Source organism: Roseomonas sp. F4 (genome assembly GCF_053891155.1).
This window is the reverse complement of sequence record NZ_JBSSHK010000008.1, coordinates 1-56,577: the sequence shown is the minus strand read 5'-3', so window position 1 is coordinate 56,577 and position 56,577 is coordinate 1. Positions and strand designations below refer to the sequence as shown.

The following is a 56,577-nucleotide window of genomic DNA, read 5'->3' as shown; positions in this document are numbered from 1 at the left end:
GGGCGGCGTCGCCGGCCAGGAACAGCCGGCCATGGCGCATCGGCTCCACCACGAAGCTGCGCATGGCGGTGACGCCCTTCTGGAAGATCGGGCCTTCCTGCAATTCCGGCCCACAGCCCAGCCGCTTGTGCAGTTCCTCCCAGATCCGCGCATCGGGCCACAGGGCCAGATCCTCATCCGGCGTGCATTGCAGATACATGCGCGTCACGGTCTCGCTGCGCATGGTGGCGAGCGCAAAGCCCTCGCGGTGGCGGGCGTAGATCAGCTCCTCCGACACCGGCTTGCTATGGGCCAGGATGCCGAGCCAGGCGAAGGGGTAGATGCGGTCATAGACCCGGATGATGTCCTCCGGGATCGCGCCGCGGCAGATGCCGTGGAAGCCGTCGCAGCCGCCGATGAACAGGCAATCCAGCACCTGCGCCTGACCCTCATGCGTGAAGCTGATGCGCGGGTGGTCGGAGGTGACGTCGTGCACGGCGACATCCGCCACCTCGAACAGGATCGCAGGATTTCCCGAATGGGTGCCGGCAGCCAGGCGCGCGGCGATCAGGTCCTTCACCACCTCCTGCTGGCCATAGATGGTGACGACCTTGCCGGTCAGGTCGGTCAGCGGGATGCGATGGCCCACGCCGTCGAAGCGCAGTTCGATGCCGTGATGCGCCAGACCCTGGCGGTGCAGGCGGTCCGCCACGCCGGCTTCGGTCAGCGTATCCACGCTGCCCTGTTCCAGCAGCCCGGCGCGGACCCGCTCCTCGACGTAGGATCGCGACCGCGCCTCCAGCACCACGCTGTCGATCCCCGCCAGATGCAGCAGGTGGGAGAGCAGCAGCCCTGCCGGGCCCGCGCCGATGATGCCGATCTGGGTGCGCATGATGCTTCTCTCCCCTGCCCGTGCCGTCCATGTGCCACCGCCATTGAATCTGCCAAGCGGCGTCGGACGTAATTGTTGTATCGCATAACAATCAGCTTGTCGCAGGGGGTCGTTTTCGGACCATGGCGCCGCTCATCCGGACGACCTGGTAGGCCTGCTCCCCCGGGCAGTGGGCCATCGTGACACTGTCACCGCACCGTCAAGCGTATGTCACGGCCGGTGGCTAAAGGCGGGGCTCCGCACGGCTCGGAGCCCCAACCATGCGCCACCTGATCCTGACCGCCGCGCTCACCCTCGGCGTTTCCGCCGCCGCCACCGCCGATCAGCGGTTCGAGGCACAACTCGCCGGCCAGGCGATTCTGCCCGCCTTCACCATGGCGGTGCCGCCGGCCGATGCGCCGCGCGACCTGCTGGTTTCCGGCCGCTTCGCCGGCCCCGGCAACCAGCGCACGGACCGCCCCGGCAGCTTCGCCGGCAATACCGGCGCCGTGCATGGCAACCGCCGCACCGGCATCTCCTTCCCCTTCATCGGCCAGCCGGTGCAGGGCTTTTCCGGCATCAAGCCGGTCGAGGGCGAGGCCGGCAGCTACTGGGTGCTGACCGACAATGGCTTCGGCAGCCGGGTGACCAGCCCTGACGCCATGCTGATGCTGCACAAGGTGCGGCCGGACTTCGCCACCGGCCAGGTCGCGCTGCTGGAGACGGTGTTCCTCTCCGACCCTGACCGCCGGGTGCCCTTCCGCATCGCCCAGGAAGGCAGCGCGACGCGCTACTTGACCGGCGCGGATTTCGACCCGGAGAGCATCCAGCCGGTGGCCGATGGCTTCTGGCTCGGCGAGGAATTCGGCCCCTTCCTGCTGCATGTCACGCGGCAGGGGCATGTGACCCGCGTGGTGCCGACGCAGCTGGATGGCCAGGTTTTGCGCAGCCCCGACAATCCCGACATCCAGGTGCCCGCCAGCCCCACCGCCGGCGCCGGCCACCGCGTGCGCCGCTCCGGCGGCTATGAGGGCATGGCGCTGACGCCGGATGGCCAGACGCTGTGGGGCCTGCTGGAGCAGCCGCTTTTCGCGGCCGGCTCGGCCGAGCCGGAGGGCGCCTTCCTGCGCCTGCTGGAATTCTCCATCCCGCGCGGCGCCTGGACCGGCCGCAGCCTGCGCTATCGGCTGGAGCCGGGCGCCACGGCGATCGGCGACTTCAACTTCATCGACGACCGCCGCGCGCTGGTGATCGAGCGCGACAATGGCGAGGGCGATCCCGGCCTGGCCTGCGCCGAGGGTGTGCGCCCGACCGCCACCGCCCCCTGCTTCCCGAGCCCCGCCCGCTTCAAGCGCGTCTATCTGATCGACCTCGGCGCCGCCGATGCGGAGGGTTTCGTGCGCAAGATCGGGCATATCGACCTGATGGCGATCCGCGACAGCGAGGGCCTGGCCCGCCAGCGTGGCGACCTGCCGGCGGATGCGCCGCGCGACCGCTTCACCTTCCCCTTCTTCACCATCGAGGACGTGGCGATGGTGGATGCCGACCACATCATCGTCGGCAACGACAACAACCTGCCCTTCAGCGCCGGCCGCCATCTGCTGCGCGCCGACGACAACGAGATGATCCTGCTGCGCGTGCCGGAACTGCTGCGCGCCCGCTGAACGGGCGGCGGCCTGAGCCTGGAGAACAGCCATGATGCAGCGTCGAAGCCTGCTTGCCGCGACCGCGATGCTTGCCGTGCCCGCCGTGGCGCGGGCGCAATCCGGCTGGCGGGCGAACTACCGCGAATTGCGCCTCGGTATCTCCTCCGCCGAGAACGAACGTGACGCGATCGCCCGGCAGCAGCCGTTCCAGGACTATATCCAGCGCACGCTGGGCGTGTCGCTGCGGGTCTTCCGCGCCACCGACTATGCCGTGGTGGTGGAGGCGCTGCGCAGCAGCAACGTGGAATTCGCCCGTTTCGGACCGGCCACCTACGCCCTGGCCCGCCGCGTGATGGGCGAGCGCATCATCGCCTTCGGGCGCGACCGGGATACGGAGGGTGGCACCGGCTATCACAGCGTCGCCTTCGTCAAGGCGGACAGCCCCTACCAGCGGATCGAGGATCTGCGCGGCAAGTCCTTCGCCTTCGCCGATCCCAACTCCACCTCCGGCTTCGCCTTCCCGGCCTATTTCCTGCGCAAGCAGGGGATTGAGCCCAACAGCTTTTTCAGTCGCACCGGCTTTTCCGGCAGCCATGAGCAGAGCGTCATCGCCGTGCTGAACGGCACCTATGACGCCGGCGCCACCTTCTGGTCCAACGAGCAGCGTGGCAATATCCAGCGGATGGAGGAGAAGGGCATGATCCAGCCCGGCACCACCCGCATCATCTGGACCAGCCCGCTGATCCCGAACTCCCCCTGGGTGATGCGCGGCGACCTTCCCGAGGATCTGCGCCGTGACTGGGCCGCGGCGGTCTTCGCCATGCCGGAACGCGACCCCGAGGCCTTTCGCGTCGCCTCCTCCGGCGCCATGGGCGTCGTGGAAACCACGCATGCCGACTACCTCGACGTGATCGCGGTGGTGGAGGAAAATCTCCAGCAACGGCGCCAGCGCCGCTCGTGAGCGCCTCGGTCGCGGCGGCGGACCGGGCCTGGCGGCAGGCGAACGGCCGCAACCGCCTGGCCCGCGCCGCCTGGCTCACCGCCTTCCTGGTCCTGGTCGTCCTGGCCGCGCGGGTGGGAGAGGTCAGCCTGCCGAGGCTGGCCGCGGGCATTCCGATGGCGCTGGACTATGTCTGGCGCACCATCCCCGTGCTGCGGGCCGAATCACTCGGCGCCGATCTGGCCGAATGGATGTGGGGGCTTGATCTGTGGATCGGGCTGCTGCTGGACACGGTGCTGATCGGCTATACTGGCACAGTGTTGGGTGCGGCGGCCGCGCTGCTGCTCTCCTTCCCCGCCGCCAGCACCCTGGCGCCCGCCTGGTCCGTCAGCGTAACGCGGCGGCTGCTGGAACTGGCACGCACCGTGCCCACGCTCGTCTTCGCGCTGATCTTCGTCTACGCCTTCGGCCTGGGCCCGCTGGCCGGCGTTCTGGCCATCGCGCTGCATACCATGGGCGCGCTCGGGAAGCTTTTCGCCGAGGTGCATGAGAATGCCGAGCTCGGCCCGGTCGATGCGGTGCGCGCCACGGGCGGCGGCTGGGTGCAGGCCATGCGCTACGGCGTGCTGCCGCAATCCCTGCCGGGCATGCTGTCCTTCGGCCTGATGCGCTTCGAGATCAATGTGCGGGAGGCCTCCGTGCTCGGCATCGTCGGCGCCGGCGGCATCGGGGAGGAACTGTACCTGTCCGTGCGCCAATTCTCCTATCCCGACATCTCCGCCATCCTGTTGCTGATCCTTCTGGCCGTGACGACGATCGACCTGCTCTGCGAGCGGCTGCGTCATCGCGTGATCGGCGCCGAGGCACTGGGCGCGACATGAGGGCCCTGCGTGGCGCGCCGCCCACGGCGCTGATCTTCGCGGGTGGATTCCTGTTGCTACTGCTCGGGCTTTGGCGCGTGGACGCCTCGCCGCAGCGGCTTCTGGAAGGCATGCAGAAGCTTGGCTGGCTGGTGGCGCTTATGTGGCCGCCATCCCCCGGCGGGGCGCTGGTGGATCTGCTGCGCGCGCTGGCGGAGACGCTGGCCATGGCCCTCCTGGGCACGCTGCTCGCGGCCGTGGTGGCTTTGCCGCTGTCCTTCCTCGGTGCCGGCAATGTGGTGAGCCATGCGCTGGCGCGCTTCACCATCCGCCGCGGCTATGACTCCCTGCGCGCCGTGGACAGCCTGGTCTGGGCGCTGATCTTCGTTTCCGCCGTCGGCATGGGACCCTTCGCCGGCATCCTGGCGCTCGCTCTGCCCGATATCGGCGTTCTGTCCAAAATGTTCGCCGAGGCGATCGAAGCGGCGGAGCGTCGGCAGGTGGAAGGCGTGCGCGCGGCCGGTGGGTCCCGCCTGCAGGCCATTCGTTTCGGATTGCTGCCGCAGGCCGCACCGGTGATGCTGGCGCAGGTTCTCTACACCTTCGAATCCAACACCCGTTCCGCCACCATTCTTGGCGTCGTCGGCGCCGGTGGCATCGGGCTCGCTTTGTCCGACCGAATCCGAATCAACAACTGGGACCAGGCCGCTTTCATCGTCCTGCTGATTCTGGCAACGGTCGGCGTCATCGACTGGTGCAGCCGCCGGCTGCGATTGAGGCTGATACGCGCATGAACGACACACCCATCCATAGCGACCCGGATTCCGCCCGCAAGCAACTCGGCCTTCAGCCCTGCATCCACCCCACTGCCCGGGTGCGGGACAGTGAATTCGGCATCTATACAGAAGTGGGCGCGCGCACGACCGTCGCGGAGACCACCTTCGGCGACTATTCCTACGTCGTGCAGGACAGCCAGATCATCTACACGACGGTGGGAAAATTCTGTTCCATCGCCAGCCATACGCGGATCAATCCCGGCAACCACCCACTGCATCGCGTGGCCCTCAGCCACGTCACCTATCGCGCCAGTGCCTATGGCCTCGGTGAGGATGAGGCCGGCTTCTTCGACTGGCGGCGGGAGCATCACGTGACCCTCGGCCATGATGTCTGGATCGGCCATGGCGTGGTGGTGCTGCCGGGCGTGACCATCGGCACCGGCGCGGCCATCGGTGCCGGCGCGGTGGTGACGAAGGACATTCCGCCCTTCGCCATCGCCGTCGGGAATCCGGCGCGGATTCTGCGCTTCCGCTTCCCCCAGGCCGTTCAGGACAGCCTGCAACGCATCGCCTGGTGGGATTGGTCGCGCGACAAGCTGGCCGCTGGACTGGATGACATACGCCGCTTGTCCGCGGAGCAGTTCTGCGAGCGCCACGACCCGGGCTTCTGTCACAAAGACTAAGCACAGCCGTCACAAGACGGACGCCACTCCCCGGCTAAGCCCCGCCCCATCGTATGGAGCGGCGCAGCATGGCCAAGCGGAAAAACGTACTTCTCATCGTAGTCGACCAGTGGCGGGCGGACTTCGTGCCCGCCCTCGGCGCGGATTTTCTCCGCACGCCGAACCTGGACCGGCTGTGCCGCGAGGGCGTGACCTTCCGCAACCACGTAACGAACACCGTCCCCTGCGGCCCGGCGCGGGCCAGCCTGCTGACCGGTCTGTATCTGATGAACCACCGCGCCGTGCAGAACACGGTGCCGCTGGATGCGCGCCACACCAATCTCGGCAAGCAGCTTCGCCTGATCGGCTACGACCCCGCGCTGATCGGCTACACCACCACCACGCCCGACCCGCGCAGCACCGGCCCGAAGGATCCGCGCTTCACCACGCTCGGCGACCTGATGGACGGCTTTCGCAGCGTCGGCGCCTTCGAGCCGAACATGGACGGCTATTTCGGCTGGCTCGCCCATCAGGGCTATGAGCTGCCGGCGAAGCGCGAGGACATCTGGCTGCCCGAGGGCGAGGACGCCGTGCCGGGTGCGACCAACCGCCCCTCCCGCATCCCGAAGGAACTGTCGGACACCACCTTCTTCACCGAGAAGGCACTGACCTATCTGAAGGGTAAGGGCGACAAGCCCTGGTTCCTGCACCTCGGCTACTACCGCCCGCACCCGCCCTTCATCGCGCCCGCGCCCTACAACACCATGTACGACCCGGCCGACATGCCGGCCCCCGTGCGCGCGCCACGCTGGGAAGAAGAAGCCGAGCAGCATCCGCTGCTGCGCCACTACCTGCGCGCCATCGGCCAGGCGTCCTTCTTCCGCGGCGGCCAGGGCGCCGGCGCCGGGCTGGATGAGGCCAGCATCCGCCAGATGCGTGCCAGCTACTGCGGTTTGATGACCGAGATCGACGACGCGCTCGGCCGCGTCTTCGCCTATCTCGAACAGACCGGGCAGTGGGATGACACGACCATCATCTTCACTTCCGACCATGGCGAGCAGCTGGGCGACCATTGGCTGCTCGGCAAGCTCGGCTATTTCGACGAGAGCTTCCGCATTCCGCTGGTGGTGAAGGGCGCCGGCGCACAGCCCGGGCTGATCGACGACACGCTGACGGAAAGCGTGGACGTGATGCCGACCATCCTCGACATCCTCGGCGGCCAGGTGCCGCGCGCCTGCGACGGGCGCTCGCTGCTGCCGGTGCTAGCGGGAGAGAAGCCGGCGGATTGGCGCGACCTGCATCACTACGAATACGATTTCCGCGACATCCACTACTCGCAGCCCGAGACCGCGCTGGGGCTGACGATGGATACGTCCAGCCTCTGTGTCGTGCAGGATGCCGACTACAAATACGTCCACTTCGCCGCACTGCCGCCGCTGTTCTTCGACCTGAGGCGCGACCCGAACCAGTTCGAGAACCGCGCCGAGGACCCGGACTACGCCGAACGCGTGAAGGACTACGCCCAGCGCGCCTTGTCCCTGCGCCTGCGCCATGCCGAACGCACCCTCACCCATTTCCGCGCCACGCCGCAGGGGCTGGAGGAGCGTCGCCCGGCGCCCGCCACGCAGCCCACGCGCGCCGCCGCCGAATAAGGAGCCGCCCCGATGCAGATCTCCCGCCGCCTGCTGCTCGCCGCGCCCGCCACGCTGGCGCTGCCGCGCTTCGCCATCGCGCAAAGCGACAACCGCCCCTCCATCACCATCGCCGTGCAGAAGGTGGTGAACAGCAACACGCTCGATGTACTGCGCGAGCAGTCCAATGTGGGCGAGCGCGTGTTCTTCTCCTCGCTCTGGGAAGGGCTGATCGGCCGCGACTGGCTGGGTGAGCTCGGCGCCGTGCCGGGGCTGGCCACGGAATGGACCCGTCTCTCCGACCAGGTGGTGGAGCTAAAGCTGCGTCCCGGCGTGCGCTTCCACAATGGCGACGAGATGACGGCGGAGGACGTGGTGTTCTCCTTCTCCCGCGAGCGCATGTTCGGCACCACGCTGGCCAGCGCCCAGGGCCGCACCATCCCGATCGGCGAGGGCATGCCCGCGCCGCGCCCGGGCAAGGAATTGCCGCCGGAGGTGCCCGCCGTGGCGCGCCGGTCCTGGCCCGCGCTGGAGCGTGTGGAGGCGGTCGACAAGTACACGGTGCGCTTCCACAACGCGACGCCGGACGTAACGCTGGAAGGCCGCATCAGCCGCTTCGGCAGTGAGATCATGAGCCGCCGCGGTTGGGAGGAAGCCTCCACCTGGCTCGACTGGGCGCGCAAGCCCATCACCACCGGCCCCTATATGGTCGCCGAGTTCCGCCCCGACGTCTCCCTCACCCTGGTGGCGCATGACGCCTATTGGGGCGGCCGGCCGCCGCTGCGGCAGATCCGCTTCGTCGAGGTGCCGGAAGTCTCCTCCCGCATCAACGGCCTGCTCTCCGGCGAGTACCAGTTCGCCTGCGACATCCCGCCCGACCAGATCGAGAGCATCGAGCGCAACCGCGGCTTTGAGGTGCAGGGCGGCACGATCCTCAACCATCGCCTGATCTGCTTCGACAAGAACTTCCCGGCGCTGCGCGACGCACGCGTGCGCCGCGCGATGACGCATGCGATGGACCGCCAGGCGATCGTGGACAGCCTCTGGGCCGGACGCACGGAAGTGCCGAAGGGCCTGCAGTGGCCGTATTACGACCAGATGTTCCACGCCGACTGGTCCGTGCCCGCCTTCGACCCGGCGCTGGCGCGCCGCCTTTTGCGTGAGGCGAACTACCGCGGCGAGCCGATCCCCTATCGCCTGCTGAACAACTACTACACCAACCAGAATGCGACCGCGCAGGTGCTGGTGGAGATGTGGCGCCAGGTCGGCCTGAACGTGCAGATCGAGATGAAGGAGAACTGGTCGCAGATCCTGGAACGCAGCCCGACGCGCGCCGTGCGCGACTGGTCCAACAGCGCGCCCTTCAACGACCCGGTTTCCTCGCTCGTGAACCAGCACGGCCCGAACGGCCAGCAGCAGCAGGTTGGCGAATACACCAATGAGGAGCTGAACCGCCTGGCAGTGGAGCTGGAGACCGGCACCGACCGCGCCCGCCGCCGCGCCGCTTTCCGCCGCATGCTGGAGATCGCGGAGCGCGAGGACCCCGCCTACACCGTCATCCACCAGAATGCGACCTTCACCGCGAAGCGCCGCGACATCACCTGGAAGGCAAGCCCCGCCTTCGCCATGGATTTCCGCCGCGGCAACTGGGGGGGCTGAGCAATGCTCCGCCGCCGCGCCCTGCTGGCCGCCGCGCCGATTGGCGCGGCGGCAGCCACCCTGCCGCGCTTCGCCATCGCACAGAGCGACCAGCGGCCTGTCATCACCATAGCCGTGCAGAAGATCGCCAATAACGGCACGCTGGATATTCTGCGCGAGGCCAGCAATGTCGGCACGCGCTGGTACAACCTGTTCAAGGAACCGCTGATCGACACGGACTGGACCGGCGACCTTTCGCTGCGCCCTGGCCTCGCACGCAGTTGGCACCGTGTCGATGACCGCACCGTCGAGATCGAACTCCGCGACGATGTGCGTTTCCATGACGGCACGCGGCTCACCGCCGAACATGTCGCCTTCAGCTTCGGCCCGGAACGCATGTTCGGCCGCGAGGGCCTCACCGGCCCGGCCGCACCGCCCACCGATGTGGTGGCCGGCGCGCGCGGCACTTTCCCGGGCTTTGAGAAGGTCGAGGTGCTCGGTCCGCATCGCCTGCGCTGGGTGAACCGCACCGGCGACGTGACGCTGGAAGGGCGCCTCTCGCATCGCGCCGGCAGCATCGTTCCCGGCGAGGCTTTTGCACGCGCAGGTGGCTGGGGGCCGTTCTTCCAGATGCCGGTCGGCACCGGCCCCTACCGCGTCAGCGAATGGCGCATCGACAATCGCCTGGTGCTGGACGCCTTCGACGACTACTGGGGCGGCCGCCCACCGATCCGCCAGATCCGTTTCCTGGAAGTGCCGGAGCTGTCCTCCCGCATCAACGGGCTCTTCGCCGGCGAATATGATTTTGCCTGTGACATCACTCCGGACCAGATCACCACGATCGAGCGCGATGCTCGCTTCGAAGTCGTCGGCGGCGTCATCACCAATCACCGCGTGACGCATTTCGACACGACGCATCCGGTGCTCGCCAATCCGCTGGTACGCCGCGCGCTGACCCATGCGGTGGATCGCAAGGCGATCGTCGACAGCCTCTGGGCCGGGCGCACCGAAGTGCCGGCCGGGCTGCAATTCCCCTTCTTCGGCGAGATGATGGCGCCCAACTGGGCGCCGCCCGCCTACGACCTGGCCGAGGCGCGACGCCTGCTGCGGGAGGCGAATTACCGCGGCGAGCCGATCCCCTATCGCATGCTGAACAACTACTACACCAACCAGGTCTCGACCGGTCAGGTGCAGGTCGAGATGTGGCGCGCCGCGGGTCTGAACGTGCAGGTGCAGATGGTGGAGAACTGGGCGCAGGTCCTGGCCGCGGGGCCGGGGCGCGGCATGTTCGAGCATTCCGTCACCGCCTTCTTCAACGACCCGGTCTCCTTCATCCCGACCACCTATGGCCCGCAGGGCTCGCTGAACCGCGGCGGGTTGTGGCGCAATGCGGAATTCAACGCGCTGGTGCCGGAGCTGGAAACCTCCACGGACCGCACGCGCCGCGCCGCGATCTGGGCGCGCATGCTGCGGATCATGGAACGCGAGGACCCGGTGGTGAACGTCATCCACCAGACCGCGAACTTCACCGCGAAGCGGCGCAACATCGCATGGCGCCCCGCAAAGTCCTTCGTGATGGATTTCCGCCGCCAGAATTGGGGGGTTTGATCGATGAGCATCACCCGTCGCTCCGCGCTGAAACTCGCCGCCGGCCTGCCCGCCACGCTGGCGGCGCCGGCCCTGGCGCAGGCGGACAGGCGCCCGGTCATCACCGTGGCGGTGCAGGAAATCACCACCTCCAACATGCTGGAGATGCTGGCCGAGCAGTCCAATGTCGGCACGCGCATCTTCCGCAACTACGTGGAACCGCTGGTCGATACCGACTGGATCGGCGACATGTCGATGAAGCGGGGCCTCGCCACGTCCTGGCGCCGCATCGATGACCGCGTGGTGGAGTTTCGGCTGCGCGACGGCGTGCGCTTCCACAATGGTGATCCGCTGACGGCGGAGGAAGTCGCCTTCTCCTTCGGCCCGGAACGCATGTGGGGCGGCGGCCCGGAAGGCGCAAAGGCACCGCCCGCCGGCGCGGCGCAGACCGCGCGACGCATCTTTCCGGGCTTCGAGCGGATGGAAGTGGTGGATGCGCGCACGGTGCGCCTCGTCAACCGCACGCCGGACCTGACGCTGGAAGGCCAGATGGCGCGCACCTCCGCCGTCATCGCCAATCGTCGCGCATTCGAGACCGCGCCGAGCTGGCAGGACTGGGCGCGCAAGCCCGTGGGCACCGGCCCCTATTTCGTGGCCGATTACCGCCCGGATCAGGCGCTGGTGCTGGAAGCGTTCGACCAGCATTGGCAGGGCCGCCCGCCGATCCGCCGGCTGCGCTTCGTGCAGGTGCCGGAAGTCTCCTCCCGCATCAACGCGCTGCTCTCGGGCGAGGTGGATTTCGCCTGCGACATTCCGCCAGATCAGATCCTGCAGATCGAACGCAATCCGCGCTTCGAGGTCGCCGGCGGGCCGATCAACAACACCCGCATCATCTGCTTCGACCAGCAGCATCCCGTACTCGCCAATCCGCTGGTGCGCCGTGCCCTGACGCATAGCATCGACCGCCGGTCGATCGTGGAAGCGTTGTGGTCGGGTCGCGTCGATGTGCCGCGGGGCCTGCAATGGGATTTCTACGACGACATGCTGGTGGCGGACTGGCAGGTGCCAGCCTTCGACCTGGCCGAGGCACGCCGCCTGCTGCGCGAGGCGAACTACCGCGGCGAGCCGATCCCCTATCGCTGCCTGAACAACTACTACACCAACCAGACCGCGACCGCGCAGATCCTGGTCGAGGGCTGGCGCGCCGCCGGTGTGAACGTTCAGCTGCAGATGATGGAGAATTGGGGCCAGATCACCGGCCGCGCGACGCAGCCTGGCATTCGCGACTGGTCGCAATCCTCCTCCCTGCCCGACCCGGTCGCGCAGATGGTGCCGAACTACGGCCGCGGCGGCGCACCCTGGGTGCGCGGTGAATGGCGCAACGAAGGCTTCGGCGCGCTGGCTGCCGAGTTGCAAGCCAGCACGGACCGTCCGCGTCGCCGCCAGGTCTGGGCGCAGATGCTGCAGATCATCGAGCGTGATGATCCTGCCTACACCGTTCTGCATCGGAACGGGAATTTCACGGCCAAGCGTCGCGACATCGCTTGGCGCGCCGCGCAGTCTTTCACCATGGATTTTCGCGCGACGAATTGGGGAGCTTGACCATGACCACCCTCACCCGCCGCGGCCTTCTGGCCGCCGGTGCCACGCCGCTCATCCTGCCGCGTTTCGCGATCGCACAGTCGGATCAGCGCCCCACTGTCACCATCGCCGTGCAGAAGATCGCCAATACCAACACGCTGGAGACGCTGCGCGAACAGTCCAATGTCGGCACGCGCACCTGGCACAGCTATGCCGAGACGCTGATCGAGCAGGATTGGACCGGCGATCTCGGCCTGAAGCCCGCGCTGGCCGAATCCTGGCGCCGCATCGATGACCGCACGGTGGAGCTCTCCCTTCGCCAGGGCGTGCGATTCCACGATGGCCGCGTGATGACGGCGGAAGACGTCGCCTTTTCCTTCAGCGCGGAACGCATGGGCTGGGGCATGACGGTGGAGCAGGCACGCAACCTGTTCGCGGTGATCCCTGGCCAAGCACAGGGCCGCACGCCTCCGCCCGAGGTCTTGGCCGTGTCGCGCCGTACCTATCCGGCCTTCGAGCGCATCGAGATCGTCAACGCCCACACCGTGCGTTTCGTCAACACGGTGCCGGACGTCACGCTGGAAGGTCGCATCAGCCGCAATGTCGGCATGATCCTGTCCCGCGCCGCCTTTGAGGCATCCTCCTCCTGGCTCGACTGGGCGCGGAAGCCGATCGGCACCGGCCCCTATCAGATCACCGAGTTCCGCCCCGACCAGTCGCTGATCCTGGAAGCCTTCGACGACTACTGGGGCGGCCGCCCGCCGATCCGCCGGCTGCGCTTCATGGAGGTGCCGGAGGTTTCGTCCCGCATCAACATGCTGCTGTCCGGCGAGGCGGATTTCGCCTGCGACATGCCGCCCGACCAGATCGCGACGGTGGAACGCAATCCGCGCCACCAGGTGGTCGGCGGCCCGATCATGAACCACCGCCTGACGGTGTTCGACAAGAACCACCCGGTGCTGGCGAACCCGCTGGTGCGCCGCGCCTTCACCCACAGCATTGACCGCGACGCCATCACCGCCGCGCTGTGGGACGGCCGCGCGCCGGTGCCGAAGGGGCTGCAATTCCCCTTCTATGGCGAGATGTTCCATCAGGATTGGGAAGCGCCGAAATACGACCTGGCGGAGGCCCGCCGCCTGCTGCGCCAGGCGAGCTACCGCGGCGAGGCAATCCCCTATCGCCTGCTGAACAACTACTACACCAACCAGACCTCCACCGCGCAGATCCTGGTGGAAGGCTGGCGGCAGGTCGGTCTGAACGTGCAGATCGAGATGCGGGAGAATTTCCCGCAGGTGCTGTCGCGCGAAGGAAGCCGCGGCGTGCGCGACTGGTCGAACAGCGCCAGCTTCAACGACCCCACCGCCTCCATCACTGCGCAGCACGGGCCGGAAGGCCAGCAATGGCAGATCGGCGAATGGCGCAACGAGGAATTCGGCCGCCTGTCCGGCGAGCTGGAGACCAGCACCGACCGCCCCCGCCGCCGCATCGCCTTCCGCCGCATGCTGGAAATCGCGGAGCGTGAGGACCCCGCCTACACCGTGCTGCACCAGTCGGTGAACCTCACCGCGAAGCGGCGCGATATCGCCTGGAACGCGGCGCAGTCCTTCACCATGGACTTCCGCAGCCGGAACTGGCGCGCATGAGCGCGCCTCTGGTGGCCATCAAGGGCCTGCGCGTCAGCTTCGACGGGCAGCCCGCCCTGCGCGGCATCGACCTCGATGTCGCGCCCGGTGAATCCGTCGGCTTGGTTGGTGAATCCGGCTGCGGCAAATCCGTCACCTGGCTCGCCGCGCTGGGCCTTCTGCCGGGCCGCGCCAGCATCACCGGCAGCGTGCGGTTGGAGGGCGAGGAACTGCTGCCCGCGCGGCCGCAGGTGCTGGACCGCGTGCGCGGCGGCCGCATCGCCATGATCTTCCAGGACCCGGCGAGCAGCCTCAACCCCGTGCATCGCATCGGCAAGCAGATTACGGAAGCCTTGCGCCTGCATCGCGGCATGGATGGTGCGCAGGCGCGTGCCGAGGCGAAGCGCCTGCTGGACCAGGTCGGCATCCCCGACGCCGCGCGTCGGCTGGATGCCTGGCCGCATGAGCTTTCGGGCGGGCAGAACCAGCGCGTGATGATCGCCATCGCGCTCGCCGGCCGTCCCGAACTGCTGGTGGCGGATGAGCCCACCACCGCGCTCGATGTCACCATCCAGGCGCAGATCCTGACCCTGCTGCAGGAGTTGCGGAAGGAGACGGGCATGGCGTTGGTGCTGATCTCGCACGATCTCGGCGTGGTTGCCGATAGCTGCGAGCGGGTCTGCGTGATGTATGCCGGGCGCATCGTCGAACAGGTGCCGACCGCGCGGCTGTTCGAGGCGCCGGCGCATCCCTATACCCGCGGCCTGCTCGGTGCGCTGCCGCCGCTGCATGGCCCGCGCCGCCCGCTTTCCGCCATTCCCGGTAGCGTGCCGGAACCCTGGGCGATGCCGCCCGGCTGCGCCTTCGCGCCGCGCTGCGCCATGCATGTCTCGGCCTGCGATTCCCATGTGCCGGAACAGGTCAGCCTGTCGCGCAACCACCGCGCCGCCTGCATCCGCGCCACCCTCCCCGCCCCGCATCCGGAGACTGTCTACGCATGAGGAAGGATGGGGAACTGCTGGTCGCGCAGGACATCACGCGCCGCTATGCGATGCGGCGCGGCGTGATGGGCAAGTCGGTGGAGGTGCGCGCCGTGGACGGCGTCTCCCTCACGCTGGAACGTGGGCGCACGCTGGGTCTGGTCGGTGAATCAGGCTGCGGCAAATCCACCACCGGCCGCCTCGTGCTGGGCCTGGAGCAGCCGGATAACGGCAGCGTCGCCTTCGAGGGTCGCCCGATGCCGGCGCCCAACACCCAGGAATGGCGCAAGCTGCGCGCGCGCATGCAGATGGTGTTCCAGGACCCGCTGGGCGCGCTGGATCGCCGCCTGCCGATCGGCGCGCAGGTGTCGGAGCCGCTGGAGATCCACAATGTCGGCACGCCAGCGGAGCGCAAGGAGCGTGTCGCCGAACTGCTGCGCGGCGTCGGCCTGCGGCCGGACCAGGCGGAGCGTTATCCGCACGAACTCTCGGGCGGCCAGCGGCAGCGCGCCGTGCTGGCCCGCGCGCTCGCCACCAACCCCGCCATGCTGGTCTGCGACGAGCCGATCAGCGCGCTGGATGTCTCGATCCAGGCGCAGGTGATGAACCTGCTGGTGGAACTGCAATCCCGCCTCGGCCTCGGCATTCTATTCATCAGCCACGATCTGCGCGCGGTGCGCCAGGTGAGCCACCGCGTGGCCGTGATGTATCTCGGCCGCATCGTCGAGGAAGGCGAGCCGGATGAGGTGCTGCACGATCCGGCGCACCCCTATGCCCAGGCTCTCGTCTCCGCCATTCCCCATCCCGGCAAGATCGGCCGCGGCATCGTGCTGCAGGGCGATCCGCCGAACCCCGCGGACCGTCCCTCCGGCTGCGCCTTTCATCCGCGCTGCGCCTTCGCCTCCGCGCTTTGCGCGCGCGAAACTCCCGTGCTGAAGCCGCGCCCCGCCGATGGCCGCATGGTCGCCTGCCACGTGGCGCAGGGCGAGATCGCGCCTGGCAATCTGCAGAAGGCCGCCTGACATGATGCGATTTTTCGCCAGCCGCCTGCTGCGCGCCGCCGTCACCATCATCATGGTGGTGACCTTCGCCTTCATCGTGCTGCGCCTTTCCGGCGACCCCGCGCAGATCATCATGGGCGCCGACGCACCGCCAGAGGCGGTTGACGCCTTCCGTACCGCCTGGGGTCTCGATCAACCCGTCTGGCTGCAATATTTCCACTACTTCGGCGCCATCGTGCAGGGCGACCTGGGCCGCTCCATGCGCGACGGGCGCGATGCCATCGTGCTGGTGACGGAGCGCATTCCGGCCACCCTCGCTCTCACCATCCCGGCGCTGATCATCAAGCTCGGTCTCGGCATCCCGGCCGGCATCACCGCCGCGCTGCACCGCAATTCCTTCATCGACCGCGCCGTGATGCTGCTGGCCGTCGCCGGCTTCACCGTGCCGTCCTTCGTGCTGGGCCTGTTGCTGGTGCTGGTCTTCGCCGTTCAGCTCGGCTGGCTGCCCTCCGGCGGGCAGGAAAGCTGGCGTCACGCCATCCTGCCCATCATCACCATGGGCGTCGGCGGCGCCGCCGTGCTGGCGCGCTTCACCCGCAGCGCCATGCTGGAAGTGCTCGGCCAGCCCTATATCCGTACCGCCTCCGCCAAGGGCGTGCCGTGGCGCGCCGTGGTCTGGGGCCATGCGCTGCCCAACGCCGCCATCCCCACCGTCACCATCGTGGGCTTCATGGTCGGCAGCCTGATCGCCGGCGCCGTCGTCGTCGAAAGCGTCTTCTCCTGGCCCGGCGTCGGGCGCCTGCTCGTCGTCGCCGTCGCCAACCGCGACCTCGCCGTCGTGCAATGCATCCTGCTGCTGGTCGCGGCCACCATGGTCACCGCCAATCTTGTGGTGGACCTGCTCTACGGCCTGCTCGACCCCCGGCTTCGCAACCAACCCAAGCGCGCGGCGGCCTGAACCATGTCCGATATCACCGCCCCCATCGCCCTTCCCACCACGGCGCCCCGCAAGGCGCGGCCGCTGCCGCCGCCGATGGTGATCTTCGGCCTGCTGTGGCTGGCCGCCATGCTGGCCACCGCGCTGCTGGCCGATGTCATCAGCCCCTACGCCTACACGGCGCTCGACCTGCGCAACCGCCTCTCGCCCCCTATCGGCATGGGCGGCACCTGGCTGCACCCGCTCGGTACCGACGAGCTCGGCCGCGACGTGCTGGCCCGCCTGATCTACTCGATCCGCATGAGCCTGCTGATCGCCTTCGGCGCCACCATTATCGGCGCCGTCGTCGGAACCACCCTCGGCTTCCTCGCCGCGCACTTCCGCGGCTTCGTGGAACAGGTGGTGCTCGCGCTGGTCGACTTCTCCGCCAGCCTGCCCTTCCTGATCCTGGCGCTGTCGGTCCTCGCTTTCTTCGGCAACTCCATGCTGCTGTTCATCTGTCTGCTCGGCTTCCACGCCTGGGAACGCTACGCCCGCATCGCCCGCGGCCTGGCGATCTCAGCCAACGGCCAGGGCTACGCTGCCGCCGTGCGCCAGCTCGGCGCCTCCCCCTGGCGGATCTACGGCCGCCACGTGCTGCCCAACATCGCCTCCACCCTCATCGTCTCCATGACCCTCGCCTTCCCGGAAATCATCCTGCTGGAATCCGGCCTCTCCTTCCTCGGCCTCGGCGTGCAACCCCCCGCCACCTCCCTCGGCTCCATGGTCGGCTACGGCCGCGAATACCTGACCCGCGCCCCCTGGATCCTGCTCGCCCCCGCCTTCACCATCATCCTGACCACCCTGTCCGTCTCCCTCCTCGGCGACTGGCTCCGCGACCGCCTCGACCCGACCCTGCGGTGAGGAGGGTGGGCGCTGGTTGCTTGCAGGGGGGGCGCTGCCCTCCCCGCACCCCTCCCGCGAAGGGGCAGTGGCCCCTTCGAACCCATGGATGAGGGGTAGGCGAGAGGAGGGGCGCAGCGGGCGCGTTGGGACAAGCGGTAGCTTCCTGCCCCTCCTCTCGCCTACCCCTTACCGGGATCCCAAAGGGACCACTGTCCCTTTGGCAGGGGGTGCAGGGGGACAGCGTCCCCCTGCAATCACCCGCACCACCTTCCTCAACCATAGGAGTCCGTGTCGATGTCGCGTTTCGTGCTGGTGGCCTTGGATGGGTTGAGGCCGGACATGGTGTCGGCGACCGCAACGCCGCATTTGGCAGGGTTGGTCGCGGCGGGGACGCGGTTTGGGAATGCGCGGAGTGTGTTTCCGAGTGAGACGCGGGTGGCGACGCCCTCCTTGATCACCGGGTGCCGTCCGGGTGGGCATGGGATGGTGGCCAATACCTTGTTTGATGCGGGGGTGGCACCGGATCGGCTGTTGCGGACGAAGCTGGTGGCGGATGTGCTGGCCATGGCGAAGGGGGCGGAGAGCCCGCTGGAGCGGTTGAGCCTGGGGGAGAGGCTGGCGGCGGCCGGGCGCAGTTTTGCGCTGGTCAGCGCGGGCACGGCGGGGGCGGCGCGGCTGCTGCATCCGGCGGCGGAGCGGCTGGGCAGTTTTCGCTGGAATGTCGAGGATACCGAAGGCGCGACGGCGGCGGAGGTGCGGGAGGCGCTGGGCGAGACTCCGGCCCATGCCGTGCCGAATCTCGGGCGCGTGGCGCATGCGGGGCGGGTGCTGCTGGAGCATGTGCTGACGAAGCTGAAACCCGACGTGGCGCTGCTGTGGCTGTCGGAGCCGGATATCGCCTTTCACTGGGGCGGGTTGTTGTCGCCTGAGGCGAAGGCTGGGCTGACGGCGGCGGATGCCGTGGTGGGCCAGGTGGTGGCCTGGCGGGATGCGCAGCCGGATGCGGCGGAGATCGGCATCGTGGTGCTGTCCGACCATGGCCATGTGACCGGGCGCGGCAAGTTGTCGCTGGCGGCGGAGCTGCGGCGCGCGGGCTTCCGGGCGGGCACCGGCATGGCGCCGGATGTGGATGTGGTGGTGGCGCCGGCGGCCGCGCCGGGCCTCTGGTTCCGGGATCAGGCGTTGGCGCCGCAAGTGGCGGATTTCCTGGCGACGCAGAGCTGGGCGGGGCCGCTGCTGGCGCGCGATCCGGGGATTCTGCCGGCGGGCCAGGCCATGGCGCTGTCGGTGCTGGGCAGCGGGCATCGTCGCAGCGCCGATCTTGTGGCGACCTTTGCCGGTTCCGCGGAGGCCGATGAATGGGGCCTGCCGGGCCATGCGCCCTTCGATGCACCGGATGTGCCGGAGGGTGGCGGCATGCATGGCGGGCTGCACCGGGCGGAGCTGGCGACGGTGCTGGTGATGCAGGGCGGCCCGTTCCGGCGTGGCGCGGTGGCGCAGGCGCCGGCCGACCTGACCGACATCGCCCCCACCGTGCTGCACCTGCTGGGTCTGGGCACGGAGGGCTGCGAGGGCCGTCCGCTGGCCGCCGCCTGGGACGCGGCGCGGGACGCCGCGCCGCTGCACGAGCTGGTCGAGATGCCGCGCGGCTTCGTGCTGGAGGCGATGCGGGCGGAGCCGGATGGCCGGCTCTACCCCACCGGCATGCGCCGGGGTTAGCGGATCGGCGGCGCGTACATCAGGCCACCACGGGTCCAGAGGTCGTTCTGCCCGCGGTCGAGGCCGATCGGCGTGTTCTCGCCCAGGTGGCGGGCGAAGATCTCGCCGTAATTGCCCACCGCCTTGATGGCGTTGTAGGCCCAGCGGCGATCGAGCCCCATGAAGGGGCCGTGGTCGCCGGTGACGCCCAGCAGGCGGCGCACATCGGGGCGCGGGCTGGAGAGCATCTCGTCCAGATTGGCCTGGGTGATGCCGAGTTCCTCCGCCTCGATCAGCGCGTAGATCGTCCAGCGGACGATATCGAACCACTGGTCATCGCCCTGCCGCACGGCGACGGCCAACGGCTCCTTCGAGATGCGATCGGGCAGGATCACGTGGTCGCGCGGATTCTGCATGGCCGAACGCGCACCGGCCAGCTGCGAGGCGTCGGTGGTGAAGACGTCGCAGCGGTTGGACTGGTAGGCGATGCGCGTCTCGTCATTCTGCTCGAAGACGACGGGGCGGACGCGGATGTTGTTGGAGCGTGCCCAGTCGGCCAGGTTCAGCTCACTGGTGGTGCCGGAGGTGACGCAGAAGCTGGCGCCGTCCAGCTGCGTGCCGCGCGTCACGCCCAGGCTGCGACGCACCAGGAAGCCCTGGCCGTCGTAGAAGTTCACGGCGGTGAAGTTCAGGCCATTGGCGGTGTCGCGGCTCTGCGTCCAGGTGGTGCTGCGCGGCAGCAGGTCGATCTGGCCCGATTGCAGCGCCGTCATGCGGGAGGCGGAGTTGAGGATGGTCCAGCGCGCGGTGCCGGCATCCCCGAGCACGGCGGCGGCGACGGCACGGCAGGTATCGGCATCGAGGCCGGTATAGACGCCGCGGCTGTCCATCACACCCAGGCCAGGCGCACCGGGATGGCCGCCGCACAACACCGTGCCACGGGCGCGCACCGCCTGCAGCGTCGGTCCCGGCGCCGCCACGCTCTGCGCCAGCGCGGGCAGCGCGAGCGACAGCAGCAAGCCCGCCGCGGCGAAGGTCCTGGTCATCATCTTTGGTGTTCCTCCATGCGGCGCGCGGTTCGTGCCGTCGCCATTTGCCATGCCGCCACGGCGCCAAGCACGCCGAAAGCCAGCAGGAATCGAGTCGTGTCATCGAACACATGACCGAAGGCCGCGACCAATCCGGCCACTGCCATGCCGATCCGGATCGCCACTCCGGTCGGTGCCATCAGATAGCCGGCATAGGAGGCCGTGATCAGCGTCAGCGCCCCGACCTGGATCGAGGTGGCGAGGAAGATGTCCAGCGCCGAACCACGGAACATGATCGCCGGGTCATAGATGAAGGCGAAACCCACGGTGAAGCCGGCGATGCCGAAGCGGGTGGCATGGATGCTGGTGATGGTAGGGCTGGATTTGGCGATGGCCGCGGCGGCGAAGGCGGCGGCGGCAACGGGTGGCGTCGCATCCGCGATGACTGCGAAGTAGAAAATGAACAGATGCGCCGCCAGCATGTCCACGCCCAGCGGTGCGCCCAGTTCCAGCACCTGCGGCACGCCGATGGCGGCGGCGATGATGTAGCTGGGCGTCGTCGGCACGCCGAGGCCGAGCACCAGGACCGTGGTCGCCAGCAGCACCAGCAGCAAGGCCAGGTTGCCCCCGGCCAGCCCCTTGATGATGCCGCCGAAGGCCACGACCATGCCGGTTGCCGTCAGTGCGGAGACGACGATGCCCGCCCCGGCGATGGAAACCGCCAGCGGTGCCATGGTCAGCCCCGCCTGGGCCAACGCTTCCACGATCTGGCGTGGCGACATGCGCGTGCGCTGGATGATCATCGCCGTCAGCACCATGGCGACCGTGGCGCAGAAGGCGGCGAAATTGCCGGACCAGCGTTCGGTCATCAGCCAGACCAGCACGACGATGGGCAGCACCAGATGCACATCGGCCAGAACCTCCCGCCAGGCCGGGATGTCCTTCAGCGGCATGGCGGTCAGGCCGAGCTTCTTCGCCTCGAAATGCACGGCGGCGAGAATGGCGAAATAATACAGCACCGCGCCGATGGCGGCGGCGATCAGGATCTCGCCATAGGGGATGTTGGTGATCTCGGCCATGACGAAGGCGGCCGCCCCCATCACGGGGGGCATCAGCGCGCCGCCCACGCTGGCGGCGCTTTCGATACCGCCCGCGACGCTGCGCTTGTAGCCGACCTTGATCATCAGCGGGATGGTCATGGCGCCGGTGGTGATGACATTGGAGACGGAGGAGCCGCTCATCGTGCCGAACAGGCCCGAGGTGATGACCGCGACCTTGGCCGGCCCGCCGGTGTAGCGCCCGGCGAGCGCCGCGCCGAGGTTGGAGAACAGCCGCCCCGTGCCACTGGCCTGCATGAAGCTGCCGAACAGGATGAAGACGGCGATGGTGGTGGCGACGATCCCGGTCAGCGGCCCGTAGATGCCGCCCGCGGTCGGCACCAGCCAGGCGGATTCAACAATCTCCGCCAGGGTGAAGGGCCGGGCATTCAGAACGCCGGGCAGCAGATAGCCCCACTGCATATAGGCGAGGCAGCCCAGCACCATCCAGGCGAGGCCAGGTTCCACCGCACGGCGCGTCGCTTCCAACAGCGTCACGATAGCGATGATGCCCAGCACCATCATCGGCGTGGTGAAGGGGTCGACATATTCCATGCGGTCGGCGACCGCCATCCAGTTCCACATCACCCAGGCATGCGGCAAAGCGGAGGCGACGGCCCAGATCCAGTCAAGGATCGAGGGCCGGTCCTTTGGCGAGGATTTGGCAAAGGCCGGGTACAGCAGGAACAGCAGCGGCGTGAACACCAGCAGGTGAAAGCCGCGCATCTGAATCGGCTCGGGGAACCCCGTGCCGCCGAAATACAGGTGGACCGCCGCAGCCGCGGCGGCCCAGGCCCAACAGACCCACTTCAGTGGGCCGGCGAGTTCACGCATGCTTCTGCGCCGGCCCCGCCACCGATCAGGCCGGCATCACGCCGGCTTCGCGGAAGGCCCGCGCCGCGCCGGGGTGCAAGGGAACGCCATTGTACTTCCAGGCCACCGCCGGATCGAAGGCGCCCATGGAGGCATGGATCTGCGTCAGGCGCGTGCCGCGGTTCTTGATGAGGGTCTTGGTGATGCCATAGGCGACATCATCCGGCACCGTCTCATGCGCCAGGATCACGCTGTCCATAGTGGTCACCATCAGGTCGCGCGACTGCAGCTGCGGATAGGTGGCCGCCGGCAGCGTGCCCTCGGCATAGGCGTAGGTATCCGCCAGGTGCTTGCGGACATCGTCCGGGAAGCCGACGAGCTGGGAGGCGCGGCGGCCCTGGCCGATCTCGGTGAGGATCGCGGCGGGCTTGGCCAGCGCGCAGTACAGGTAGTCCACCTGGCCATCGGCATAGGCGGCGGCGATATCGGCGTAGCTGCCGTTTAGGTAGCGGCCGCCGTCGCTGCGGATCTTGTCCGGGCTGGTGCCAAGGAAGCGCAGGATGCGCTGCAGCGTCATTTCGTCGGTCGACGACCGCTGCGGGCATGCGATCTTCAGCCCGCGCTGGGTCAGGATCTCCCGCATCCCCTCCGGCCCGGTGCCGACGGCGCGGACCAGGTTGTGCTCGGTCGGGCTGTAGCCGGTGCCGAGGCTGCGCAGGCGCTCATGCTTGGCGGTATAGGGCTCCTCGCCCCGCGCGGCCGCGGCGGTGAAGGCATCGATGCCCCAGCCGAGCTGCGACTGGCCGTTGTTCACGCGGGTGGAATTCGCCAGCCCACCGCCGGGCACCACACGGATGCGGATATTCGGGTTCTCCTCCCCGATCAGGGAGGAAAGGCCGGCGGCCATGGTGTACCAGCCGCCGCCAACGGAGCCGGCAACCCATTCAAAGGTCTGTTGCGCCTGGGCCGTGCGCACGAAGGGTGCGGAAAGCGCGGCGGCGCCCAGCAGCAGCGCGCTGCGGCGCGGAATCATCATGGCCATCGAGGGCCTCCCCATTATGTCTGCGGCGCGGATCATGCGCGCCGCTTCGCCCGGCTTGCAACCGGGTCGGGGACAGGTTTTGGCGGCTGCGGGCCGCCAACTGCTCAGCTTCGCAGCAGATAGGGCCGCGCCGCCTGCATCGCCGGCCCGCAGCCGGGCGCCGCCTCCGCCAGCACGGCGTCGGGCTGCACCGTGCCGATCCAGCTGCCGATGCCCGTCCGGATCGCCCACCAGGGGTCCTCCGTGGCGCGCCGCAGCAGCGCCGGCGCGGCCGAGGCGCCGCAGACCGCCACCTGGGCCACCACCGCCGGCGGGGCATTGGCCTCCGCCAGGCGGGACTGCACCTCCGCGGTCAGGGGGTTCACGAGGAAGGCCAGGACGAACCAGGCGATCAGATCGCCGATCATTGGCCAGGACCCTGGCCGGGGTCGATGGTGGTCATGCGCTGCAACCTCCGCGATGGGAGGTCCGACATCGCGCGGCTGCGCCAGAGGGGCCCGGACCTGAGCGCCCATCTGGCCGCGCCGGCCGGGCTGTTCAAGGCCAGTTGCGTCCCGGTCGCAGCCAGCCCCATGCTGGCGGCACAACTTCCTTGCCGGAGAGACCCATGTATCGCCGCAGCCTGATGGCCGGACTGGCCGCCGCCGGGACCCTCAAATTCGGCCTGCCCGCACCCGCTTTGACCCAGGGCACGGCCGCGCACACCCTGCGCTTCATTCCGCAGGCGGATGTCACGACGCTCGACCCGCTGAACACCACCAGCTACGGCGTGCGCAACCACGGCCATATGTGCTGGGACACGCTCTACGGCCCCGACACCAACTTCGTCATGCGCCCGCAGCTGTGCGAGGGGCATGTGGTGGAGGATGACGGGCTGCGCTGGGTCTTCACCCTGCGCCCGGGGATCAAGTTCCATGACCTGGAGCCGATCCGCGCGCAGGATGCCATCGCCTCCATCGCCCGCTGGTCGGCACGGGACACGCTGGGCCAGACGCTGCGCGCCCGCACGGAAAGCATGACCGCGCTGGATGAGCGCCGCTTCGAGATCCGCCTGACGCAGAAGTTCGGCCCGATGCTGGAGGCCCTGGGCAAGCCCTCCTCCTACCCCTGCTTCATCTTCCCTGAGCGCTTCGCCACGGTGGACCCGACGCGCCCCTTCACCGAGGTGGTCGGCAGCGGCCCCTATCGCTTCGTCGCCAGCGAGCGCCTGTCCGGTGCCCGGGTGGTCTATCAGAAATTCGCCGAATACGTGCCGAATCCGAACCCGCCGAGCCTGCTGGGCGGTGCCAAGATCGCGCATTTCGAGCGGGTGGTGTTCAACGTCATGCCGGATGCCGGCACCGCGGCGGCCGCCATCCAGGCCGGCGAGATCGACTGGTATGAGCAGGTGGCGCCGGACCTGCGCCCAGTGCTGGCGCGCAACCGCGACATCACGGTGGATCGGGTGGATTTCGGCGGGTTGATGGCGAACCTCCGCTTCAACCACCTGCACCCGCCCTTCGACGATGTGCGGGTGCGGCGCGCGCTGCTGCATTCGATCAACCAGGCCGATTTCATGGCCTCCATCATGGGCACCGACCGGGCGCTTTGGGCGGACGGCATGGGCCCCTTCCCGCGATCCTCGCCCCTGGCCAATGACGAGGGCATCACCGCCTTGACCAGCCCGCGCAGCTTCGACGCGGCACGTGCGGCGCTGCGGGAAGCCGGATATGCCAACCAGCCGGTGACGGTGCTGCACCCCACCGACGTGGTGAACAACAACACCATGACCACGGTGCTGACCGATGCGCTGAAACGCTCCGGCCTCAACGCCGAAAGCGCCACCAGCGACTGGGGCACGGTGTTGCAGCGGCGCGGCCGGATGGAACCGCCGGGCCAGGGCGGCTGGAATGCGCTGATCGTGCTGTTCGGCGGCGTCGATCTGGCGAATCCCGGCGTTCACCCGCTGCTGCGCGCCAATGGCCGCCAGGCCTGGTTCGGCTGGCCCACCAGCCCGGCGCTGGAGGCGCTGCGCGACGAATGGCTGGAAGCGCCGGACCTCGACGCCCAGAAGGGCATTGCCCGCCGTTTGCAGGCGCAGTTCTGGCAGGACGTGCCCTTCATCCCGCTCGGCCAGTATTTCGTCGACAGCGCCTGGCGGAAGGACATTTCGACACCGCAGAAGGGCATGGCGCTGCCGATCAACGTGCGGCGGGTGTGAGCGGGGGGTGCTGGCCGAGGCTGGCGGATAGGGTGGGATTCGAACCCACGGTGGGCGTGAACCCACGGCGGTTTTCAAGACCGCTGCCTTAAACCACTCGGCCACCCATCCTTGCCGCCGGCACGCCGACTATACCCCGGCCAGCGTCCCGGCGGAATGTCCCCCGCGCTTCACGCCAGCGCCGCCGCCACCGTTGGCGCCAGGCCCGCGAATTCAGCGGCGCGGGGGCTGCGGGGGCGCCAGGCCAGGGCCAGCATGCGGCCGGGGGCAGCCGCCCCCTCCAGCCGGCGGACCTCGACCGGGGCGTCGCCCAGCACTCCGCCGCTGATGGCCAGCTGCGGCAGCAGGGTGATGCCGAGCCCGCCGGCGACCATCTGCACAAGGGTGTGCAGGCTGGTGGCGGAAAATCCCTCCTCGGCGATGGCGGACAGACCGCGGGGCAGGCCGCAGGCGGCCTCGGCATGGCCGCGCAGGCAGTGGCCGTCCTCCAGCAGCAGCAGCCGCTCACCGGACAGGGCCGAGACCGGCACCGCCTCGCGACTGGCCAGGTGGTGGCCGCGCGGCAGGGCGACGCGGAATTCATCCTCCGCCAGGGGCAGGGTCTCCATCGTGCCGGCCGCGGGCAGGGCCAGCAGCAGCAGGTCCAGCTTCCCGGACTCCAGCCCCGCCACCAGCCGATCGGTCAGATCCTCCCGCAGCCATAGGCGCAGGCGGGGATAGGCCTGGCGCAGGGCCGGCATCAGGCGGGGCAGCAGGAAGGGACCGATGGTGGGGATGACGCCCAGGCGCAGCGGACCCGAAAGCGGGTCCCGCGCCGTGGCTGCCGTCTCCGCCACCGCCTCCAGCGCCGACAGCGCCGTGCGCGCGCGGGCCACCAGCTCCAGGCCCAGCGGCGTGAAGACCGGCCGCTTCACCGCCGTGCCGCGTTCCAGCAGCGCCGCGGCCAATTGCCGTTCCAGCGCGATCAAGCCGGCCGAAAGCGTCGATTGGGTGACCGCGCAGGCCGCCGCCGCACGGCCGAAATGGCCGTGGTCTGCCAGCGCCACCAGGTAGCGGAGCTGTTGCGGACTGGGGAGGAGCATGATCGACAGAACCGATGAAAAGCTGGAAAACTATTCATTGGCACATCATGCTGCACTGCGCCATATGAGCCCCGTGGCGGCGTAGGCCGTGACGAGATCCGCGAAACCTCCCCAGGAGAGAACCGCATGCTGACCGTTGGCGACAAGTTCCCGGCCTTCAAGCTCACCGCCGTCAAGGGCGGCAAGGAGGGCCTGATGGGCCCGGGCAAGTCCTTCACCGAGATCACGGAGACTACCGACGCTGGCAAGTGGAAGGTCGTGTTCTTCTGGCCGAAGGACTTCACCTTCATCTGCCCGACCGAGATCGCCGCCTTCGGCAAGCTGAACACCGAATTCTCCGACCGTGACACCGTGCTCTACGGCGCCTCGACCGACAGCGAGTTCGTGCACCTGAACTGGCGCGTCTACAACGAGGATATCCGCAACCTCGAGATCCCGATGCTCGCCGACACCAAGCGCGAGCTTTCCGAGGCGCTCGGCATCCTCGACAAGAATGAGGGCGTGCCGCTGCGCGCGACCTTCATCGTGGACCCGGAGGGCACGATCCAGTGGGCCGCCGTGAACGGCCTGAACGTCGGCCGCAACCCGCAGGAAGTGCTGCGCGTGCTCGACGCGTTGCAGACCGACGAGCTGTGCCCCTGCAACTGGGAGAAGGGCAAGGACGTCCTGAACCCGCAGGCGCTGTTCGAGAAGGCGGCCTGATCCAGCCGTAGGTCCCGGGGCGAGTGCCCCGGGGTGCGACGCTGTCTGGGTCGCCCCAGAGCGTGAGAGGGGGGCTTTGGCCCCCCTTTTGAATCCCTCCTGCCCCTGCCCCGCCTTCGGCGGCCGTGGTGCCCCCCTTTGATGAGGTCCCTCCCCATGTCCCTCGAATCCATCCGTGGCCGGCTGCCCGAATACGCCAAGGACCTGAAGCTAAACCTCGGCTCCCTGGCCGCGGAGCCGGTGCTGAACCAGCAGCAGCGCGCCGGCACCTTCGTCGCCTCCGCCATCGCCAGCCGCAATGCCGAGCTGACCGCCGCGATGATCGCCGAATTCGGCCCGCAGCTTTCGCCGGAGGCGCTGACCGCCGCCAAGGCCGCCGCCGCGATCATGGGCATGAACAACGTCTATTACCGTTTCACCCACCTGGTGGGCGGCGACTACGCGACCATGCCGGCGAAGCTGCGCATGAACGTCATGGCCAAGCCGGGCGTGGAGAAGGTGGATTTCGAGCTGTGGTCGCTCGCCGTCTCCGCCATCAATGGCTGCGGCATGTGCATGGAAAGCCACGAGAAGATCGTGCTGCATGGCGGGCTGAGCAAGGAACAGGTGCAGGCCGCCGTGCGCATCGCCGCCGTGGTGCATGCCACCGCCGCGACGCTGGACGCCGAGGATGCGATGGCGGGGGGCGTCCAAGCCGTCGCGGCCTGACAAAGCATATGCCCGCCGCCTTCAGCGGCGGGTCGCGCGGCGCCGCCTTCCCCCGGGGCGGCGCTGCGTAGCCTAAGTCTACCCGCCATAGCCCGATACGCGCGGCAGCCACAGCGCGATGTCCGGGAAGGCGATCAGCATCAGCGTGCCGAAGGCCAGCATCAGCATATAGGGCAGGATCGAGCGGTTCACCTCATCCAGCGGCGCGCCCGTGATCGCCTTGATGACCACCAGGTTCAGCGCCACCGGCGGCGAGATCAGCGCCATCTCCAGGCTGAGCGTCAGCAGAATGCCGTACCAGACCTTGTCGATGCCGAGTGTGTCGAGCAGCGGCAGAATGGCCGGCATGGTCAGCAGGATGATGGAGAAGCTCTCCAGCACCAGACCGAGGATGAACAGCAACACCATCATCGCGATCAGGAAGCCGGTGCGGCCCAGGCCAAGATCGCCCACCAGCTGTGTCAGCTCCTGCGGAATGCGCAGCTTCGTCAGCATGTAGCCATAGATCGCCGCGCCGGCGATGATCAGCAGCAGCATGGCGGAGGTGCGCGTCGCCTCCTGCACCCCATGCACCATGTCGCGCCAGCTCAGCGTCCGGTAGATCAGCGCGGCAATGAACAAGGCATAGAGCGTGCCGGTGCCGGCTGCCTCGGTGGCGGTGAAGACGCCGAGATAGATGCCGCCCAGCACGAAGATCGGCAGCGACAGCGACCAGCCCGCCCGGGCCAGGGCCAGATGCACCGATTCCGACGGTGGCTCATCCTTGGGCACCACTGCGCGGCCCTCGGTGATGAAGCAATAGACGGCGAACATCACCGCCATCAGCAGGCCGGGGATCAGCCCCGCCAGGAACAGCGCCGCGACCGAGGTCTCGGTCACATAGGCATAGAGCACCATGGGCGCGGAGGGCGGGATCAGGATGCCGAGCGTGCCACCGCCCGCCACCACACCGAAGGCGCCCTTGCGGGACATGCCGTAGCGCAGCATCTGCGGGATCGCGATCTTGCCGATGGTCAGCGCCGTGGCGACGGAGCTGCCGCTGATCGCGGCGAAGATGGTGCAGGCGGCGACCGTGGCGATGCCGACGCCGCCGCGCACATTGCGCAGCAGGGCGAAGGCGGCGTTGTAGAGGTCGTCCACCACCTTCCCGCGCACCATCACATGCGCCATCAGCATGAACAGCGGGATGGCGACCAGCAGATAGCCATCGAGCTTGCCGATCACCATCTCGCCCAGGGCCGGCACGGCGCCCTCGACCAGGAACAGCACGGCCAGCGGCAGCACGAACAGCGCCGCGAACATCGGCATGCCGAGCCAGAGCAGGGCGATCAGCGCGCCGAGCAGCAGAAAGAAGGTCACGCGCCTCGTACTCCGTGGGGTTACTCGGCCTGGGCGAGCGAGTCGCGCGGGATCTCGTCCTTGTCGTCCGGCAGATAGGCCGGATCATGCCCCAGCAGCAGCAGAAGGGACTGGCAGGTGGCGACCAGCATCAGCAAGGCGGCGCCCACCGGCAGCAGCGCCTGCACCCACCAGGCCGGGACACCTTCCAGATCCGTCATCATGCCGACCATGCGGCTGAAGGAGACCATCTCGATCCCCGCATCCAGCAGCACCGCGGCAACCGCGACGACGGAGAGCGTGCCCACCAGATGCACCACCCGCGCCAGCCTTGGGCCGACGCGCTTGCGAGCGATATCCACGCCGATGTGCTCGAAGCGGCGCTGCGCCTCGGCGGAGGCCAGCATCACCACGCCCACCACCAGCCAGCCCGCCACCTTATCGGTCCAGGGCACCGGCTGGCCGAGCAGGTAGCGCATGCCCACCGCATAGCCGACCAGCACCACGCAAAGCACGGTCAGCACCCCACCCAAGGCACCGGCGAAGCGCGCCACCAGCGCGACGGCGCGCTCCAGCCCGCGCATCAGGCGGCGGGGATCGCGCGCAGCAGCTCGACGGCGCGCGGGCCGCCCTCCGGCGCCATGCGGTTGAAGGCGGTGATGACGGGCGGCTGCATCGCCGCCTGCCAGGTCGCGGTCTCGGCAGGCGTCTGCTCATGCACCGTCATGCCGCGTTCGCGCAGTGTGACCAGCGCGGCCGTCGCGGTGTCTTCCGTGATCTGCATCTGGTCCTGTTCCGCCTTGCGGGCGGCGGCCTCGATAGCGGTGCGATGGGTGGCGTTCAGCCCGTTCCACCAGCGCGGATTCACATAGACATGGCTCATGACGGAGAAGTACGGCGCGACGGTGCCGAACTTCTGGATCTCGTAGTAGCGGCGCGACACGGCGGCGGAGATGTCGGTCAGCCCGGCATCCAGCACGCCGGACTGCAAGGCCTGGGACACTTCCGGCCCCGGCATGGCGGAAGGCGCGGCGCCGACGGCGGACAGCGCATGGTCGGTCAGCGCGTTCAGCCCGCGGATCTTCAGGCCCTGGAAGTCGGCCAGGTTGATGATGGGCTTGCGGTTGGAGGTGAAGATGCTCTGCCGCGTGGTGTAGAGCCACATCAGGTTGCGCACGGCCCGGCGCTCGAGCAGCCCTTCCAGGAACTTCGCGGCGTCACTGCCTGGGAAGCGGCGGATGCGGGCGATATCGGTGAACAGATAGGGCAGCGTCGGCGCGTTCATCTCCGGGATAGTGGTGCCCCACTGGAAATTCACGGCCGCCGCGGCCTCAAAGGCCCCGCGCGCCACGCCCGGAAAATTCTCGCCGGCCTTGGCAAGCTGTTCCGCCGGGAAGACCTGCACATCCACCTGGCCATTGCTGCGCGCCTTCACATCCTCGGCGAAGGCGGCGATCACCCGGGCATTGTGGTGGGAGGGCGGAAACTGATGCGACAGCCGCATGGTGACCGCCGCCTGGGCCGCGGCGAGACGCGGCAATGCGGGCGTGGCGAGGGCGGCGGCAAGCAGGTGGCGGCGGCGCATGGCGGCGGACTCCTCCGTTGATTTACCCGGACCTTTGCGGCAGAGCGCGATCCGGGTCAACCATTCGGGAGGTCCGCGGTGGGTCAGCCCACCAGGCTGTCCGGCACCCCGGCCGCCAGCACGGCCGCACGCTGGCGTTCCGCCACCGCTTCCTCGGTGAAGTCCTCGACCAGTTCCATGAACAGCCGGTGCCAATTGGCCTGGGCCTTCAGGCGGAAGAAGACGCTGCCGAGGCCGATCGCGGCGCGGTCCATCAGCGGGAATTCGCGGGGGATCTTCACCCCACCGGTCCGCTTCAGCCCCTGATGCACCGTCTGCGCGATCTTCCGCCCATAGCTCGGATCGTCGGAGGGGGTGATGGGGCGCACCTTGTCCTCGACCAGCGGCTCATACAGGAAGCGCGCCCAGAGGTTGAGCACCTCCATCGTTTCCTTGGAGAGGTTGCGGAAGCCCCAGATGCCATAGGCATGGGCCGCCTTCTCGCGGTCGTCGTCGCGCACCGCCTCATACAGCATCACCACGCCGGTGACGAAGCTGGCCGGGAAGATGCGGATAACACCGAAATCCAGCAGGTTCACGCCAAAGCCCACCTCGGCATCCGGGCGTACTTGGTAGTTGCCCAGATGCGGGTCGCCATGGATCACGCCGTAGCGGTAGAACGGCACGTACCAGGCGCGGAACAGGGCGCGGGCATAGGCATTGCGCTCCTCCTCCGGCGGGTCTTCCTCCAGCCGGCGGAGAATGGGGCGACCTTCCAGCCAGCTCATGGTCAACAGGCGCTTGGTGGTCAGCTCCGGCACCGCGGTCGGCACGGTGACGCCGGGGGTGCCGGCCAGGATCGCGCCGTAGAGGCGCATGTGGCTGGCCTCACGCTCGTAATCCAGCTCCTCCCGCAGCCGGGCGGAGAGCTCAGTATAGGCCTCGGCATTGTCGAGGGTGCTGTCCATGCGCTGGTACAGGCTCAGCGCCATCTTCAACTGCCGCAGATCGGCTTCGACGATGCTGGGCATGTCCGGATATTGCAGCTTGCAGGCCACCTCCCGCCCATCCGGCAGGGTGCCGCGATGCACCTGGCCGAGGCTCGCGGCGGCCACCGCCTCCTGCGTGAAGGAGGTGAAGCGGGATTGCCAGGCGGGGCCCAGCTCGCCCTGCATGCGGCGGCGCACGAAGGCCCACCCCATCGGCGGGGCGTTGGACTGCAGCGTCGCCAGTTCCTGGGCGTATTCCTCCGGCAGCGCATCCGGCACCGTGGACAGGAACTGCGCCACCTTCATCAGCGGACCCTTCAGCCCGCCCAGGATCTGCTTCAGACCCTCCGCATGCGCGGCCTTGTCCGTCTTCAGGCCGAGGAAGCGTTCCCCGGCCACCCGCGCGGCGATGCCGCCGACGGCGCCGGAGGTGCGGACCATGCGGCGCATCTCGCCAAACAGGGTGGAGCCCTTCTGATCCTCGGCCATGGGTTCAGGTGGCCTTTTCCAACTCGTCGATAAAGCCTGAAATCACGTCCAGCCCCTTGTTCCAGAAGGCCGGGTCGGAGGCGTCGAGGCCGAAGGGCGCCAGCAATTCCTGGTGCCGCTTGGTGCCGCCGGCGCGCAGCATCTCCAGGTACTTCTCCTGGAAGCGCGGATGCCCGTCCCGGAACACGCCATAGAGCGCATTCACCAGGCAATCCCCGAAGGCATAGGCATAGACGTAGAAGGGCGTGTGCACGAAGTGCGGGATATAGGCCCAGTACACGCTATAGTCGGGCGTGAAGTCGAAGGCCGGGCCGAGGCTCTCGGTCTGAATCCGCATCCAGATCTCGCCGATCCGCTCATGCGAAAGCTCACCCTTGCGGCGCTCGTCATGCAGCAGCGTCTCGAAGCGATAGAAGGCGATCTGGCGGACGACGGTGTTGAGCATGTCCTCCACCTTGCCGGCCAGCAGCATGCGCCGCTTCTTCGGGTCGGTCTCGGCATCCAGCACGGCCCGGAAGGTCAGCATCTCGCCAAAGACACTGGCGGTCTCGGCCAGGGTCAGCGGCGTGGAGGACATCAGATAGCCCTGCTGCGCCGCCAGCACCTGATGCACGCCATGCCCCAGCTCATGCGCCAGCGTCATCACGTCCCGCGCCTTGCCGTGATAGTTCAGCAGCAGATAGGGGTGGGCGGAGGGCACCGTCGGGTGGGCGAAGGCGCCGCTGGCCTTGCCGGGGCGTAGCGCCGCGTCAATCCAGGGCTTGTCGAAGAAGGGCGCGGCGATGCGCTCCAGCTCCGGGCTGAAGGCGCCATAGGCGGCACGCACGCGGGCCACGGCATCCGGCCAGGGGATGGTGGTGTCCGTGTCATCCGGCAGCGGGGCGTTGCGGTCCCAATGCTGCAGCTTCTCCAGCCCCAGCCACTTCGCCTTCATCGCGTAATAGCGGTGGGAAAGCCGCGGCAGGCTGGTCCAGACGGCGGAAACCAGCGCATCCACCACCTCATCCTCAACCATATTGGCCCGGTTGCGGGAGGAGGTCGGGCGCTTGTAGTGGCGCCAGCCGTCGATGATCTCCTTGTCCTTGGCCAAGGTATTGGTGATCAGGGAGAACAGCCGCACCCGCTCGCCGAAGGCCGCCGAGACCCCCTTCGCCGCGGCGGCGCGCGCCGCCCGGTCGCTGGAGGAGAGATTGTTCAGCGCGGCGGAGACGGTCAGTTCCTCCCCGCCCACCATCACCCGCATGCCGGCGATGGTTTCGTCGAACAGGCGGTTCCAGGCGGAACGGCCGGTCACCTCCTTCTCATGCAGCAGCTTTTCCAGCTCATCCGAGAGCTGGTGCGGGCGGAACACGCGCAGGTCACGCAGCCAGGGCTGCCAGCGACGCAGCGCGGCGGATTCGCGCAGCTTCGGCGCCAGCGCCGCATCCTCCAGCCGGTTGATCTCCAGCGTCAGGAACAGCAGGTGGCTGCTGATCGCCGTCACCCGTTCCTGCACGGTCTGGTAGAAGCGGCCGTTCTCCGCCGATTGCGCATCGCCGGAGAAGACGAGCTGGGCATAGGACATGGCGCGGCCCAGCACCTCCTCGATCCGCTCATAGGTCGCGATGCCATTGGCCAGCGAATCGCCGGACAGGCTGGCGAGGCGGCCGGCATGGCTGGCCTCGAAGGCCCTGGCCTCCGCTTCGGCGCGGTCGAGATCGGCGGTCAGCCGCGGATCGTCCGTCGCCGCATAGAGGTCGGACAGGTCCCAGGCCGGAAGCGGCTGGGCGGCGACGGGCGCCGAATCGGGGGCGGGGTTGGGAGCGCTGTTCTGGGTCACGCCCCTGCATATAGCCCCGCCGGGCGCGAGGCCAACCGGCACCACAGCAATCCTCCGCGGGCGAACGCGCCTGGTTCGGTTTTGGCAATCTTCCGCCGCTATCCTGGGGGCCGACGCAGCCGAAATCGGCGCGCCAGGGGCGCGATCCCTGCCCGACGCCACCGCTCAAGGGAATTTCCATGCGCATCCGCACCATGTTCATCCTGGGCTTCTGCCTGGTTGCTATACCGGGGCTGGCCGCCTCGCTCTGGCTCGCGGCGGGCGCGGCGCGGGATCTGGGGCGCACCACCCAGGCGGTGGCGGCCTTGCAGGCGGCGAGTGATGCGCAACGCGCGGTTAGCGCGGTGGCGGTGGAGGTTGGCGGCTACAGCAGCGTGCTGCGCGAGGCCAATCCGAATCGCGCCCAGGTCGCCGGCGACGCGGCCGCCACCATCCGGCTGCTGCAGGCCAGCACTGAAAGCGCCGCCCGTGCCGGGCTGGATGCGGCGGCCGTGAGCCGGGTTGCGGAGCAGCTCGCCACCTTCCGTAGCCGGGTGGACCAGGCGCTGGCGCTGGCGCCGGACCGGCGTGATGCCGCCCTGCCCGCGGCAGGCACCGCCGCCCGCAATTCCGCGGTAGCGACGCTTCTGGGCGTTTCCGCCGCCGCCGCACGCGATGTCGCCCGCACCGCGCCGGAACTGGCGCTGCTGATCGAGGCCTCCTCCACCGTCATGGACATGCGCGACCAGGCCGGGCGCCGCAACTCGCTGATCTCGACCTGGCTCAGCGGCGCGGCGGTGACGCCGCAGGCGGTGCAAACCGCGGAAGCGCTGACCGCAGGCGTGGATCAGGCCTGGACCTCCGTACGGCGGCTGCTGGCGGCCAGCACCTCCTCGACGGCGCTGGAGGCCGCGCTGGCCGGGCAGCAGCAGAGCTTCGTGGCGCGCAATGAGCCTCATTGGCGCAAGCAGGTGGAAACCGCCCGCCTGCGCCTGACCGCGCCGGATACCGCCTGGACCACCAACTTCGCCGATTTCCGCATCTGGTCGCGCCCGGCCCAGGCCGAAATCCTCGCCCTCCGCGACGCCGCGCTGGATGAGGCGGCGGCCAGCGCCGACCGCAGCATCACGGAGGCGCAGACCGGGCTGGCCCTGGCGCTGGGCCTGGCCGGGCTCTGCTTCGCGGCGGCCCTTGGCGGCGCCGCGCTGCTGCTGCGACGGCTGGTCGGCCCGATCCGCGCGCTGACCGCCAGTGTCGGCGGCATCGCCGCCGGCGACCTGACCCTCGCCGTGCCGGGCCGTGGCCGCAGCGACGAACTGGGCGAGATGGCGGAGGCGGTGGAGACACTCCGCGCCGGCTCCCTGGAACGGGTGGCGGAGACGGAGGCGCGGGCGCGGGAACAGGCGCAGCGGCTGGCGCGGGTTGAACGGGTGGACGCGCTGCTGCGGCAGTTCGAGGACCAGGCCGGCAATATGCTGGAAGCGGTGGCCGCCGCCTCCACGCAGCTGGATGCGACCGCCCACAGCATGGCCGGCATCGCCGCCGATGGCAGCGCCCATGCCGCCGCGGTGGCCGATGCGGCTTCCCGCGCCAATGGCAGCGTCGAGACGGTGGCCGGCGCGGCGGAGGAACTCGCGGCGTCCTTCAACGCGGTGACGCAGCAGATCCGCCATGGCGCCGATCAGGCCCGCGCCGCCACCGGCGCGGCGCAGGAGGCCGATCGCACCGTCCGTGGCCTGTCGGACGCCGCCGACCGGATCGGCGCCGTGGTGCAGATGATCACCGCCATCGCCGGCCAGACCAACCTTCTCGCCTTGAACGCCACCATCGAGGCCGCCCGCGCGGGCGAGGCCGGCAAGGGCTTCGCCGTGGTCGCCGGCGAGGTGAAGGCGCTGGCGGCGCAGACCGCCAAGGCGACGGATGAGATCAGCGGCCAGATCAACGCCATGCAGGCCGAGACCAGCCGCACCGTGACCGCGATCTCCGACATCGCCCGCATCATCGCCGCGGTGGGCGAAGCCACCAGCCAGGTGGCCGAGACCGCCGGCCAGCAGGCGGAGGCGACGCAGGCGATCAACCAGGCGGTGTCGGAAGCCGCCCGCGGCACCGCCGCCGCCGCCGACCATGCCAACGGCGTCAATGCGGATGCGGAACGCACCGGCCATGCGGCCGGGGAGGTGCGCGCCGCCTCCAGCGAATTGTCACGTCAGGCGGAGAAGCTGCGCGCGGAGGTCTCGCGCTTCATGGTGGAACTGCGCGCCGCCTGATACCCCTCCCCCCACCACCCCGGCGCCCCCATTTGGTCCCGGGTGGGCGAGCATGGCATCATGCCGTCCGGAGCCGGGAGACGACCTAGGGAATGCGAAGCGCCAAGCCAGGCGGCTGGACCAGCCTGCCGCATATGATGCTGGATCTGGCCCGCGGCTGGGGTGCCCGGCCCATGCTGCGACACTGGCAGGGCGGCGCCTGGCGGCGCACAAGCTGGGCGGATTTCGCGCAGCAGGTGGCCTCCGTCGCCGCCTTCCTGCGGGCGGAAGGGGTCATGCCGGGTGACCGGGTGCTTCTGGTGTCCGAGAACCGGCCGGAATTCCCCATCGCCGATACCGCCATCATGTCGATCGGCGCCGTCACCGTGCCGACCTACACCACCAACACCGTGTCCGACCACGCGCATATTTTGCGCGACAGCGGCGCCACCTCCGTCATCGTCTCGACCGCCAAGCTGGCGGAGCGGGTGGCGCAGGCGGCTGCCGAGGCCGGGCTGACGCTGGAGCGGATGATCTGCCTGGAGCCGGCGGAGGGCTGCCTGGACTGGGCCGCCGCGGTGGCGGCCCCGGCCGATGTCGACATGCTGGCGGCGGAGGCGGAGGAAATTCCGCCCGGCCGGCTGGCCTGCCTCGTCTATACCAGCGGCACCGGGGGCCTGCCCAAGGGGGTGATGCTGCCGCATCGCGCCATGCTGGCGAACCGGGAGGGTGTGGCCCGCATCGCCACCCGCCTGCATCTGGATGGCACGCCCTACCTCTCCTTCCTGCCGCTGTCGCACAGCTATGAGCACACGGTGGGCGGCTTCCTGCTGCCCTCGCTGGGGCTGGAGGTGGTCTATTCCCGCGGCGCCGACCGGCTGGCGGCCGAGCTGAAGGAAGTGCAGCCCACCGTCATCACCGCCGTCCCCCGGCTGTTCGAGGTACTGCGTGGCCGCATCGAGGCGCAGGTGGAGAAGGATGGGGGCTTCAAGGCGACGTTGTTTCGCCGCGCCCTGGCCCTGGGGCTGAAGCGGCTCGACGGGCGGCTTTCACTGCTTGAGCGCGCCCAGCATGCTGTGCTGGACCGTGTGGTCGGCGCCAAGATCCGGGAGCGTTTCGGCGGCAAGCTGCTGGCGCTGGTCTCCGGCGGGGCGCGGCTGGACCCGGACCTTTCGGGCTTCTTCCTGGCCTTCGGCCTGCCGGTGATCCAGGGCTATGGCCAGACCGAGGCCGGCCCGGTCATCAGCGTGAACCCGCCCTGGGAAAACCGCCGCACCACCGTCGGCCCGCCTTTACCGGGGGTGCAGACGCGCTTCGGCGAGGATGGCGAGCTTTGCGTGCGCGGCGACCTGGTGATGGACGGCTATTGGAACGACCCGGAGAGCACCGCCCGCGCGGTGATCGATGGCTGGCTGCACACCGGCGATGTGGGCGAGATGGTGGATGGCTATATCCGCATCACCGACCGCAAGCGCGACTTCATCAAGACCCTCGGCGGCGACATGGTCAGCCCCGCCAAGCTGGAGGGCCTGCTGATGGCGGAACCCGAGATCGCCCAGGCCGTGGTCGCCGGCGAGGGCCGCCCCTCGATAGTCGCTTTGGTGGTCCCCGCCGATGGCGCGGCGGAGAAGGTGCAGGCCGCGATCGCCCGGGTAAACGGCAAGCTCTCCAACATCGAGCGCATCCGCGCGAGCACGATGGTCGAGCCCTTCACGGTGGAGAACGGCCTGCTGACGCCGACCATGAAGGTGAAGCGCCGCGTGGTGCTGGAACGGCACGCCGCGGCGGTGGAGGGGCTGGCGAAGCGCGGCTGAGCCGCGCACCCGGTCACACGTGCCGCGTTAGCCCGCCATCCACCCGCAGGCTCTGCCCGGTCACATAGGAGGCCTCGGGCGAGACCAGCCAGGCCACCGCGGCCGCGATCTCCTCCGCCCGCGCATAGCGCCCCATCGGAATGCGGGCGCGGCGGGCCTCTTTCTCCGGCAGGCTATCGACGAAGCCCGGCAGCACGGCGTTCACCCGGATGCCGGCCGGTGCCAGCTCATCCGCCGCCAGCTTGGTCCAGGCGCCGAGCGCGGCGCGCAGCGTGGTCGCCGGGAAATCCGATTCCGGCTCCAGCGCCGCATAGGAGGACAGGTTCACCACCGCCCCCGTGCCCGCCGCCTTCATCCCCGGCAGCACCAGCCGCAGCGCCCGGATGGCCGAGAGCATCACCATGTCGAAGCCGGCATGCCACTGCGCATCCGTCAAATCGAACAGCGGCGCCTTGGGCGGATGGCCGGCATTGTTCACCAGCGCGTCGATCCGCCCGAATTTCTGCAGCGTGCCGTCGACCAGCCTTTGCAGGTCGGCGGGTTCGGTGACGGAGCCGGTGACGCCCAGCGCATCCGGCAACTCCGCGGCCAGCTTTTCCGCATTGCCGGAGGGCGACATGACCGCAACCCGGAAACCATCGGCGGAGAGCCGCCGCGCGACGGCGGCGCCGATGCCGCGGCCGGCCGCCGTGATGATCGCGGTCTTCATGTCCGGTCGCTTGTCGTCGGCGTGAAGGCGCCGCCATCGGTCGGCCGCAGCGCCTCGAACATCTCGGTCACCTGGCTGTAGTCGCGGTAGCCGCAGCGGGCGATGGTCTGGGCGGCCACCGCATCGAAGCGGCCATCGACGATGTAGCGTTCGTCGATATGGATGCCGACGACCTGGCCCAGCACCAGGAAGCCATCGGTCGGATTGCCGTCGAGGTCGTTCAGCTCCATCGCCTGCAACACCTTGCATTCGAAGCTGGCCGGGCTTTCGGCGACGCGCGGCGCCTTGACGAAGTTGCAGGGCGCCATGGTCAGCCCCGCCGCCTTGAACTCATTCTCCCCGGCCGCGAGCGCGGCGGAGGACGCATTCATGGCGTCGAACAGCGGCCGCGTGACCAGGTTGAAGACGAATTCCCGCGTCTCAAAGGCATTGGCGGCGGAGTGCTTCAGCCCCTCGCTGCCGAAGACGACGATCGGCGGGGCGCCCTTGACCAGGTTGAAGAAGCTGTAGGGCGCCAGATTGGGGCGCCCGGCCGCATCCAGGCTGGAGATCCAGCCGATGGGGCGCGGCGCGACGATGGCCTTGATCGGGTCGAAGGGCAGGCCGTGCCCCTGCTTGCCGTGCTTCGGTTCGTAGAACATCGCGCCGCCTCTTTCGCTGGACGGCTTCTGCCTACATCCCCAAGGCGCGGCGGTACAGATCGAGCAGCGTCTCCTGCTCCTCTACCTCGGCCGGCTCCTTCTTCCGCAGCGAGATGATCTGCTTGATCACCTTCACGTCGAAGCCGGCCGACTTCGCCTCGGAGAAGATGTCCTTGATATCGCCGGCGAGCGCCTTGCGCTCCTCCTCCAGCCGCTCGACCCGCTCGATGATGGACCGCAGCCGGTCGACGGCAATGCCGCCCACCTCGGGGTCCGGGTCCTTCTCCTGGCGGTCGCGGCTGGCCTGGGCCTCCTGCGCGTCGAAATCACTCATCGAAGGCCTCCGGGCACAAGTTTGAGGCGCGGCGTATAGCGCCGGGGCGGGGGTGGCGCAAACCGGCGGAACGGGGAAGGAAGGAAGGCCGGGGAGAAAGTATTCTCCCCAGACCCCTCATCTACTTGTGGGGATTTTGGTTCGAAGTCGAACCAAAAGACTGCTTCGTAACCGAGTCTGCTCGGCGCTGATCATCGTTGGGAAGGTGTCAATGCAGTCGAACCGGGGAGCCTTTCCCAAGGGCAGTTCGGGCCGGGCCGAAGGCTACGTTGAGGGCCTTCATCCCGCGAATAATGGATGATCTCCACCTGGCGATTCTGGACTTCCGCAACGCCCTCTGCCGTCGGGACCATGGGAAAGCGATCGCCGCAGGCTTCGACGATGACGCACTCCGCTGGAGCGCCGAACCGCACCAATTCTCTCGCAACAGCCTCCGCACGCAGGCGACTGATAACCTGCCTCCGCTCGGAGGCACCAGCTCGATCAGACGCGCCGACGACACGCGCGCACTCCCAGCCCACGCGCTGCCCATACCTGACGGCTTCCTGGATCACGAACAGTGACCGAGGATGCAGATCGGTTGTGTCGTCCTCAAAGAACACGAGAAACAGCCAGGACGATGCGGGCGCTGAAGCACAGAGCGCAGCCAGCATTGCGGCGGCCATTCCTGCGCGCGCCAGGCCAAGGCGACGTTGGCCATTGCTCATGGAGTTGCGGGGCCTCGATATCGGTGATCAGCAGGCTCAGCCGGATCCGCTGTCAACACGACAGGGTCTACAGCAGGGCCGGGCAAGTCGCCTGAGCAGGACGATACCGGCGGCCAGGACGAAAAAGCCAGCGGCGGAAGTCGTTGTAGCCTGATGGTCGCGTTCGAGGCGCCGGCATCGCTCTGCCCAGGCTAAGGTGCGTTCCCCTACTAGACCCATGGACCGCCAGCGCCGCGCACTGTCGCCGTTCACCCGCACCCTGCGTCGAGTCGGCTGCGTTCCGAAGCAGGTCGCAAAAGGTCCTGAAAAGCAAAGGAGGGGTTCGGGGATGGAATGCTTCCCTCCCCGACCTTCTTCCCTCAGTGCCCCGGGTTGCTGGCGGCCAGCTTCGCCTTCTGCTCCGGCGTCGCTTCCTTCTGATGCAGCGCCTGCCACTCCTTGTACGGCATGCCGTAGACGATCTCCCGCGCCTCCGGATCGGTGATGGTGGTGCCGCGCTCGGCCGCGGCCTCCCGGTACCAGCGGGACAGGCAATTCCGGCAGAAGCCGGCCAGGTTCATCAGGTCGATATTCTGCACATCGCTCCGCTCCCGCAGATGCTGCACCAAACGGCGGAAGGCGGCGGCTTCGAGCTGGGTCTGCTGATCGGGATCGGTCATCGGCATTCTCCTGCAAGCTGGGCCTGGTAGATGGTCCATCCCGCCGCGCTTCGCCATACTGGGCCTGAATTGGGGGATGCGTATGGCCTGGACCGATGCGGCGGCGCGAACGGCGCTGGAGATGATCTTCAAGGCGGCCGTGGCGAGCGCCGATCCGCGCATCGTGCTGGCCCGACACCTGCCGGAACCCCCGGAAGGCGGCCGCGTGGTGGTGGTGGGCGCCGGCAAATCCGCCGCCGTGATGGCCGCGGCGGTCGAGGATGCCTGGCCGCAGGTGCCGCTTTCGGGCCTTGTCGTCACCCGCTACGGCCACGGCCATCCGACGAAGCGCATCGAGGTGCTGGAGGCCTCCCACCCCGTGCCGGATGCCGCCGGCGCGGCGGCGGCCGAACGCATCCTTGCGGCGGTTGGCGGCCTGACGGAACGCGACCTGGTGCTGTTCCTGGTCTCGGGCGGCGGCTCCGCGCTGACCACCCTGCCGGCGCCGGGGCTGACCCTGCACGATCTGATGGCGGTGAACCGGGCGCTGCTCGCCTCCGGCGCCACGATCAATGAGATGAACTGCATCCGCCGCCACCTCTCAGCCTTTTCCGGCGGGCGGCTGGCCCTGGCGGCGGCGCCGGCGCGGGTGGTGACGCTGGCGATCTCCGACGTGCCGGGGGACGACCCGGCCGCCATCGCCTCCGGTCCCACCGTGCCGGACCCGACCAGCTTTGCGGAAGCCCGCGCCCTAGTCGCACATTACCGCATGGAACTGCCGGCGGCGGTGACGGCGCATCTGGAGAAGGCGGCGGAGGAAACCCCGAAGCCGGGCGATCCGCGCCTGGGCGAGGTGGACTACCGCTTCATCGCCACCCCCCGCATGGCGCTGGAGGCCGCCGCCCAGGCCGCGCGCGGCTTCGGGCTGGCGCCGTTGATCCTGGGCGATGCGCTGGAGGGTGAGGCGCGGGAACTCGGCAAGACCATGGCCGGCATCGCGCTGTCCGCCGGCGCCCATGGGCACCCCCTGCCCGCCCCCTGCTTGCTGCTCTCGGGCGGGGAGACCACGGTGACCATCGGTCCGGAAGGTGGCGGAAGGGGCGGCCGCAACAGCGAATCCCTGCTGGGATGCGCGGTGGCCCTGGCCGGTGCCCCTGGCATCTGGGCGCTGATGGGCGATACCGATGGCATCGACGGGTCGGAGGACAATGCCGGCGCCCTCATCACCCCCGACACCCTGGCCCGCGCCCGCGCTGACGGGATGGACCCGCGCGCGGTGCTGGGGCGGCATGACAGCTACAGCCTGTTCGCGAAGCTGGGCGATCTGCTCGTGACCGGGCCGACCCTGACCAATGTGAACGACCTGCGGGCCGTGCTGGTCGCCTGACCATCACTCGACCGCGTCACGCCGCGCTGCGAGACTCATTCCCGAATCGAATGGGATCGGCCGGATGACCTTCCTGGCGCGGCTGCGCGGCCTGCTGTTGTCACCGCGCCAAACCTGGGTGGCCATCGCGGCGGAGCCGGTGCCGAGCCTGGCGCGCAGCCTGCTGCCGCTGGCGGCGGGGGCCTGCCTGGTCAACCTGGCCGTGGCGATGACGCGGTCGGATGACTGGTACACCGTGACTCCGGAGCGCGGCGCCGGATCCGGCCTGGGGCTGCAAGGCGCCGCCTATTCCGCCTCGGTCCAGATCGGGCCAGCGCCAACGGCGGTCACCTATACACTGCTGATGCTGCTGGGCGTGGTGCTGCTGCGGCGATCGCTCCGCCGCCGGGCGGCACTGTATGGCGGGGTGCAGGATGCGGCGGCGGCGCAGAAGCTGGCGGTGCATGCCCCTTTCGCCATGTGGATCGCGCTGTTCCTGCTGCCGCTTGGGCAGAGCTGGCTGATGCTGCTGGCGGGTCTGCACGCCATGGCGATGCTCGCCATCGGCGCGCCGATCCTGATGCCACCCTCGCCCGGCGAGGAACGGCGCTGGGGGCGGGCCGCCGCCTTCCGGGGCCCGCTGATCGCTCTCGCGATGGTGGTGTTGCAATTCGCGATCTATGCCGTCGCGCTTTTCGCCTGGACCCTTTTCGCCCTGCGCCAGATGCCTGCGCCAGGCATCAGCACCTGACGTCACCTCCGAAAGGGAACACTGTCATGCGGTTCTGGCCAAGACTGCGCGGCCTGCTGCTGTCGCCACGCGAAACCTGGGCCGCGATCGCGGCGGAGCCTGCGCCAAGCCTGGCCCGCGCCCTGCCGCTGGTGCTGCTGCCCTGGCTGGTGATCGGTATCTACGCGGCGCTGGGGGGTGAGCCATTGCTGCCGGCGCAACAGGTGGAGCCGTTCATGATGCAGCGGCCGGATGGCACCTTGGTGCAGATCGGCACAAGGGTCACGACCCGTGGCGGCGCCCTGCTCATCGCCATAGGCGGTGCTGTCAGCACGGCCATCTGGCTCTTCCTGCAACGCGGCATGATCCTGCGCAGCGCCGCGCGCTACCTCGCCATTCCGGATGGTGACGCCGCGCTCAAGCTGACGCTTTACGCGCCCATCACCCTATGGATCGCGGTGTCTCTGCCGTCGCTGGGAAGTCTTCTCGCATTCCCCGCCATGATCCACATGGTGATCCTGGCCTATCTCGGGGCGCCGATTCTGTTGCCGCCGCATCCGGGGCAGGAGGCCGGCTTCAGCCGCTCCATCGCCTTTCGCACCGTGCTGCTGGGCATTGCCACGACCGTGGCCTGGATGGCCGCCTGGATCTGGCTGGTTGGCATGGTGGCGTCATGAAAAAGGGAGGGAGGGGCCGAAGCCCCTCCCCAGTCACGCTCAGCGCAGGACGATTTCCACGCGGCGGTTCTGCGGCTCGCGCACGCCGTCGGCGGTCGGGACCAGCGGGCGGCTCTCGCCGAAGGCCTGGACGGTGATCTGGCTGCGCTGAATGCCACGGCGCTCCAGCTCGGAGGCCACGGCGGCCGCACGGCGCTCGGACAGGCGCTGGTTGTACTGCGGCGTGCCCGAACGGTCGGCGTGGCCGGCCACTTCAAGGCGCGTCACGCCCTGGCTGGTCGCGCTCTGCGCCGCATCGCCGATGATCTGGCGGGCGCGGTCGGTCAGGTCGGCGCGATCGAAGTCGAAGAACACCAGGTAGGTGCGGGCCGGCGCCGGGGCGGCGGCGGGCATCGGGGCGGGGGCCGGGGCAACCACCGGGGCCGGGCTGGTCTGGCCGAAGGCGTAGCGCAGACCGATCAGGATGGAGTGGTTGTAGTTCTCCGACTTGGTGCCGGTGCGCGCCACGGTGAAGGAGGAGCTGCTGCTGCTCGTGTCGACATCATGCTCCATCGTGCCGAGGAAGCGGTATTCGGCGGTCAGGGACAGGCCCGGGGCGACATTGGTCAGCGGCATGGCGGCGCCGACGATCGCCTGATAGGCGAAGCGGCCATCGGTGCCATCGCTGTTCACGCTGCCGCCGAGCACATTGGCGCGGACGCCGTCGAATTCGCGCCAGATGTAGCCGGCACCGACGCCGACATACGGCACCAGCGCCATGCCACCGATGTTGCCACCCAGGTCGAAGTCATAGAGTGCATTGGCCATCACGCCGTAGCTGCGGGCGGTGCCGGAAGCGCGGACCTGGCCGGCGCCGCGGAAGCCGCTGATGGTGTCGACTTCATTCTCGCGGTAGCTGCCCTCGATCTCGGTGCGCAGGCCGTTGCCGAAGCCGTAGCCGAGGCTGACGACGCCAACCCAGCCCATGTCGAAGGAGACATCGCCACCGGTCGTGTTGCCACGCGCGCGCAGTTCATCGGCCAGCCCGCCGGTCGCATTGATATTGGCATCCTGCAGCCAGTTCACGCCGGCGCCAGCGCCGATATACACGCCGCTCACCGGCTGCGCCTGGGCGGCGGCAAAGGGTACGAGCAGCATGGTGGTGGCGAGCAAGGTCTTGCGGAAGTTCATAGTGGTATCTCCTGGCCGGACCGGCCCTTCGCGCCGGGGGTGGAGTGTCCGGCCGCAGCGTCCTGCGCAGATGAACGCGAGTTCCCTGGGAAAGGTGTCATCGGCGAGAAATTTCCGGCACCCCTGTGGCAAGAATGTCGCGCTGCGCTATTCAGCAGCCGATTAGGCGGTAAAACTTAGGTAAATTAAGTCGCAAAATCAGATCTGGCGCCGTTCGCTTAGATTGACTAACTTAGCTGCATGCGCGACCCCACCCTCGAAGCCCTGCTGACCCAGCGCGGCGCCGTCACCCGTATCGCAACCGCTCTCGGCATCTCCACTGCCGCCGTCTCGCAATGGCGACGAGTGCCAGAGGATAGAGTGGCGGAGGTGGCGCGCGCGCTCGGCGTGCCCCCCGTCGCCGTCCGCCCGGATGTGCCAGAACCCCCCGAGACCCCCCGCCGCGAAGGATTCGCCCGCCCCATGCCCAACCGGGTCCCGCTGCGGCGCCGCCGGCGTACCAAGATCATCGCCACCCTCGGCCCGTCCTCCTCCTCGCCCGAGGTGATCGAGCGGCTGTTCCGGGCCGGCGCCGATGTGTTCCGGCTGAATTTCAGCCATGGCACCCATGAGGACCACGCCGCCCGCATCGCCACGATCCGCGCGATCGAGGAAAAGGTCGGCCGCCCCATCGGTATCCTGGCCGATGTGCAGGGGCCGAAGCTGCGCGTCGGCAAGTTCCAGGCCGGGCGGGTGCAGTTGCAGACCGGGCAGAGCTTCCGTCTCGACCTATCGCCGACCCCCGGCGATGTCCGCCGCGTGCAATTGCCGCATCCCGAGATCATCGCCGCCGCCGGCATCGGCACCACGCTGCTGCTGGATGACGGCAAGCTGCGGCTGCGCGTAACCCATAAGCGGGAAGACCATCTGGAGACCCAGGTGGTGGTCGGCGGCCCGCTCTCGGACCGCAAGGGCGTCAACGTGCCCGATGTGGAACTGCCGATCCCGGCGCTGACGGAAAAGGACCGCGCCGACCTCGATTTCGTTCTGGAACAGGGCGTCGAGTACATCGGCCTTTCCTTCGTCCAGCGGGCGGAGGATGTGGTGGAGGCCAAGGCCATCGCCGCCGGCCGCGCCTGGATCATGGTGAAGATGGAAAAGCCGCAGGCGGTCGAGAATCTCGATGCCATCCTGGCGGAGGCCGATTGCGTCATGGTGGCCCGCGGCGACCTCGGCGTCGAATGCCCGCCGGAGGAGGTGCCGCTGATCCAGAAGCGCATCGTCCGCGCCGCCAAGCTGCTGGGCAAGCCGGTGGTCGTCGCCACCCAGATGCTGGAAAGCATGATCACCGCCCCCGCGCCGACGCGGGCCGAGGCGCAGGACGTGGCGACCGCGGTCTTCGACGGCGCCGATTGCGTCATGCTCTCCGCCGAGACCGCTGCCGGGCAGTATCCCTTCGAGGCGGTGAACATCATGGACCGCATCATCGCCCGGGTGGAGGAGGATCCGGACTGGCGCAAGCTGACGGATGCCAACCGTCCGGCGCCGGAGCGCAACTCCGCCAGCGCCATCGCCGCCGCCGCGCGCCAGGTGGCCCAGACCATCGAGGCGGAGGCGATCGCCACCTTCACCTCCACCGGCTCCACCACGCTGCGCGTCGCACGGGAACGGCCGAGCTGCCCGATCCTCGGCCTGACCGCCAGCCTGCAAACGGCGCGGCGCATGGCCGTGGTCTGGGGCGTGCATCCGGTGACGACGGTGGAATTGCACTCCATGACCGACATGGTGGCCAAGGCGATCCGCGCCGCCAGCCATGAGGGCTTCGCCAAGTCGGGCGATGAGGTGGTGGTGACCGCGGGCGTTCCCTTCGGCACGCCGGGCACCACCAATGCGCTGCGGGTCGCCATCGTGAAGTGATGGCGGGCGGTTGACCTGGGGGCCGCGCCCGCGTTTGGTGCGCCTCCCTTCGCCGGAGCAGCCCGATGACCTTCCGCCGCCTTGCCTTCGCCCTGCCGCTGCTGGCGGCCCTGCCATTCGCCAGCCCCGCCCAGGCGCAGCGCGCCGGGCTCTATGACGTGACCGGCACCAATCTGGACGGCAGCACCTATGCGGGGCTGGCGCAGATCCAGACGGCCGGCCTCAGCTCCTTCGCCATCCGCTGGCGAATCGGCAATGAGACGGTGGAGGGCGTGGGCTTCGTCTCCGGCCGCACCGCGGCCGTGGCCTATGGGCTGCAACAGCGGCCGGGGCTCGGCATCTACACGCTGAACGCGGATGGCAGCCTGGACGGCGAGTGGACCATTGTCGGCGCCAATGCCAAGGGCACGGAGCGGCTGGTGCCGCGCGCCGCGGCGCCGGGTGCGACGCCGCCGGCCGCCACGCCACCGGGCGCGACACCGCCCGCCGCGCCGCAGGCTGTGCCACCGGCTCCGGCGCCGGCGCCACAGTAATTCGGGTCCGCGGGTAGAAGCCCCCACCCCAGCCCTCCCCCGCTGTGCGGGGGAGGGAGCCTATCGTCCGCGCGCGCGCTTTTCTCCCGCCAGCAGCGCCGCCTTGCGCGGGACGCCCCAGCGATAGCCGGTCAGGTCGCCGCTGGCGCCAACCACGCGGTGGCAGGGCACCACCAGGGACACAGGATTGCGGGCGCAGGCGCGGGCCACGGCGCGGGTCGCGGCGGGCATGCCCATCTCCGCCGCCAAGCCGGAATAGGTGCGGGTCTCGCCCAGCGGAATCCGCGTCAGCGCCTCCCACACCCGGCGCTGGAAGGCGGTGCCGCGCAGGTCGAGCGGCAGGGCCAGGGCAGCGGCCGGTTCCGCCAGGAAGGCCACCACCTGGCGGACCTCCCCCGCCAGATCCTCCGGCGCCGGCTCGACCCGCGCGCGGGGGAAGCGGGCGCGCAGATCGCCCTCCAGCGCCTCGGGGGGTTCGGCGAAGCCGATGAAGCAGATGCCGGCCTCCGTGGCGCCGACCAGCAGGGGACCCATGGCGCTGTCGGCATGGGCGATGCGGATCACCTCTCCCGCCCCACCGCGCCGGGCGGCGCCGGGGGTCATGCCGAGATGCCGCGCGGTGTCCTCATAGACCCGGCTCTCGCTGCCGAAGCCTGCGCCTGCCACCGCCTCCGCCACCCGGTCGCCGGCGGCCAGCGCGGCCTGCAACCTGCGGCCGCGCACGCCCTCCGCATAGCTGCGCGGGGTCACGCCGGTGATGTCGCGGAACAGGCGCAGGAAATGGTGGCGGGCATAGCCGGCGCGGGCGGCCAGGGTTTCGAGGCTGGGGATGGTCTCCGCCGCCTCGATCAGCGCGCAGGCGGCGGCGACGGCCTCGGCCTGCATCCGGGCGCGCTCGCCCTTCGGATCGCAGCGCTTGCAGGGGCGGAAGCCGGCGGCCTCGGCCTGCGCGGCATCGGCGAAGAATCGGGTGTTGCGGCGCAGTGGCGGGCGGGCCGGGCAGCCCGGGCGGCAGAACACGCCCTGGGTGGTGACGGCATAGCGGAAATCACCGCAATCCGGCTGCGCCACACGCCCCAGCACGGCTTGCCAGCGCGGCGCGTCCAGCGGGTCGATCATCGGGGCTTCGGGCATGGCAGGTTACTCCTCGACCTCGCTTTTCGCCCATGGGGTCACCGACACGCCATCCGGCCGTTGCGCTACAGCGCGTCGCCTTCCACCTGCCGCGCCAATTCCCGCCGGCGTAGGGCACCGCCCGGCATCTGCGGATGCAGCGCCAGCGCCGCATCCAGGCTGCGCAGCGCCCCACGGCCGTCGCCGGCTTCCTCCTGCAATTCGGACAATTGCAGCAGGGCGCCAAAGTGCCGAGGTTCCAGCCGCAGCGCCTGTTGCAGATCCCGCGCCGCCGCCGGGCGGTCGCCGAGCCGGGCATAGGCGCTGGCGCGGGCCAGCCAGGCATCGGCCGCCTCCGGTTCCAGCACCAGGGCGGCGTCGAAATCCTCCAGCGCCTCCGCCGCCTCATTGGCCTGCAGGTTGCGCAGCCCCCGGCGCAGAAGCAGCCCGGCGGCAGGCGAGACGGCCTGCGCCCAGACGGCGCGGATGCGCGATTCCACCATCTGGCCGCCGCCCTGGTCGGGGGCGGATTGCAGCGCCTCGAACAGCCGGTCCAGCTCCGCCTGTCGCGCCGCCGCAGGACCCTGGCGCGGGGTGGGTGCCGGGGCCTGGGCCCAGACGGGGGTGGCGAGAAGCAGAAGCAGTGCGGCGAGACGTGTCATCCGCCCAGCCTCCGGCATCCCCACCCTCCCACGCAAGACCTATCGGCCAGCGTGACCATCCCGGCCTATCGGCCGAGCGCGATCCCGGCTTCCTGAACGATGCCGCGGAACTTGGCGAGTTCCGCCGCCAGGAAGGCGCGGGTCTGCTCCGGCGTGCTCCGCGCGGCGGCATCGACACCAGCGCCGGCCAGGCGCTGGCGCACCGCGGGATCGGCCAGGACGTCATTCGCCGCGGCGTTCAGCCGCTCCAGGATCTCGGGCGGCAGGCCCTTCGGCGCCAGCAGCACGTTCCAGGTGGTGACATCGAAATCCGCCAGCCCGCTTTCCGCCAGGGTCGGGATTTCGGGCATCAGCGGGTGCCGCTGCGGGATGGTCACGGCCAGGCCGCGGGAGGTGCCGTCGCGCAGATGCGGCGCGGCGGAGGCCAGCACCTCCACCGAGAACTGCACATCGCCCGAGGCCATCGCCGTCATCACCTGCGCACCGCCGCGATAGGGGATGTGCTCCGCCCGGAGGCGCCCGGCGCGGGACAGCAGGAATTCGCCGGTCAGATGGCCGATGCCGCCGGCGCCGGAGGTGGCGAAGGACAGCGCCCCCGGCTTTTCCTTCAGCTCCGCCAGCAGGTCCTGGATGGTCCGGTAGGGCGAGCGGCCCGCGGCGACAATCACCATCGGTCCACCACCGACAATGGCCACGGGCGTGAAGTCCTCCACCGGGTCATAGGGCGTGGTGGCCGGCAGCGCCGCCGGATTGGTGGCGTGGGAGGAGGCGGTGCCGATCAGCAGATTGTAGCCATCCGGCGCCTGGCGCCGCACATGATCGGCCCCCAGCGAACCCCCGGCGCCGGCCCGGTTCTCCACGACGATGCGGACGCCACTGCCAAGGCGGGCCGCCATGCCCTCGGCCAGGAAGCGGGCGGCGATGTCGGTCGAGCCGCCGGCGGTGAAGGGCACCACCAGCGCGATGGGCCGGGCCGGCCAGGCGGGTTGGGCCTGGGCGCTGCGGAGGAAGGCGGGTGCGGCGAGGCCGGCGGCGAGCAAGGTCCTGCGGTGCATTCTGGTGGTCGTTTCCCTGAGCATCCAAAGTCCTTCGGGAGCGAAGGTGCCGGGATGCTGTAGAGAAATCTGAATTTATCGCAAGCTACAGGACTTCTGCCCCTCGCCGCCGGGCGCGGACCGGCGCGATCGCCGCCGGTTCAGGCCCTCCGGCCATCCAGTCCAGCAGTTCCACCGTATGCACCGTCGGCCGGTCGCCACCCGAAAGCTGCGTCAGGCAGCCGATATTGCCGGCGGCGATCAGATCCGCTCCGGTGCGGTCCAGATTGGCCAGCTTGCGGTCGCGCAACTGCCCGGCGATTTCCGGCTGCATCAGATTGTAGGTGCCGGCGCTGCCGCAGCAGATATGGCTCTCGGCCGGCTCCTTCACCGTGAAGCCGGCGCGCTTCAGCAGGTCCTTCGGCGCGGCGGTGACCTTCTGGCCGTGCTGGAGGGAGCAGGCGGCGTGGTAGGCGACCGTCAGGCCGGGCTTTTCCCGGCTCGGCGCATAGCCGAATTTGACCAGCACCTCGGAGATATCCATCGCCAAGGCGGAGAGCTGGGCGGCGGCCTCGGCCTCCGGCTCCGTCCGGAACATGAAGCCGTAATCCTTCACCGTGGTGCCGCAGCCGGAGGTGTTGATCACCACCGCATCCAGCCCCTCCCCCGCCAGCTCCGCCCCCCAGGCGGCGATGTTGGCGCGAGCCAGGCGCATGGCGGGGTCGTGATGGCCCATATGATGGTCCAGCGCGCCGCAGCAGCCCTGGGCGCGGGGCACCACCACCTCCAGCCCCATGCGCGTCAGCAGGCGGATGGTGGCGTCGTTGATGGACGGCGCCAGGACACGCTGGGCACAGCCTGTCAGCAGCGCGACCCGGCCGCGCCGCGCACCCTCCGCCTTGAAGACACCCGGCCGGTCCATGGCACTCGGCCCCGGCACATGGGCCGGCGCCAGCTTCAGCATCGCCCGCAGCCGCTGCGCCGCCATGGAACCGCCCGGCACAAATCGCGAAAAATGGCGGCCCAGGGAGGCGCCGATCAGGGCCAGCCGGAAGCGCCCCGGATAGGGCAGCAGCGCGGAGAGCAGCCGGCGCAAAAGGCGTTCGGCGGGCGGGCGCTGATAGGTCTCCTCGATATGCCGCCGGGCATGGTCCACCAGATGCATGTAGTTCACGCCGGAGGGGCAGGTGGTCATGCAGGACAGGCAGGAGAGGCAGCGATCGACATGCTTGACCACCTCCGGCGTCGCCGGCCGGTCGTTCTCCAGCATGTCCTTGATGAGGTAGATGCGGCCCCGGGGGCTGTCGAGCTCATCGCCCAGCAGCAGGAAGGTCGGGCAGGTGGCGGTGCAGAAGCCGCAATGGACGCAGGTGCGGAGGATGCGGTTGCTTTCCGCCGTATCGGGGTCACGGAGCTGCGCCTCGGTAAAGCTGGTCTGCATGATGATCCCCCGCCGAAGCCGAACATAAAGAGCGCCGATGCGCGGCGGAAGCGTCGTGAGGCCTCAGCCCCAGCTCGCCTCCGCATCCAGCGGATAGACCGGGCGCGGCAGGCCCTCGAAGACGAAGCGGGACAGCACCGGGCTGACCAACCCGGGGGCATCCACTTCCAGGATTCGGTCGGGCGTTGCGTAGATGTCGAAGCCGGCGCGGAAATGGCCGCGCGACTTCACCACGATGGTCCGCGCCGCCTCCACATCCACGCCGAGGATTTCCAGCATCGCCGGGTCGAGCAGTTGGCGGCGCAGCGATCCGACCGCCAGCAGGATGCCGCTCTCCTCCAGCTCCAACAGCGCCGCGGGGCCGATGGAAAAGGCGCGGCCCGCCAGGCTGCCGCGCCGGCCCACGCCGTTGCCATCCGACAGGGCGCGCACGGTGGCCATGGCCCGAAAGGTTTCGGCAAAGGTGGCGGGGGTGGCATTGGCCACGGCCTCGAAGCGCGCCCCCTGCCCAGCCGCATGGGCGGCGGCGGCTAGCACCGGGTCGACCAGGATGCCGAAGACCACGCCGCGCGCGTGCGCCTCATGCAGCGCCGCCAGCAGCGCCGTGGTGTTGCCACCGCCGCCACCACCGGGATTGTCCGCCACATCGGCCAGGATCAACCTCGGCAGCGCCGGCCCGTCGCCGGCCGCCACAGCCTGGGCCACCGCATCCTCGATCGGTGTCAGCGTCCGGGTCAGCTCCTCCCGCCGCTGCCAGATGTCGTTGGCCAGCTTCTCCGCCAGGTCCACCGCCTGGCCGACATGGCCTGGCCGGGCGGAGGCCCAGACGCAGAGGCCGCATTTGGCGATATCGGTATAGACGAAGCCGCCGGTGACGGAGGCGCCGATCAGGTTCGGATCCTCCTGCCGCGCCGTGACCCCTGCCCGAATCGCCTCGGAATAGGGCGAATCCTCCGCCGTCAGCAGGGTGACGGTGGGGGGTGTCAGCGGCAGGCGCAGGAAGTGCGTTTCCGGTCGCTCCCCGGTCTCCAGGATGCGGCGGATGGCGTCGGCGGCTTCCGCCGCGCGTTCGCGCATATCGACATGGGGGTTGGTGCGATAGGCGATCAGCAGGTCGGCCAGTTCGATCTGGCGGTCGGAGACGTTGCAGTGCAGGTCGAGCGTGCCGACGATCGGCACATCCGGCCCCAGCAGGTCACGCAGCAATTGCAGGATGGCGCCGTCGGTATCGGCTTCCTCCGTCGCGCGGCTGGCGCCGTGGCTGGCGACATAGACGGCATCGATCCGCCCGGCCTCGGCCAGACCCGCTTCGACGATCTGCAAGAATTCGGGAAAAATGCCGGTCGCCATGATGCCGCCGGGTGGGGCGGTGATGAGAATCAGCGGCACCGGCTCCCAATCTCCGGTCGCATCCATGCGGGCGTAGAAGCCCGGGATTTCGGCCGGCAGGGCGCTGACCGGGCTGCGCGCGGCCACGGTGATCGCCTCCCCTTCCGCCCAGCTCTGCTGCTCAAAGTCCCGCCTTGTGGTGGGGGGCGAGAAGGCGTTGACCTCCAGATGCAGGCCGAGGATGGCGATGCGAGGAATACTCAAAGGCTGGACCTCATGCGGCCGGGGTTGAACAGGCCGAGGGGGTCGAGCGCCGCCTTCACCTGGGCGCCGATGGCGGCCAGAGCGGGCGCTTCCTCGGGCAGCACCGGGACCGCGGCGCGCATCGGCGCGGGGGCACGGAACAGGGTGAAGCTGCCGCGCGCGGCGGCGGCGGCGGTCATCACCGTCGCATGGGCGGCCTCCGTCGCCGGGCCGGCGACCCAGATCAGGCCACCGCCCCAATCCAGCAGCAGCCTTGCGCCAAAGGCCGCTTGCAGCGCGGCCGCCACGGCGGGCGCGGCGCTGGGGCGGACAGAGATGCGCCAGATGGCATCCTCCGGCATCGCCGCCAAAGGCACGGCGTCGCGAATGTCGCACCAGATCGCCGCCGAATCCTCGATCAGCGTGACGTCGCCCAACGCCGCCAGATCGTCTCGCAGCCGGCCGGCGCGATAGGCCACGAAATCCGGAAAATCCTCCAGCCGTAGCAGGGCGACAGGCCCGGCGGCGTCCAGGCGCAGTGCGGCGCCGGTGATGCCGAAGGGGCTGGTGAGGCCGGCCGACAGCGCCCGCACCCCGGCGGCCAGGTCCGGCACGGCGATGGCGAGGGTCGCGCTGGCGCGGGCCGCCGGCAGGACCTTGATGGTCACCTCGGTCAGCACGCCCAGCGTGCCATGGCTGCCCGCCAGTAGCTTGCAGAGGTCGAGGCCGGTGACGTTCTTCAGCACCCGCCCGCCATTGCGCACCACCTCCCCCACCCCGTTGACGAAGCGGATGCCGAGCAGATGGTCCCGGATCGCGCCAGAGGTGATGCGGCGCGGGCCGGAGAGGTTGGTGGCGACGATGCCGCCAATCGTCGCCGGCAGTTCGGCGCCGAAGATGGCCCGCGTATCCGGCGGTTCGGGCGCCAGCATCTGGCCATGCTCGGCCAGCGCCGCCTCGATCTCCGGCAGCGGCGTGCCGGCACGAGCGGAGAGTACCAGTTCGGTCGGCTTGTAGAGGGTGATGCCGGTCAGCCCGCGCGTGGTCAGGCCGCGCGCCGCCTGCACGGGCCGCAGCAGCCCGCGCTTGCTGCCATGCCCCTCGATGGACAGCGGCGCCCCGGTGGCACCGGCCTCGCGCACCGCGGCGGCGACGCCGGCCTCATCCGACGGGGCGATCAGGTCCGTCATGCGCGGGGGCTCACGCCGCATCCAGCAGCGGAAAGACCTTGTGCGGGTTCAGCAGCCAGGCAGGGTCGAAGGCGGTCTTGATGGCGCGCTGCTGGTCCAGCTCATGCGGGGCGAATTGCACATGCATCAGGTCGCGTTTTTCCACGCCCACGCCATGCTCGCCGGTGAGGCAGCCGCCGACCTCCACACAGAGCTTCAGGATATCGGCGCCAAACTGCTCCGCCTTGTGGAAGCTGGAGGGATCGTTGGCGTCGAACATGATGAGCGGGTGCAGATTGCCGTCACCGGCATGGAACACATTCGCCACCTGCAACCCGTATTGCACACTCATCTCGCCGATGCGCTTCAGCACGAAGGGCAGTTCCCCGGTCGGGATGGTGCCGTCCATGCAGAGATAGTCGGGCGAGATGCGGCCCACCGCCCCGAAGGCGCCCTTGCGGCCCTTCCAGATCGCCATCGATTCCTCGGCGCTGGTGGCGACCTTCAGGCTGATCGGGTCGAAGCGGTTGCAGATTTCCTTGATCCGGTCGAGCAGCGAATCCTGCTCCGCGACGCTGCCCTCCACCTCGATGATCAGCATCGCCTCGGCGTCGAGCGGATAGCCGGCATGGGCGAAGGCCTCGCAGGCATGGATGCAGGGCTTGTCCATGAATTCCAGCGCCACGGGGATGATGCCGGAGCCGATGATGGCATCCACCGCCGCGCCGGCGATCTCCGTGCCCTTGAAGGCGGCCAGCATGGCGCGCGCGCCTTCCGGGCCGCGCAGGATGCGGACCGTGACTTCCGTGACGATGCCAAGCATGCCCTCGCTGCCCGTCATCAGGCCGAGCCAGTCATAGCCGGCCGCGTCCAGATGGTCGCCGCCGAGGTCGATGATGTCGCCCTGCGGCGTCACCATCCTCAAGCCAAGCAGGTTGTTGGCGGTGACGCCGTATTTCAGGCAATGGGCGCCGCCGGAATTCATCCCGACATTGCCGCCGATCATGCAGGCGAGCTGGCTGGAGGGGTCGGGGGCGTAGAAGAAGCCCTCATGCTCCACCGCCTTGGTGATGCCGAGATTGGTGACGCCGGCCTCCACCACAGCCAGGCGATCACCAAAGTCGATTTCCAGGATGCGGTTCATCCGCATCATGCCGATCACAACCGCATCCTCCAGCGGCAGGGCGCCGCCCGAGAGGCTGGTGCCGGCGCCGCGCGGCACCACGCGCACGCCATTGTCGTGGCAGTAGCGCATGATGGCCGCCACCTGTTCGGTCGTGCTGGGCAGCACCACCGCCAATGGCATCTGGCGGTAGGCCGACAGGCCATCGGTCTCATAGGGCCGCATGCGCAGCGCCTCATGGATCACGGCATCGGCGGGCAGCATGGCGATCAGGGCGGCCACGATCTCATCGCGGCGGGCCAGGATGTCCGGCTTCGGCGGCGGCAGGGCGATCATGACGTTCCTCGGCGGCGTGCGGCTGGAAGATGGCCCTGGCGCGCAAGGGGGGCAAGCGGATCGGAGACCGCTTTGTCGATCCATGCCATGATGGCGTCGCAACGAAGAAAGGAAACGTCATGCGCCATCTCCTCACCGCCGCCGCGCTGGTCGCGCTGCCGCTTCTCGCCAGCCCCGCCGCGGCACAGCGGGCCGGGGCCTATGTGGTGGAGGGCAGCGGCGCGGATGGCAGCCGCTACAGCGGCGCCGCGCAGATCACCCCGACCGGGCCGCAGACCTGGCGGGTCACCTGGCGCGTGGCCGGGGAGACGATCGAGGGCGTCGGCGTGGACAATGGCCGCGTGCTGTCGGTGGCCTACATCCAGGCCGGGGTGCTGGGCAGCGCGCTGTATGAGGTGCAGCCGGATGGCAGCCTGGCCGGCCTCTGGACCTCCGGCCGCGAGGGCGGGCTGGGGCGGGAGACGATGTCGCCACGCTGAGCCACAAATGCGTCGCGGGGGGGGGGGGGGGGGGGGGGGGGGG

The 56,577-nt window shown here is 69.3% G+C and carries 50 protein-coding genes and 1 tRNA gene (1 of these 51 only partly in view); 26 read left to right on the top strand and 25 right to left on the bottom strand.

Annotated features, from left to right (window positions below; genetic code table 11):
* Positions 1-871 carry the 5' portion of a 4-hydroxybenzoate 3-monooxygenase gene (gene pobA / locus ACVFYP_RS27025; RefSeq protein WP_499203286.1) on the bottom strand. It extends 314 nt beyond the left edge of the window, so the window shows 871 of its 1,185 coding nt (coding positions 1-871); its start codon is at positions 869-871; its stop codon lies off the left edge, out of view.
* 260 nt (positions 872-1,131) lie between these two features.
* Here pobA and ACVFYP_RS27020 point away from each other — a divergent pair, with 260 nt between their 5' ends.
* The 15 genes from ACVFYP_RS27020 (at position 1,132) to ACVFYP_RS26950 (ending at position 19,315) form a co-directional block, all read left to right on the top strand.
* On the top strand, positions 1,132-2,514 hold the full coding sequence (locus ACVFYP_RS27020; protein ID WP_499203285.1) for an esterase-like activity of phytase family protein: 1,383 nt from the start codon (positions 1,132-1,134) through the stop codon (positions 2,512-2,514).
* A 31-nt stretch (positions 2,515-2,545) separates the two neighbouring features.
* Positions 2,546-3,457, top strand: a complete 912-nt coding sequence (gene phnD / locus ACVFYP_RS27015) for a phosphonate ABC transporter substrate-binding protein (RefSeq protein WP_499203284.1) — start codon at positions 2,546-2,548, stop codon at positions 3,455-3,457.
* The gene (gene phnE, locus ACVFYP_RS27010) at positions 3,454-4,317 is read left to right on the top strand and encodes a phosphonate ABC transporter, permease protein PhnE (RefSeq protein ID WP_499203283.1); all 864 of its coding nucleotides are present in this window, start codon (positions 3,454-3,456) and stop codon (positions 4,315-4,317) included. The genes phnD and phnE (ACVFYP_RS27010) overlap by 4 nt, the downstream gene beginning before the upstream one ends.
* Positions 4,314-5,090, top strand: coding sequence for a phosphonate ABC transporter, permease protein PhnE (gene phnE / locus ACVFYP_RS27005; RefSeq protein ID WP_499203282.1), 777 nt, complete (start codon positions 4,314-4,316; stop codon positions 5,088-5,090). Before phnE (ACVFYP_RS27010) ends, phnE (ACVFYP_RS27005) begins: the two co-directional genes overlap by 4 nt.
* Positions 5,087-5,755 carry an LbetaH domain-containing protein gene (locus ACVFYP_RS27000; protein ID WP_499203281.1) on the top strand — a complete coding sequence of 223 codons (669 nt, stop codon included), beginning with the start codon at positions 5,087-5,089 and terminating at the stop codon, positions 5,753-5,755. The genes phnE (ACVFYP_RS27005) and ACVFYP_RS27000 overlap by 4 nt, the downstream gene beginning before the upstream one ends.
* A gap of 68 nt (positions 5,756-5,823) precedes the next feature.
* The gene (gene pehA / locus ACVFYP_RS26995; protein WP_499203280.1) at positions 5,824-7,386 is read left to right on the top strand and encodes a phosphoric/sulfuric ester hydrolase PehA; all 1,563 of its coding nucleotides are present in this window, start codon (positions 5,824-5,826) and stop codon (positions 7,384-7,386) included.
* A 12-nt stretch (positions 7,387-7,398) separates the two neighbouring features.
* On the top strand, positions 7,399-9,024 hold the full coding sequence (locus ACVFYP_RS26990; RefSeq protein ID WP_499203279.1) for an ABC transporter substrate-binding protein: 1,626 nt from the start codon (positions 7,399-7,401) through the stop codon (positions 9,022-9,024).
* Between the two features lie 3 nt (positions 9,025-9,027).
* On the top strand, positions 9,028-10,611 hold the full coding sequence (locus ACVFYP_RS26985; protein WP_499203278.1) for an ABC transporter substrate-binding protein: 1,584 nt from the start codon (positions 9,028-9,030) through the stop codon (positions 10,609-10,611).
* A 3-nt stretch (positions 10,612-10,614) separates the two neighbouring features.
* The gene (locus tag ACVFYP_RS26980; RefSeq protein WP_499203277.1) at positions 10,615-12,192 is read left to right on the top strand and encodes an ABC transporter substrate-binding protein; all 1,578 of its coding nucleotides are present in this window, start codon (positions 10,615-10,617) and stop codon (positions 12,190-12,192) included.
* Between the two features lie 2 nt (positions 12,193-12,194).
* Positions 12,195-13,814 (top strand): ABC transporter substrate-binding protein, encoded by a 1,620-nt coding sequence (locus tag ACVFYP_RS26975; protein WP_499203276.1) that lies wholly within the window; start codon positions 12,195-12,197, stop codon positions 13,812-13,814.
* Positions 13,811-14,794 (top strand): ABC transporter ATP-binding protein, encoded by a 984-nt coding sequence (locus ACVFYP_RS26970; protein ID WP_499203275.1) that lies wholly within the window; start codon positions 13,811-13,813, stop codon positions 14,792-14,794. The genes ACVFYP_RS26975 and ACVFYP_RS26970 overlap by 4 nt, the downstream gene beginning before the upstream one ends.
* On the top strand, positions 14,791-15,795 hold the full coding sequence (locus ACVFYP_RS26965) for an ABC transporter ATP-binding protein (protein ID WP_499203274.1): 1,005 nt from the start codon (positions 14,791-14,793) through the stop codon (positions 15,793-15,795). The genes ACVFYP_RS26970 and ACVFYP_RS26965 overlap by 4 nt, the downstream gene beginning before the upstream one ends.
* A 1-nt stretch (position 15,796) precedes the next feature.
* Entirely contained in the window at positions 15,797-16,732 is a 936-nt protein-coding gene (locus ACVFYP_RS26960; RefSeq protein ID WP_499203273.1) for an ABC transporter permease, read from the top strand.
* Positions 16,733-16,735: 3 nt separating this feature from the next.
* Positions 16,736-17,614, top strand: a complete 879-nt coding sequence (locus ACVFYP_RS26955; RefSeq protein ID WP_499203272.1) for an ABC transporter permease — start codon at positions 16,736-16,738, stop codon at positions 17,612-17,614.
* Between the two features lie 276 nt (positions 17,615-17,890).
* A complete protein-coding gene (locus ACVFYP_RS26950; protein WP_499203271.1) occupies positions 17,891-19,315 on the top strand; it encodes an alkaline phosphatase family protein in 1,425 nt (474 codons plus the stop codon).
* On the opposite strand, the gene ACVFYP_RS26945 is transcribed toward ACVFYP_RS26950, so the two are convergent.
* The 4 genes from ACVFYP_RS26945 to ACVFYP_RS26930 all read right to left on the bottom strand — a co-directional run bounded on the left by ACVFYP_RS26945 (position 19,312) and on the right by ACVFYP_RS26930 (position 23,681).
* Entirely contained in the window at positions 19,312-20,343 is a 1,032-nt protein-coding gene (locus tag ACVFYP_RS26945) for an amino acid ABC transporter substrate-binding protein (protein ID WP_499203270.1), read from the bottom strand. The genes ACVFYP_RS26950 and ACVFYP_RS26945 overlap by 4 nt on opposite strands.
* The gene (locus ACVFYP_RS26940; RefSeq protein ID WP_499203269.1) at positions 20,340-22,253 is read right to left on the bottom strand and encodes a TRAP transporter permease; all 1,914 of its coding nucleotides are present in this window, start codon (positions 22,251-22,253) and stop codon (positions 20,340-20,342) included. Before ACVFYP_RS26940 ends, ACVFYP_RS26945 begins: the two co-directional genes overlap by 4 nt.
* Before the next feature lie 25 nt (positions 22,254-22,278).
* Positions 22,279-23,274: a TAXI family TRAP transporter solute-binding subunit gene (locus tag ACVFYP_RS26935; RefSeq protein ID WP_499203268.1), complete on the bottom strand. Its 996-nt coding sequence runs from the start codon at positions 23,272-23,274 to the stop codon at positions 22,279-22,281.
* A gap of 104 nt (positions 23,275-23,378) precedes the next feature.
* Positions 23,379-23,681, bottom strand: a complete 303-nt coding sequence (locus ACVFYP_RS26930; protein ID WP_499203267.1) for a hypothetical protein — start codon at positions 23,679-23,681, stop codon at positions 23,379-23,381.
* Positions 23,682-23,881: 200 nt separating this feature from the next.
* Here ACVFYP_RS26930 and ACVFYP_RS26925 point away from each other — a divergent pair, with 200 nt between their 5' ends.
* Positions 23,882-25,474 carry an ABC transporter substrate-binding protein gene (locus ACVFYP_RS26925; protein ID WP_499203266.1) on the top strand — a complete coding sequence of 531 codons (1,593 nt, stop codon included), beginning with the start codon at positions 23,882-23,884 and terminating at the stop codon, positions 25,472-25,474.
* A 21-nt stretch (positions 25,475-25,495) separates the two neighbouring features.
* Here ACVFYP_RS26925 and ACVFYP_RS26920 read toward each other — a convergent pair.
* Positions 25,496-25,585 (bottom strand) — tRNA-Ser (locus ACVFYP_RS26920).
* Between the two features lie 59 nt (positions 25,586-25,644).
* Entirely contained in the window at positions 25,645-26,559 is a 915-nt protein-coding gene (locus ACVFYP_RS26915; RefSeq protein ID WP_499203313.1) for a hydrogen peroxide-inducible genes activator, read from the bottom strand.
* Between the two features lie 123 nt (positions 26,560-26,682).
* Here ACVFYP_RS26915 and ACVFYP_RS26910 point away from each other — a divergent pair, with 123 nt between their 5' ends.
* Both ACVFYP_RS26910 and ahpD read left to right on the top strand, forming a co-directional pair.
* Positions 26,683-27,258 (top strand): peroxiredoxin, encoded by a 576-nt coding sequence (locus ACVFYP_RS26910; protein ID WP_499203265.1) that lies wholly within the window; start codon positions 26,683-26,685, stop codon positions 27,256-27,258.
* A gap of 156 nt (positions 27,259-27,414) precedes the next feature.
* Positions 27,415-27,966: an alkylhydroperoxidase, AhpD family gene (gene ahpD / locus ACVFYP_RS26905; RefSeq protein ID WP_499203264.1), complete on the top strand. Its 552-nt coding sequence runs from the start codon at positions 27,415-27,417 to the stop codon at positions 27,964-27,966.
* Between the two features lie 78 nt (positions 27,967-28,044).
* Here ahpD and ACVFYP_RS26900 read toward each other — a convergent pair whose 3' ends face one another.
* From ACVFYP_RS26900 to ACVFYP_RS26880, 5 genes are all read right to left on the bottom strand, one after another.
* On the bottom strand, positions 28,045-29,325 hold the full coding sequence (locus tag ACVFYP_RS26900) for a TRAP transporter large permease (RefSeq protein ID WP_499203263.1): 1,281 nt from the start codon (positions 29,323-29,325) through the stop codon (positions 28,045-28,047).
* 20 nt (positions 29,326-29,345) lie between these two features.
* Positions 29,346-29,888, bottom strand: a complete 543-nt coding sequence (locus ACVFYP_RS26895) for a TRAP transporter small permease (RefSeq protein ID WP_499203262.1) — start codon at positions 29,886-29,888, stop codon at positions 29,346-29,348.
* A complete protein-coding gene (gene dctP, locus ACVFYP_RS26890) occupies positions 29,888-30,889 on the bottom strand; it encodes a TRAP transporter substrate-binding protein DctP (RefSeq protein ID WP_499203261.1) in 1,002 nt (333 codons plus the stop codon). The genes ACVFYP_RS26895 and dctP overlap by 1 nt, the downstream gene beginning before the upstream one ends.
* Before the next feature lie 83 nt (positions 30,890-30,972).
* A complete protein-coding gene (locus tag ACVFYP_RS26885; RefSeq protein ID WP_499203260.1) occupies positions 30,973-32,346 on the bottom strand; it encodes an ABC1 kinase family protein in 1,374 nt (457 codons plus the stop codon).
* 4 nt (positions 32,347-32,350) lie between these two features.
* A complete protein-coding gene (locus ACVFYP_RS26880) occupies positions 32,351-34,165 on the bottom strand; it encodes a M3 family oligoendopeptidase (RefSeq protein ID WP_499203259.1) in 1,815 nt (604 codons plus the stop codon).
* A 179-nt stretch (positions 34,166-34,344) separates the two neighbouring features.
* Here ACVFYP_RS26880 and ACVFYP_RS26875 point away from each other — a divergent pair, with 179 nt between their 5' ends.
* Positions 34,345-36,411: a methyl-accepting chemotaxis protein gene (locus ACVFYP_RS26875; protein WP_499203258.1), complete on the top strand. Its 2,067-nt coding sequence runs from the start codon at positions 34,345-34,347 to the stop codon at positions 36,409-36,411.
* A 92-nt stretch (positions 36,412-36,503) separates the two neighbouring features.
* Entirely contained in the window at positions 36,504-38,204 is a 1,701-nt protein-coding gene (locus ACVFYP_RS26870; RefSeq protein ID WP_499203257.1) for an AMP-dependent synthetase/ligase, read from the top strand.
* A 13-nt stretch (positions 38,205-38,217) separates the two neighbouring features.
* Here ACVFYP_RS26870 and ACVFYP_RS26865 read toward each other — a convergent pair whose 3' ends face one another.
* From ACVFYP_RS26865 to ACVFYP_RS26845, 5 genes are all read right to left on the bottom strand, one after another.
* Positions 38,218-38,913: an SDR family oxidoreductase gene (locus ACVFYP_RS26865; protein WP_499203256.1), complete on the bottom strand. Its 696-nt coding sequence runs from the start codon at positions 38,911-38,913 to the stop codon at positions 38,218-38,220.
* Entirely contained in the window at positions 38,910-39,554 is a 645-nt protein-coding gene (locus tag ACVFYP_RS26860; RefSeq protein ID WP_499203255.1) for a flavin reductase family protein, read from the bottom strand. The genes ACVFYP_RS26865 and ACVFYP_RS26860 overlap by 4 nt, the downstream gene beginning before the upstream one ends.
* A gap of 31 nt (positions 39,555-39,585) precedes the next feature.
* Positions 39,586-39,888 (bottom strand): DUF2312 domain-containing protein, encoded by a 303-nt coding sequence (locus ACVFYP_RS26855; protein ID WP_209443290.1) that lies wholly within the window; start codon positions 39,886-39,888, stop codon positions 39,586-39,588.
* A gap of 191 nt (positions 39,889-40,079) precedes the next feature.
* Positions 40,080-40,541: an OmpA family protein gene (locus ACVFYP_RS26850; protein ID WP_499203312.1), complete on the bottom strand. Its 462-nt coding sequence runs from the start codon at positions 40,539-40,541 to the stop codon at positions 40,080-40,082.
* A 413-nt stretch (positions 40,542-40,954) separates the two neighbouring features.
* On the bottom strand, positions 40,955-41,260 hold the full coding sequence (locus tag ACVFYP_RS26845; RefSeq protein ID WP_499203254.1) for a DUF1244 domain-containing protein: 306 nt from the start codon (positions 41,258-41,260) through the stop codon (positions 40,955-40,957).
* Between the two features lie 76 nt (positions 41,261-41,336).
* Between ACVFYP_RS26845 and ACVFYP_RS26840 the strand changes: the two genes are divergently transcribed.
* The 3 genes from ACVFYP_RS26840 to ACVFYP_RS26830 all read left to right on the top strand — a co-directional run bounded on the left by ACVFYP_RS26840 (position 41,337) and on the right by ACVFYP_RS26830 (position 44,006).
* The gene (locus ACVFYP_RS26840; protein ID WP_499203253.1) at positions 41,337-42,620 is read left to right on the top strand and encodes a glycerate kinase type-2 family protein; all 1,284 of its coding nucleotides are present in this window, start codon (positions 41,337-41,339) and stop codon (positions 42,618-42,620) included.
* 64 nt (positions 42,621-42,684) lie between these two features.
* Positions 42,685-43,350 (top strand): hypothetical protein, encoded by a 666-nt coding sequence (locus tag ACVFYP_RS26835; protein ID WP_499203252.1) that lies wholly within the window; start codon positions 42,685-42,687, stop codon positions 43,348-43,350.
* 26 nt (positions 43,351-43,376) lie between these two features.
* Positions 43,377-44,006, top strand: coding sequence for a hypothetical protein (locus tag ACVFYP_RS26830; protein ID WP_499203251.1), 630 nt, complete (start codon positions 43,377-43,379; stop codon positions 44,004-44,006).
* 39 nt (positions 44,007-44,045) lie between these two features.
* On the opposite strand, the gene ACVFYP_RS26825 is transcribed toward ACVFYP_RS26830, so the two are convergent.
* Positions 44,046-45,176 carry an OmpA family protein gene (locus ACVFYP_RS26825; protein WP_499203250.1) on the bottom strand — a complete coding sequence of 377 codons (1,131 nt, stop codon included), beginning with the start codon at positions 45,174-45,176 and terminating at the stop codon, positions 44,046-44,048.
* Positions 45,177-45,638: 462 nt separating this feature from the next.
* On the opposite strand from ACVFYP_RS26825, the gene pyk reads away from it, so the two are divergent.
* On the top strand, positions 45,639-47,072 hold the full coding sequence (gene pyk, locus ACVFYP_RS26820; RefSeq protein ID WP_499203311.1) for a pyruvate kinase: 1,434 nt from the start codon (positions 45,639-45,641) through the stop codon (positions 47,070-47,072).
* Positions 47,073-47,137: 65 nt separating this feature from the next.
* Positions 47,138-47,605 carry a hypothetical protein gene (locus ACVFYP_RS26815; RefSeq protein WP_499203249.1) on the top strand — a complete coding sequence of 156 codons (468 nt, stop codon included), beginning with the start codon at positions 47,138-47,140 and terminating at the stop codon, positions 47,603-47,605.
* A gap of 60 nt (positions 47,606-47,665) precedes the next feature.
* On the opposite strand, the gene ada is transcribed toward ACVFYP_RS26815, so the two are convergent.
* The 7 genes from ada to ACVFYP_RS26780 all read right to left on the bottom strand — a co-directional run bounded on the left by ada (position 47,666) and on the right by ACVFYP_RS26780 (position 56,055).
* Positions 47,666-48,739 carry a bifunctional DNA-binding transcriptional regulator/O6-methylguanine-DNA methyltransferase Ada gene (gene ada / locus ACVFYP_RS26810; protein WP_499203248.1) on the bottom strand — a complete coding sequence of 358 codons (1,074 nt, stop codon included), beginning with the start codon at positions 48,737-48,739 and terminating at the stop codon, positions 47,666-47,668.
* Positions 48,740-48,804: 65 nt separating this feature from the next.
* Positions 48,805-49,380, bottom strand: coding sequence for a tetratricopeptide repeat protein (locus ACVFYP_RS26805; protein WP_499203247.1), 576 nt, complete (start codon positions 49,378-49,380; stop codon positions 48,805-48,807).
* A gap of 65 nt (positions 49,381-49,445) precedes the next feature.
* On the bottom strand, positions 49,446-50,435 hold the full coding sequence (locus tag ACVFYP_RS26800) for a Bug family tripartite tricarboxylate transporter substrate binding protein (protein WP_499203246.1): 990 nt from the start codon (positions 50,433-50,435) through the stop codon (positions 49,446-49,448).
* Between the two features lie 85 nt (positions 50,436-50,520).
* Complete coding sequence (gene glcF / locus ACVFYP_RS26795) at positions 50,521-51,855, bottom strand: glycolate oxidase subunit GlcF (RefSeq protein ID WP_499203245.1); 1,335 nt, start codon at positions 51,853-51,855, stop codon at positions 50,521-50,523.
* Positions 51,856-51,918: 63 nt separating this feature from the next.
* Positions 51,919-53,448 (bottom strand): M81 family metallopeptidase, encoded by a 1,530-nt coding sequence (locus tag ACVFYP_RS26790; protein ID WP_499203244.1) that lies wholly within the window; start codon positions 53,446-53,448, stop codon positions 51,919-51,921.
* Entirely contained in the window at positions 53,445-54,617 is a 1,173-nt protein-coding gene (gene glcE, locus ACVFYP_RS26785) for a glycolate oxidase subunit GlcE (protein WP_499203243.1), read from the bottom strand. The genes ACVFYP_RS26790 and glcE overlap by 4 nt, the downstream gene beginning before the upstream one ends.
* 10 nt (positions 54,618-54,627) lie before the next feature.
* The gene (locus ACVFYP_RS26780) at positions 54,628-56,055 is read right to left on the bottom strand and encodes an FAD-linked oxidase C-terminal domain-containing protein (protein ID WP_499203242.1); all 1,428 of its coding nucleotides are present in this window, start codon (positions 56,053-56,055) and stop codon (positions 54,628-54,630) included.
* Between the two features lie 119 nt (positions 56,056-56,174).
* Here ACVFYP_RS26780 and ACVFYP_RS26775 point away from each other — a divergent pair, with 119 nt between their 5' ends.
* Complete coding sequence (locus ACVFYP_RS26775) at positions 56,175-56,534, top strand: hypothetical protein (protein WP_499203241.1); 360 nt, start codon at positions 56,175-56,177, stop codon at positions 56,532-56,534.
* Positions 56,535-56,577: the final 43 nt, after the last annotated feature.

Bases quoted from the DNA above. Each gene is read 5' to 3' on its own strand.
- ACVFYP_RS26960 (WP_499203273.1), top strand. From the start codon at position 15,797: ATGATGCGATTTTTCGCCAGCCGCCTGCTGCGCGCCGCCGTCACCATC.
- ACVFYP_RS26875 (WP_499203258.1), top strand. From the start codon at position 34,345: ATGCGCATCCGCACCATGTTCATCCTGGGCTTCTGCCTGGTTGCTATA.
- ACVFYP_RS26845 (WP_499203254.1), bottom strand. From the start codon at position 41,260: ATGCCGATGACCGATCCCGATCAGCAGACCCAGCTCGAAGCCGCCGCC.
- ACVFYP_RS26925 (WP_499203266.1), top strand. From the start codon at position 23,882: ATGTATCGCCGCAGCCTGATGGCCGGACTGGCCGCCGCCGGGACCCTC.
- ACVFYP_RS26935 (WP_499203268.1), bottom strand. From the start codon at position 23,274: ATGGCCATGATGATTCCGCGCCGCAGCGCGCTGCTGCTGGGCGCCGCC.
- ACVFYP_RS26950 (WP_499203271.1), top strand. From the start codon at position 17,891: ATGTCGCGTTTCGTGCTGGTGGCCTTGGATGGGTTGAGGCCGGACATG.
- glcF (WP_499203245.1), bottom strand. From the start codon at position 51,855: ATGCAGACCAGCTTTACCGAGGCGCAGCTCCGTGACCCCGATACGGCG.
- ada (WP_499203248.1), bottom strand. From the start codon at position 48,739: ATGCCCGAAGCCCCGATGATCGACCCGCTGGACGCGCCGCGCTGGCAA.
- pyk (WP_499203311.1), top strand. From the start codon at position 45,639: ATGCCCAACCGGGTCCCGCTGCGGCGCCGCCGGCGTACCAAGATCATC.
- ACVFYP_RS26840 (WP_499203253.1), top strand. From the start codon at position 41,337: ATGGCCTGGACCGATGCGGCGGCGCGAACGGCGCTGGAGATGATCTTC.
- ACVFYP_RS26910 (WP_499203265.1), top strand. From the start codon at position 26,683: ATGCTGACCGTTGGCGACAAGTTCCCGGCCTTCAAGCTCACCGCCGTC.
- ACVFYP_RS26780 (WP_499203242.1), bottom strand. From the start codon at position 56,055: ATGATCGCCCTGCCGCCGCCGAAGCCGGACATCCTGGCCCGCCGCGAT.
- pehA (WP_499203280.1), top strand. From the start codon at position 5,824: ATGGCCAAGCGGAAAAACGTACTTCTCATCGTAGTCGACCAGTGGCGG.
- phnD (WP_499203284.1), top strand. From the start codon at position 2,546: ATGATGCAGCGTCGAAGCCTGCTTGCCGCGACCGCGATGCTTGCCGTG.
- phnE (WP_499203282.1), top strand. From the start codon at position 4,314: ATGAGGGCCCTGCGTGGCGCGCCGCCCACGGCGCTGATCTTCGCGGGT.
- ACVFYP_RS26825 (WP_499203250.1), bottom strand. From the start codon at position 45,176: ATGAACTTCCGCAAGACCTTGCTCGCCACCACCATGCTGCTCGTACCC.
- ACVFYP_RS26805 (WP_499203247.1), bottom strand. From the start codon at position 49,380: ATGACACGTCTCGCCGCACTGCTTCTGCTTCTCGCCACCCCCGTCTGG.
- ACVFYP_RS26955 (WP_499203272.1), top strand. From the start codon at position 16,736: ATGTCCGATATCACCGCCCCCATCGCCCTTCCCACCACGGCGCCCCGC.
- ACVFYP_RS27000 (WP_499203281.1), top strand. From the start codon at position 5,087: ATGAACGACACACCCATCCATAGCGACCCGGATTCCGCCCGCAAGCAA.
- ACVFYP_RS26835 (WP_499203252.1), top strand. From the start codon at position 42,685: ATGACCTTCCTGGCGCGGCTGCGCGGCCTGCTGTTGTCACCGCGCCAA.
- glcE (WP_499203243.1), bottom strand. From the start codon at position 54,617: ATGACGGACCTGATCGCCCCGTCGGATGAGGCCGGCGTCGCCGCCGCG.
- ACVFYP_RS26895 (WP_499203262.1), bottom strand. From the start codon at position 29,888: ATGCGCGGGCTGGAGCGCGCCGTCGCGCTGGTGGCGCGCTTCGCCGGT.
- ACVFYP_RS26975 (WP_499203276.1), top strand. From the start codon at position 12,195: ATGACCACCCTCACCCGCCGCGGCCTTCTGGCCGCCGGTGCCACGCCG.
- ACVFYP_RS26940 (WP_499203269.1), bottom strand. From the start codon at position 22,253: ATGCGTGAACTCGCCGGCCCACTGAAGTGGGTCTGTTGGGCCTGGGCC.
- ACVFYP_RS26985 (WP_499203278.1), top strand. From the start codon at position 9,028: ATGCTCCGCCGCCGCGCCCTGCTGGCCGCCGCGCCGATTGGCGCGGCG.
- dctP (WP_499203261.1), bottom strand. From the start codon at position 30,889: ATGCGCCGCCGCCACCTGCTTGCCGCCGCCCTCGCCACGCCCGCATTG.
- ACVFYP_RS27020 (WP_499203285.1), top strand. From the start codon at position 1,132: ATGCGCCACCTGATCCTGACCGCCGCGCTCACCCTCGGCGTTTCCGCC.
- ACVFYP_RS26945 (WP_499203270.1), bottom strand. From the start codon at position 20,343: ATGATGACCAGGACCTTCGCCGCGGCGGGCTTGCTGCTGTCGCTCGCG.
- ACVFYP_RS26980 (WP_499203277.1), top strand. From the start codon at position 10,615: ATGAGCATCACCCGTCGCTCCGCGCTGAAACTCGCCGCCGGCCTGCCC.
- ACVFYP_RS26865 (WP_499203256.1), bottom strand. From the start codon at position 38,913: ATGAAGACCGCGATCATCACGGCGGCCGGCCGCGGCATCGGCGCCGCC.
- ACVFYP_RS26965 (WP_499203274.1), top strand. From the start codon at position 14,791: ATGAGGAAGGATGGGGAACTGCTGGTCGCGCAGGACATCACGCGCCGC.
- ACVFYP_RS26800 (WP_499203246.1), bottom strand. From the start codon at position 50,435: ATGCACCGCAGGACCTTGCTCGCCGCCGGCCTCGCCGCACCCGCCTTC.
- ACVFYP_RS26815 (WP_499203249.1), top strand. From the start codon at position 47,138: ATGACCTTCCGCCGCCTTGCCTTCGCCCTGCCGCTGCTGGCGGCCCTG.
- ACVFYP_RS26870 (WP_499203257.1), top strand. From the start codon at position 36,504: ATGCGAAGCGCCAAGCCAGGCGGCTGGACCAGCCTGCCGCATATGATG.
- ACVFYP_RS26990 (WP_499203279.1), top strand. From the start codon at position 7,399: ATGCAGATCTCCCGCCGCCTGCTGCTCGCCGCGCCCGCCACGCTGGCG.
- ACVFYP_RS26830 (WP_499203251.1), top strand. From the start codon at position 43,377: ATGCGGTTCTGGCCAAGACTGCGCGGCCTGCTGCTGTCGCCACGCGAA.
- ahpD (WP_499203264.1), top strand. From the start codon at position 27,415: ATGTCCCTCGAATCCATCCGTGGCCGGCTGCCCGAATACGCCAAGGAC.
- ACVFYP_RS26930 (WP_499203267.1), bottom strand. From the start codon at position 23,681: ATGATCGGCGATCTGATCGCCTGGTTCGTCCTGGCCTTCCTCGTGAAC.
- ACVFYP_RS26850 (WP_499203312.1), bottom strand. From the start codon at position 40,541: ATGCTGGCTGCGCTCTGTGCTTCAGCGCCCGCATCGTCCTGGCTGTTT.
- ACVFYP_RS26885 (WP_499203260.1), bottom strand. From the start codon at position 32,346: ATGGCCGAGGATCAGAAGGGCTCCACCCTGTTTGGCGAGATGCGCCGC.
- ACVFYP_RS26855 (WP_209443290.1), bottom strand. From the start codon at position 39,888: ATGAGTGATTTCGACGCGCAGGAGGCCCAGGCCAGCCGCGACCGCCAG.
- ACVFYP_RS26970 (WP_499203275.1), top strand. From the start codon at position 13,811: ATGAGCGCGCCTCTGGTGGCCATCAAGGGCCTGCGCGTCAGCTTCGAC.
- ACVFYP_RS26860 (WP_499203255.1), bottom strand. From the start codon at position 39,554: ATGTTCTACGAACCGAAGCACGGCAAGCAGGGGCACGGCCTGCCCTTC.
- ACVFYP_RS26775 (WP_499203241.1), top strand. From the start codon at position 56,175: ATGCGCCATCTCCTCACCGCCGCCGCGCTGGTCGCGCTGCCGCTTCTC.